The sequence below is a fragment of the Nonomuraea typhae genome, assembly GCF_009760925.1.
Classification (GTDB): domain Bacteria; phylum Actinomycetota; class Actinomycetes; order Streptosporangiales; family Streptosporangiaceae; genus Nonomuraea; species Nonomuraea typhae.
This window is the reverse complement of record NZ_VRLV01000001.1, coordinates 841364-898912: the sequence shown is the minus strand read 5'-3', so window position 1 is coordinate 898912 and position 57549 is coordinate 841364. Positions and strand designations below refer to the sequence as shown.

General features: G+C 72.0%; 49 protein-coding genes (2 of these 49 only partly in view). 22 read left to right on the top strand and 27 right to left on the bottom strand.

What is annotated here, in order from left to right; translation table 11 throughout:
• Both FVE25_RS04255 and FVE25_RS04250 read left to right on the top strand, forming a co-directional pair.
• Nucleotides 1–5538, top strand: the 3' portion of a protein-coding gene (locus FVE25_RS04255; protein ID WP_181019438.1) for a SpvB/TcaC N-terminal domain-containing protein. The gene continues 3039 nt to the left of window position 1, outside the view; only the last 5538 of its 8577 coding nucleotides appear in the window; the start codon falls outside the window, past its left edge; it ends in the stop codon at nt 5536–5538.
• Nucleotides 5535–6107: a hypothetical protein gene (locus FVE25_RS04250; protein WP_157245022.1), complete on the top strand. Its 573-nt coding sequence runs from the start codon at nt 5535–5537 to the stop codon at nt 6105–6107. Before FVE25_RS04255 ends, FVE25_RS04250 begins: the two co-directional genes overlap by 4 nt.
• On the opposite strand, the gene FVE25_RS04245 is transcribed toward FVE25_RS04250, so the two are convergent.
• The 6 genes from FVE25_RS04245 to FVE25_RS04220 are packed head-to-tail and all read right to left on the bottom strand — an operon-like array spanning nt 6108 to nt 13151.
• Entirely contained in the window at nt 6108–7400 is a 1293-nt protein-coding gene (locus FVE25_RS04245; RefSeq protein ID WP_157245021.1) for a hypothetical protein, read from the bottom strand. It lies immediately after the preceding gene.
• Entirely contained in the window at nt 7401–8429 is a 1029-nt protein-coding gene (locus FVE25_RS04240; RefSeq protein WP_157245020.1) for a LacI family DNA-binding transcriptional regulator, read from the bottom strand.
• On the bottom strand, nt 8430–10136 hold the full coding sequence (locus tag FVE25_RS04235; protein WP_157245019.1) for a glycoside hydrolase family 36 protein: 1707 nt from the start codon (nt 10134–10136) through the stop codon (nt 8430–8432). It lies immediately after the preceding gene.
• A 2-nt stretch (nt 10137–10138) separates the two neighbouring features.
• On the bottom strand, nt 10139–10948 hold the full coding sequence (locus tag FVE25_RS04230; RefSeq protein WP_157245018.1) for a carbohydrate ABC transporter permease: 810 nt from the start codon (nt 10946–10948) through the stop codon (nt 10139–10141).
• Nucleotides 10945–11847, bottom strand: coding sequence for a carbohydrate ABC transporter permease (locus FVE25_RS04225; RefSeq protein WP_157245017.1), 903 nt, complete (start codon nt 11845–11847; stop codon nt 10945–10947). Before FVE25_RS04225 ends, FVE25_RS04230 begins: the two co-directional genes overlap by 4 nt.
• Nucleotides 11844–13151, bottom strand: coding sequence for an ABC transporter substrate-binding protein (locus tag FVE25_RS04220; protein WP_157245016.1), 1308 nt, complete (start codon nt 13149–13151; stop codon nt 11844–11846). Before FVE25_RS04220 ends, FVE25_RS04225 begins: the two co-directional genes overlap by 4 nt.
• A gap of 201 nt (nt 13152–13352) precedes the next feature.
• Here FVE25_RS04220 and FVE25_RS04215 point away from each other — a divergent pair, with 201 nt between their 5' ends.
• On the top strand, nt 13353–15644 hold the full coding sequence (locus tag FVE25_RS04215; RefSeq protein WP_246266601.1) for an immune inhibitor A domain-containing protein: 2292 nt from the start codon (nt 13353–13355) through the stop codon (nt 15642–15644).
• Nucleotides 15645–15841: 197 nt separating this feature from the next.
• Here the strand turns inward: FVE25_RS04215 and FVE25_RS04210 are convergent, their stop codons facing one another.
• Genes FVE25_RS04210 through FVE25_RS54960 form a run of 5 tightly spaced genes read right to left on the bottom strand, consistent with a single transcriptional unit; the run spans nt 15842 to nt 21224 of the window.
• Nucleotides 15842–16759 carry an ABC transporter ATP-binding protein gene (locus FVE25_RS04210; RefSeq protein WP_157245015.1) on the bottom strand — a complete coding sequence of 306 codons (918 nt, stop codon included), beginning with the start codon at nt 16757–16759 and terminating at the stop codon, nt 15842–15844.
• The gene (locus FVE25_RS04205) at nt 16759–17703 is read right to left on the bottom strand and encodes an ABC transporter ATP-binding protein (protein WP_157245014.1); all 945 of its coding nucleotides are present in this window, start codon (nt 17701–17703) and stop codon (nt 16759–16761) included. The genes FVE25_RS04210 and FVE25_RS04205 overlap by 1 nt, the downstream gene beginning before the upstream one ends.
• The gene (locus tag FVE25_RS04200; protein WP_157245013.1) at nt 17693–18685 is read right to left on the bottom strand and encodes an ABC transporter permease; all 993 of its coding nucleotides are present in this window, start codon (nt 18683–18685) and stop codon (nt 17693–17695) included. The genes FVE25_RS04205 and FVE25_RS04200 overlap by 11 nt, the downstream gene beginning before the upstream one ends.
• Nucleotides 18682–19548: an ABC transporter permease gene (locus FVE25_RS04195; RefSeq protein ID WP_246266599.1), complete on the bottom strand. Its 867-nt coding sequence runs from the start codon at nt 19546–19548 to the stop codon at nt 18682–18684. Before FVE25_RS04195 ends, FVE25_RS04200 begins: the two co-directional genes overlap by 4 nt.
• Nucleotides 19545–21224, bottom strand: coding sequence for an ABC transporter substrate-binding protein (locus FVE25_RS54960; protein WP_181019437.1), 1680 nt, complete (start codon nt 21222–21224; stop codon nt 19545–19547). The genes FVE25_RS04195 and FVE25_RS54960 overlap by 4 nt, the downstream gene beginning before the upstream one ends.
• 191 nt (nt 21225–21415) lie before the next feature.
• Here FVE25_RS54960 and FVE25_RS04185 point away from each other — a divergent pair, with 191 nt between their 5' ends.
• Together FVE25_RS04185 and FVE25_RS04180 are read left to right on the top strand one after the other, a co-directional pair.
• Nucleotides 21416–21910 carry a hypothetical protein gene (locus FVE25_RS04185; protein ID WP_157245011.1) on the top strand — a complete coding sequence of 165 codons (495 nt, stop codon included), beginning with the start codon at nt 21416–21418 and terminating at the stop codon, nt 21908–21910.
• A gap of 55 nt (nt 21911–21965) precedes the next feature.
• Nucleotides 21966–24005, top strand: a complete 2040-nt coding sequence (locus tag FVE25_RS04180; protein ID WP_157245010.1) for a S9 family peptidase — start codon at nt 21966–21968, stop codon at nt 24003–24005.
• A gap of 741 nt (nt 24006–24746) precedes the next feature.
• Here FVE25_RS04180 and FVE25_RS04175 read toward each other — a convergent pair.
• The 3 genes from FVE25_RS04175 to FVE25_RS04165 all read right to left on the bottom strand — a co-directional run bounded on the left by FVE25_RS04175 (nt 24747) and on the right by FVE25_RS04165 (nt 26949).
• Entirely contained in the window at nt 24747–25262 is a 516-nt protein-coding gene (locus FVE25_RS04175; protein WP_157245009.1) for a hypothetical protein, read from the bottom strand.
• Between the two features lie 84 nt (nt 25263–25346).
• Nucleotides 25347–25940 carry a hypothetical protein gene (locus FVE25_RS04170; protein WP_157245008.1) on the bottom strand — a complete coding sequence of 198 codons (594 nt, stop codon included), beginning with the start codon at nt 25938–25940 and terminating at the stop codon, nt 25347–25349.
• A gap of 271 nt (nt 25941–26211) precedes the next feature.
• Nucleotides 26212–26949 carry a DUF3050 domain-containing protein gene (locus FVE25_RS04165; protein ID WP_219825293.1) on the bottom strand — a complete coding sequence of 246 codons (738 nt, stop codon included), beginning with the start codon at nt 26947–26949 and terminating at the stop codon, nt 26212–26214.
• A gap of 258 nt (nt 26950–27207) precedes the next feature.
• Between FVE25_RS04165 and FVE25_RS04160 the strand changes: the two genes are divergently transcribed.
• Nucleotides 27208–28164 carry a cyclase family protein gene (locus FVE25_RS04160; protein ID WP_246266597.1) on the top strand — a complete coding sequence of 319 codons (957 nt, stop codon included), beginning with the start codon at nt 27208–27210 and terminating at the stop codon, nt 28162–28164.
• A gap of 6 nt (nt 28165–28170) precedes the next feature.
• On the opposite strand, the gene FVE25_RS04155 is transcribed toward FVE25_RS04160, so the two are convergent.
• Nucleotides 28171–28590 carry a cadmium resistance transporter gene (locus FVE25_RS04155; RefSeq protein ID WP_157245006.1) on the bottom strand — a complete coding sequence of 140 codons (420 nt, stop codon included), beginning with the start codon at nt 28588–28590 and terminating at the stop codon, nt 28171–28173.
• A gap of 63 nt (nt 28591–28653) precedes the next feature.
• On the opposite strand from FVE25_RS04155, the gene FVE25_RS04150 reads away from it, so the two are divergent.
• On the top strand, nt 28654–28881 hold the full coding sequence (locus tag FVE25_RS04150; protein ID WP_157245005.1) for a hypothetical protein: 228 nt from the start codon (nt 28654–28656) through the stop codon (nt 28879–28881).
• Between the two features lie 6 nt (nt 28882–28887).
• On the opposite strand, the gene FVE25_RS04145 is transcribed toward FVE25_RS04150, so the two are convergent.
• Entirely contained in the window at nt 28888–29886 is a 999-nt protein-coding gene (locus FVE25_RS04145; RefSeq protein ID WP_157245004.1) for a LacI family DNA-binding transcriptional regulator, read from the bottom strand.
• Nucleotides 29887–29962: 76 nt separating this feature from the next.
• Here FVE25_RS04145 and arfA point away from each other — a divergent pair, with 76 nt between their 5' ends.
• Genes arfA through FVE25_RS04120 form a run of 5 tightly spaced genes read left to right on the top strand, consistent with a single transcriptional unit; the run spans nt 29963 to nt 38180 of the window.
• Entirely contained in the window at nt 29963–31441 is a 1479-nt protein-coding gene (arfA, locus tag FVE25_RS04140) for an arabinosylfuranosidase ArfA (RefSeq protein WP_157245003.1), read from the top strand.
• Nucleotides 31442–31447: 6 nt separating this feature from the next.
• The gene (locus FVE25_RS04135; RefSeq protein WP_157245002.1) at nt 31448–32692 is read left to right on the top strand and encodes an ABC transporter substrate-binding protein; all 1245 of its coding nucleotides are present in this window, start codon (nt 31448–31450) and stop codon (nt 32690–32692) included.
• Entirely contained in the window at nt 32689–33555 is an 867-nt protein-coding gene (locus FVE25_RS04130; RefSeq protein WP_157245001.1) for a carbohydrate ABC transporter permease, read from the top strand. The genes FVE25_RS04135 and FVE25_RS04130 overlap by 4 nt, the downstream gene beginning before the upstream one ends.
• A 29-nt stretch (nt 33556–33584) precedes the next feature.
• Nucleotides 33585–34358 carry a carbohydrate ABC transporter permease gene (locus tag FVE25_RS04125; protein WP_246266595.1) on the top strand — a complete coding sequence of 258 codons (774 nt, stop codon included), beginning with the start codon at nt 33585–33587 and terminating at the stop codon, nt 34356–34358.
• Between the two features lie 9 nt (nt 34359–34367).
• Nucleotides 34368–38180, top strand: a complete 3813-nt coding sequence (locus FVE25_RS04120) for an alpha-L-arabinofuranosidase C-terminal domain-containing protein (protein ID WP_157245000.1) — start codon at nt 34368–34370, stop codon at nt 38178–38180.
• A 10-nt stretch (nt 38181–38190) separates the two neighbouring features.
• Here FVE25_RS04120 and FVE25_RS04115 read toward each other — a convergent pair whose 3' ends face one another.
• Nucleotides 38191–39441 (bottom strand): acyl-CoA dehydrogenase family protein, encoded by a 1251-nt coding sequence (locus FVE25_RS04115; protein WP_246266593.1) that lies wholly within the window; start codon nt 39439–39441, stop codon nt 38191–38193.
• Here FVE25_RS04115 and FVE25_RS04110 point away from each other — a divergent pair.
• Both FVE25_RS04110 and FVE25_RS04105 read left to right on the top strand, forming a co-directional pair.
• Complete coding sequence (locus tag FVE25_RS04110; RefSeq protein WP_157244999.1) at nt 39440–41197, top strand: CoA transferase; 1758 nt, start codon at nt 39440–39442, stop codon at nt 41195–41197. The two genes, FVE25_RS04115 and FVE25_RS04110, sit on opposite strands and share 2 nt — an antisense overlap.
• On the top strand, nt 41194–42807 hold the full coding sequence (locus FVE25_RS04105) for a class I adenylate-forming enzyme family protein (protein ID WP_157244998.1): 1614 nt from the start codon (nt 41194–41196) through the stop codon (nt 42805–42807). The genes FVE25_RS04110 and FVE25_RS04105 overlap by 4 nt, the downstream gene beginning before the upstream one ends.
• A 30-nt stretch (nt 42808–42837) precedes the next feature.
• Here FVE25_RS04105 and FVE25_RS04100 read toward each other — a convergent pair whose 3' ends face one another.
• On the bottom strand, nt 42838–43398 hold the full coding sequence (locus FVE25_RS04100) for a sigma-70 family RNA polymerase sigma factor (RefSeq protein ID WP_157244997.1): 561 nt from the start codon (nt 43396–43398) through the stop codon (nt 42838–42840).
• 39 nt (nt 43399–43437) lie between these two features.
• On the opposite strand from FVE25_RS04100, the gene FVE25_RS04095 reads away from it, so the two are divergent.
• Nucleotides 43438–44604: an MFS transporter gene (locus tag FVE25_RS04095; RefSeq protein WP_219825292.1), complete on the top strand. Its 1167-nt coding sequence runs from the start codon at nt 43438–43440 to the stop codon at nt 44602–44604.
• Nucleotides 44601–45563 carry a sugar ABC transporter permease gene (locus FVE25_RS04090; RefSeq protein WP_157244996.1) on the top strand — a complete coding sequence of 321 codons (963 nt, stop codon included), beginning with the start codon at nt 44601–44603 and terminating at the stop codon, nt 45561–45563. Before FVE25_RS04095 ends, FVE25_RS04090 begins: the two co-directional genes overlap by 4 nt.
• 9 nt (nt 45564–45572) lie before the next feature.
• Here FVE25_RS04090 and FVE25_RS04085 read toward each other — a convergent pair whose 3' ends face one another.
• The 4 genes from FVE25_RS04085 to FVE25_RS04070 form a co-directional block, all read right to left on the bottom strand.
• The gene (locus FVE25_RS04085) at nt 45573–46310 is read right to left on the bottom strand and encodes a metal ABC transporter solute-binding protein, Zn/Mn family (protein WP_157244995.1); all 738 of its coding nucleotides are present in this window, start codon (nt 46308–46310) and stop codon (nt 45573–45575) included.
• Entirely contained in the window at nt 46307–47104 is a 798-nt protein-coding gene (locus FVE25_RS04080) for a metal ABC transporter permease (RefSeq protein ID WP_157244994.1), read from the bottom strand. The genes FVE25_RS04085 and FVE25_RS04080 overlap by 4 nt, the downstream gene beginning before the upstream one ends.
• The gene (locus tag FVE25_RS04075) at nt 47101–47730 is read right to left on the bottom strand and encodes a metal ABC transporter ATP-binding protein (RefSeq protein WP_246266591.1); all 630 of its coding nucleotides are present in this window, start codon (nt 47728–47730) and stop codon (nt 47101–47103) included. The genes FVE25_RS04080 and FVE25_RS04075 overlap by 4 nt, the downstream gene beginning before the upstream one ends.
• 154 nt (nt 47731–47884) lie before the next feature.
• A complete protein-coding gene (locus tag FVE25_RS04070; RefSeq protein ID WP_157244992.1) occupies nt 47885–48433 on the bottom strand; it encodes an MFS transporter in 549 nt (182 codons plus the stop codon).
• A gap of 115 nt (nt 48434–48548) precedes the next feature.
• On the opposite strand from FVE25_RS04070, the gene FVE25_RS04065 reads away from it, so the two are divergent.
• The 3 genes from FVE25_RS04065 to tsaD are packed head-to-tail and all read left to right on the top strand — an operon-like array spanning nt 48549 to nt 50542.
• The gene (locus FVE25_RS04065; RefSeq protein WP_157244991.1) at nt 48549–48920 is read left to right on the top strand and encodes a hypothetical protein; all 372 of its coding nucleotides are present in this window, start codon (nt 48549–48551) and stop codon (nt 48918–48920) included.
• 57 nt (nt 48921–48977) lie between these two features.
• A complete protein-coding gene (locus FVE25_RS04060; RefSeq protein ID WP_157244990.1) occupies nt 48978–49469 on the top strand; it encodes an HAD domain-containing protein in 492 nt (163 codons plus the stop codon).
• Nucleotides 49470–49510: 41 nt separating this feature from the next.
• Nucleotides 49511–50542 (top strand): tRNA (adenosine(37)-N6)-threonylcarbamoyltransferase complex transferase subunit TsaD, encoded by a 1032-nt coding sequence (tsaD, locus tag FVE25_RS04055; protein ID WP_157244989.1) that lies wholly within the window; start codon nt 49511–49513, stop codon nt 50540–50542.
• On the opposite strand, the gene FVE25_RS04050 is transcribed toward tsaD, so the two are convergent.
• Both FVE25_RS04050 and FVE25_RS04045 read right to left on the bottom strand, forming a co-directional pair.
• The gene (locus FVE25_RS04050; RefSeq protein WP_157244988.1) at nt 50529–51131 is read right to left on the bottom strand and encodes a fasciclin domain-containing protein; all 603 of its coding nucleotides are present in this window, start codon (nt 51129–51131) and stop codon (nt 50529–50531) included. The two genes, tsaD and FVE25_RS04050, sit on opposite strands and share 14 nt — an antisense overlap.
• Nucleotides 51132–51189: 58 nt before the next feature.
• Nucleotides 51190–52683, bottom strand: a complete 1494-nt coding sequence (locus tag FVE25_RS04045; RefSeq protein WP_157244987.1) for a molybdopterin-dependent oxidoreductase — start codon at nt 52681–52683, stop codon at nt 51190–51192.
• A gap of 125 nt (nt 52684–52808) precedes the next feature.
• Here FVE25_RS04045 and sigK point away from each other — a divergent pair, with 125 nt between their 5' ends.
• Together sigK and FVE25_RS04035 are read left to right on the top strand one after the other, a co-directional pair.
• A complete protein-coding gene (sigK, locus tag FVE25_RS04040) occupies nt 52809–53405 on the top strand; it encodes an ECF RNA polymerase sigma factor SigK (protein ID WP_281367806.1) in 597 nt (198 codons plus the stop codon).
• Nucleotides 53402–54106: an anti-sigma factor gene (locus FVE25_RS04035; RefSeq protein ID WP_157245500.1), complete on the top strand. Its 705-nt coding sequence runs from the start codon at nt 53402–53404 to the stop codon at nt 54104–54106. The genes sigK and FVE25_RS04035 overlap by 4 nt, the downstream gene beginning before the upstream one ends.
• On the opposite strand, the gene ilvA is transcribed toward FVE25_RS04035, so the two are convergent.
• Nucleotides 54103–55353 carry a threonine ammonia-lyase IlvA gene (ilvA, locus tag FVE25_RS04030; RefSeq protein ID WP_157244985.1) on the bottom strand — a complete coding sequence of 417 codons (1251 nt, stop codon included), beginning with the start codon at nt 55351–55353 and terminating at the stop codon, nt 54103–54105. The genes FVE25_RS04035 and ilvA overlap by 4 nt on opposite strands.
• A gap of 471 nt (nt 55354–55824) precedes the next feature.
• Here ilvA and FVE25_RS04025 point away from each other — a divergent pair, with 471 nt between their 5' ends.
• A complete protein-coding gene (locus FVE25_RS04025) occupies nt 55825–56826 on the top strand; it encodes an RICIN domain-containing protein (RefSeq protein WP_181019436.1) in 1002 nt (333 codons plus the stop codon).
• On the opposite strand, the gene FVE25_RS04020 is transcribed toward FVE25_RS04025, so the two are convergent.
• Together FVE25_RS04020 and FVE25_RS04015 are read right to left on the bottom strand one after the other, a co-directional pair.
• Nucleotides 56812–57111 (bottom strand): DUF418 domain-containing protein, encoded by a 300-nt coding sequence (locus tag FVE25_RS04020; RefSeq protein WP_157244983.1) that lies wholly within the window; start codon nt 57109–57111, stop codon nt 56812–56814. The genes FVE25_RS04025 and FVE25_RS04020 overlap by 15 nt on opposite strands.
• Nucleotides 57112–57210: 99 nt before the next feature.
• Nucleotides 57211–57549, bottom strand: the end of a protein-coding gene (locus tag FVE25_RS04015; protein ID WP_246266590.1) for a serine hydrolase domain-containing protein. The gene runs 909 nt beyond the window's last position; 339 of the gene's 1248 nt are visible here — the last part of the coding sequence; the start codon falls outside the window, past its right edge; it ends in the stop codon at nt 57211–57213.

Here is a 57549-nt window from a genome sequence, read left to right as displayed (position 1 = left end):
GACGTCCAGGCCGGCGACCAGCTGTTCTTCGACTTCTCCGCCTACGACCCGCAGGTGGGCGAGGCCATCACCGGCGCGAGCGTCGAGGTCACCACCGGCGGCGGCACGGTCACCGTGCCCAGCGCGGTCCACCGGGCCGCCTTCCCCGGCCTGCTGGCGCAGCCGTACCGGGGCTGGGCCTACGCCGGGTACAACGGCAACCGCGACCGGGCGGCGCAGCCGATCGTGGAGACCGACCTGCTGCAGGAGTTCGACGAGAACTCCACCTACGACCCGCGCACGGCCAAGGCGTACCTGTTCAGCCCGTTCCCCGACCAGGCCGCCTGGCGCAGCGCCGACGACCGGCAGTACGTCAAGGCCGCCACGGCCGCCAGTTCCCGGATGGGCCTGGACCAGATCACCGTCCCCGCGCCCGGCGACTTCACCGGCGGCCGCGCGGTGAACCGGCTCAGCCGCGCCTCGCAGACCGCGGTCGGCGCGGGCGTGTCGTTCCTGTCCGGCTCCGCCTCCGACGGCAGCGCCACCGGCGAGGTCGACTTCCTCGACCTCAACGGCGACCACTTCCCCGACATCGTGGGCAACGGCCGCGTGCAGTACTCGACGATGACCGGCGGCCTGGAGACCGCCAACCGCCAGGTCGCCGGCCTGGGCAAGCCGCGCGACAGCGACGCGAGCGCGGTCAACGTCGGCGTGGGCGGCAGCCCGGCGCACTTCAAGGCCAACGGCCGCGGCGAGGTCGACACCTCGGGGCACGCGCCGCCGAAGGGCAGCGACACCGGCGGCCTGATGACCGAGTTGGGGCTCTCGGCCGGGCTCGGCCGCGGCGACTCCACGCCCCAGCACGACCTGCTCGACGTCAACGGCGACGGGCTGCCCGACCGGGCGTTCCAGGACGGCCGGGTCGCGCTCAACCTCGGCTACGCCTTCGCCGCCCCCGAGCCGTGGGGCACCGGCGGGGTCAACGACGGGGCCAGCGAGAACGGCTCCATCGGCGCGTCGCTGGGCTTCAACTCCGGCATCTACGACTTCGCCGGCGGCCTGTCGCTGAGCAAGAACAAGTCGCAGACCTCCTTCACCCTCCAGGACGTCAACGGCGACGGGCTGATGGACCGCGTGCTGCCCGGCGGCGACGGCATGCGCGTCGGCTTCAACACCGGCAACGGCTTCGCCGCCCCCGTGCCGTGGCAGGGCGCGCTCAACGGGGTGTGCGAGGACGACACCAGCGTCGGGCTGGCCGGGATCGACTGGGACAAGGCCCGGATCTGCTCCGGCAACACCGGCCTGGGCGCCGGCGCGTACTTCACCATCGGCATCGGCCCGCTGTGCTGGCCGACCCCGCTGTGCTACATCATCATCAACCCGGGCGCCGACGGCTCGCAGAACATGTCCCGCGACGAGGCGGGCCTGCGTGACGTGGACGGCGACGGCTACGCCGACCACGTCGCCAGCACCGGCGACGGCTCGCTCAAGGTCGCGCGCAACCGGACCGGCCGCACCAACCTGCTCAAGTCGGTCCAGCGGCCGCTGGGCGCGTCGTTCACGCTGGAGTACGAGCGCGACGGCAACACCGTGGCCAGCCCCGCCTCCCGCTGGGTGATGAGCAAGGTCACCCTGACCGACGGGCACGCCGGGGACGGCGCGGACACCCAGGTGAGCACCTACACCTACGAGGGCGGCGTCTTCAACCGGCTGGAGCGCGAGTTCTACGGCTACGCCAAGGTCACCGAGCAGCAGCGCGACACCCTGGACGCGAACGCCGTCTACCGCAGCTTCGTGCGGGAGTACCGCACCGACAGCTACTACACCCGCGGCCTGCTGAGCAGGGAACGCAGGCTCGACGCCGGCAGCGCGGTCTTCTCCGACCTGGAGCAGACCTACGTGCTGCGCGACGTCACCACGGGCGACGAGCCCGCCGGCGCCGGCAGCACCACGGCGACGATCTTCCCGCAGCTCCGCCGTACCGACGAGCGCTTCAACGAGGGACAGGGGGCGCCCGGCAAGAGCACCTTCACCACCAACCACTACGACGAGCTGGGCAACATCGACGTCTTCACCGACGCCGGAGACACCGGCGCGGCCGACGACGTCGTCGCGACGACCACCTACTCCGACTGTCCCGGCACCCACGTGAGCGCGGCGACCGGGATCACCGTCACCGGCGGCGGCCAGATCATGCGCCGTCGCGAGGCGACGATCGACTGCGCCACGGGCGACCCCTCGCAGATCCGCCAGTACCTGGAGAGCGGCGCCTTCCAGGCCACCGACCTGACCTACACGGCGGACGGCACCCTCGAGACCGTCGAGAACCCGCCGAACGCCGGCAGCCAGCGCTACAAGCTGACCTACGAGTACGACACCCCGACCAGGACCCACATCGCCAAGGTCAGCGACAGCTTCGGCCTCTTCTCCAGCGCGACCTACGACCTGCGGTTCGGCACCACGCTCACCGAGACCGACCTCAACGGCAACCGGACCACCTACGTCCTGGACGAGTTCGGCCGCGCCACCGCGATCACCGGCCCCTACGAGCAGGGCGAGAGCACGCCGACGATCCGGTTCGAGTACCACCAGGAGGCGGCCGTCCCATGGGCGCTGACCAGGCACAACGACAAGTTCCGCAGCGCCGCGGACACCGTCGACACGGTCACCTTCGTCGACGGGCTGCGCCGCGGGATCCAGTCCAAGCAGGACGCCACCGTCCACACGGGCGAGGGCGGCACGCCCGCCGACGTGATGTCGGTCTCCGGGAGGGTCACCTTCGACGCCTTCGGCCGCCAGGTGGCCTCGCGCTACCCGGTGACCGAGCCGCTCGGCACGCCGGGCGCGTTCAACACCGCGGCCGACAGCGTGGCGCCCACCCGGCTGGCCTTCGACGTGCTCGACCGCAACATCCGGCTGACCCAGCCGGACGACACCGAGATCACCACCGAGTACGGCTTCGGCCCCGACCGCTCGGGCAGGACCCAGTTCCGGCAGGTCGTGACCGACCCCAAGGGCCACAGCAAGGCGACCTTCCGTGACGTGCGCGAGGTGCTGGTCGGCCTGCGGGAAACCCACGACGGGCAGCCCATCTGGACCAGCTACGCCTACAGCCCGCTCAAGGAACTGCTCCGGGCCGAGGACGACGCGGGGAACGCCACCACCCAGACCTTCGACAACCTGGGCCGGCGCACCGAGGTCCACAACCCCGACAGCGGCCGCAACAGGACCGAGTTCGACCTGGCCAACAACGCCGTCGCCCGGATGAACGCACGCGGCCGGCGCACGACCTTCAGCTACGACTTCAACCGGGTCACCGCCATCGGCTACCCGGACTTCCCCGGCAACAACGTCACCTACGCCTACGGCCCGCCGGGCGCGGACGGCAACCGGGCCGGGCGGGTCAGCCGCGTCACCGACCAGTCGGGCAGCGAGGAACGCTTCTACGGCAGGCTGGGCGAGGTCGTCAAGGAGGTCAAGACGATCGCCGGGTTCACCGGCAGCCCGCCCAAGACCTACACGACCTCCTACACCTACGACACCTTCGGCCGCCTGCAGTCGCTGGTCTACCCCGACAGCGAGGTGCTGACCTACCGCTACGACTCCGGCGGCATGGTACGGCAGGCCACCGGCGTCAAGGGCGGCCACGCCTACGCCTACGTCAACCGGATGGAGTACGACAAGTTCGGCCAGCGGGCCTTCGTCGAGGACGGCAACGGGATCCGGACCTCGTACGCCTTCGACCCGATCGACCGGAGGCTGGCCAACCTCAAGTCAGGACCGGCGGGCGGGCCCCAGCCGGAGTCGCTGTTCCAGAACCTCGACTACACCTACGACGACGTCGGCAACCTGACCGAACTGGCCAACGACGTGGCCGTCCCCCAGCCGCCCACGTACGGCGGCCCGGTCACCAAGACCTTCGCCTACGACGACCTGGACCGCCTGGTCGCCTCCACCGGAAGCTGGCGGTTCGCGCCGAACAAGACCGACCGCTACCGCTTCACGCAGTCCTACGACAACCTGCACAACCTGACGGCCAAGCAGCAGGCGCACGAGATCGTGCAGCCGTCGGGCAGCGTGGTGGAGCAGCACAAGACCACCTACTCCTTCTCCTACGAGTACGGCGGGCCGCAGCCGCACGCCCCCACCCACATCGGCGGGCAGACCTACACCTACGACGCCGGCGGCAACCAGACCGGCTGGACCGACGACCAGAACGGCCGGCGCCGCACGATCGTCTGGGACGAGGAGAACCGGATCCAGAGCCTGTTCGACAACGGGCACGAGAAGACCTACAAGTACGACGACGCCGGCGAGCGGGTGATCAAGCGCGGCCCGCAGGGCGAGACCGCGTACGTGAACCAGTGGTTCACCGTCCGCAACGGGCAGATCGGCACCAAGCACGTCTTCGCCGGCGGCTCCCGCATGGTGTCCAAGCTGGTCAAGCAGGATCCGCAGGTCGTGGAGCAGGAGCGGTACTTCTACCACTCCGACCACCTGGGCGGCACGAACTTCGTGAGCGACGCCGACGGCCGCCTCTACCAGCACCTGGAGTACTTCCCCTCCGGCGAGACCTGGGCCGAGGAGCACAACAACACCCAGCGCACGCCGTACCAGTTCAGCGGCAAGGAGCTGGACGAGGAGACCGGCCTGTACTACTTCGGCGCGCGATATTACGACCCGCGCACCGGAGTGTGGCAGAGCCCGGATCCGGCCCTGGAGACCAACCTCGGGCAGCTGCCGGAGAGCGGGACCCGGACGGACCAGAACCTCGACACCTCCGTCCCGACCTTCCTCAACGTCTACAACTACGCCGACGCCAACCCGTTGTCCAAGATCGACCCGGACGGGCGGCAGGCCGTACCGCTGACCACCACCCGGCTCCGGGCGATCGCCACCGCGCAGGGCATCGGCGCGGGCCTGTCGGGCGTGCAGTTCAACCGGGCGGTGGGCCGGGCCTTCCAGGACTTCGCCCTGAACAGGTACGGCCTGCTGGAGAACTTCCGCTCGTTCGCCTCCCCCGCCAGGGCGGCGGCGACCGGCCCGGGCGGTCCCAGGTCGGTCATCCCCGACGCGGTGCGGCACGTGACGCAGGTGACCCTCCGCTGGTGGATCATCCCGCAGCTGGTGCCCTTCGCCAACAGCTCGTTCACCGAGGTCAAGGCGGTCAGCGGGACGCTGACCCTGTCGTCGAGCAACCATCAGATCCGCGGCCTGATCGACGTGGCCGCCCGTTCGCCGGCGGGCATGGCGACGGGACCCGGCCGCCCGCTGCCCGTCGTCACCTTCATCACCACGGCCGATACGATCATCGGTCCCGACGTGGTGACCGAGGCCACCAGGCGGGGCGTGGCACTATGGCAGATAACCGCCTTCGAGGTTCCCTCGAGTGGCGGAGCCGCGCAGATCGGCTTCAATCCCGCCATACTCCTGAACCCCAGCGTCTTCGGCAGGGGTACCGCCCGGCCCGGCCCGACCGGCCCCTTCACCCCGAGACCCTTCGGCCCGGCCGCGACCCCGGCCAACCCGCTCGATCCCGACCCAGCGGAGGTGCAGTGACTCAATCCAGGCGGCTGTCCGCCAAGCAGGTCCGCGAGCTGCTTGGCGGCGGCGCCGGGACGCCCGACCCCGAGGTCGCCGAGGTGGCCATGGCCGCGGCCTACCGGCTGCCCGGCGACCAGGTGGTGCTGGTGTTCGAGGACGGCAAGGGGCGGCTGTGGGAGTCCCGCGCCGCCCTGCTCGCCCTCACCGACCAGGTGGCGCGCACCCAGCCGGTCCACCCCCTGCACGGCCTGCTGCCCCAGGGGCGCGACTTCCCGGCGCACGTCGCCCGCCTGACGGCCGAGCTCGGCGACGGTGACGTCGACGAGCTGGTACGGCGGCGCGGCGCGGCCTCGTTCCTGACCCCCGAGGAGCTGCCCCGCCTCATCGCCCGCGCCGGGGAGCTCCTCCGGGCGGCGGCCGGCGGCGAGTGGCACATGAGCCTCGCCGCCGACGGCCGGACCTGGGAACCCTGGGTGGTCGACGGCCACGGCCGCCGCCATCCGGTGTTCGGCCTGGTCGTCAAGGAGCTCACCGAATGGGGGCCGGACAGCTCGCTCCGCGGCGTGATCGCGGGCCGCCTGTGATCAGCTCTCCGCGACTGCCGTGCTGAGCGGCGGCACGTCCTGGACGACGGTGCCGCCGCCGGGGAAGCGGGCGGTCCACCGGTAGGTGAGCTCGCCGGACAGGTTGGCGAGCGTGGTCCTGCGCGGGCCGTCGTGCCGGACGGCGACGCGGCCCGCCCCCACGGGGACGCCGGACACCTCGGCCCAGGCGATCTCGGCGGGCAGGCCGGGCAGCGTGGTCAGGGCGTGCGCGGGCGCGTCGGGGCGCAGGCCGAACAGCCCCTCGACGACCTGGCCGACCAGGGTGAAGGACACCTCCGGGTAGTCGCCGTTGCGGCCGCCGGCCACGTGCGGCGCGGTGCGGGCGGCGAAGATCTCCCGCATCCACCGCCAGGCCGGCTCGGTCCTGCCGTGGCGGAAGAAGACGTCGGGCAGGTACGTCCACGCCTCCACGTTCGCCGGACGGCGTGGGCCGCCGGCCAGGGCGTCGATCTCGTCGAGGCAGGCCGGGTCGTCGCGCAGGCCCTTCAGCGGCGGGAACCAGGTGTTCTCCGCGCCCCAGCCGGTGACCGGGCGGCCGTCGAAGGTGAAGCCGCGGGCGCCGTGCCAGTCCTGTTCGTAGTGGCGGCGCAGATCCGCGGCCTGCGCCGCGAACGGGGCGGCGTCCTCGCCGCGGGCCCCGGCCAGGTGGGCCATCGCGAGGAATGCGGCGTACCGGGCGGCCAGGCCGTCGCCGGCGATCTGCAAGGGCTCGCCGTCGAGTTCGTTGTAGGTGGCGGTGCCCTGGAAGATGCCGGCGCCCTGGCCGGTGGCGGGCAGCGCGAGAGCGTTGACGCAGTAGGCGCGCACCGCGGGGTCGTGGAGGTAGGCGGGGTCGCCGGTCCAGCGATGCAGGACGGCCGCGCACTCCACGAGCTCGAACACGGCGGGCGCCTCCCTGACGAAGTCGTCCGGGCCGCGGTAGTCGATCGCCAGGTAGGAGCCGTCGAAGTTGAACGCCCACACGGGCCGGTGCCCGTGCTCCGGAGTGGCGGAGGCGGCGAAGCAGCGCAGCATCGCCAGGTTGGCCTCGGCCAGCCCGAGCAGGTGCGCGCCCGGAGCCTGGTGGACGAAGTCGCGGGCGTAGAAGCCGCTGCGGTGCGCGTATCCGGCCCAGTAGGACGGCAGGTAGACGGCCGAGCCGGTGCCGGACGGGCAGCGCTCGTCGACGTTCACGGGGCCGCGGGTGCCGGCCGGGTGCGCCCAGCGCAGGGCGCGGTCGCGGGCCCAGGCGAACATCGCGGCGAGTTCGCCCGAGGAGGAGGTGAGCCGCATTCAGGGTCCCAGGCTCGGGCGCACCACCAGCTCGCCGGGCAGCAGCAGCCCGGCCTCCGGCGTGACGCCGTCCTCGATGATCCGCAGGAGGCGGTTGACGAGGGCTTCGGCGATACGGCGCAGCGGCAGCCGTACCGTGGTGAGGGCGGGCTGGAGGAACCCGGTGATCGGCAGGTCGTCGAAGGCGGCCACGGCCAGGTCCTTGCCGATCTCCAGCCCTTCGGCGCGCGCGGCGGTGTAGACGCCGAGGGTCAGCCAGTCGCCGCTGACCACGACGGCGGTGGGCCTGGCGCGCCCGGACAGCAGGTCGCGGGTGGCGGCCACGATCCCGGCGGGGTCGTCGCCCGGCACGGAGTAGACCTGCGTGGTCAGGTGGTGGCGGCGGGCGCCGGCCAGGAAGCCGTCGCGGCGATCGTCCATCCAGGGCTGGCCGCCGGTTGAGGCCAGGAACGCCACCCGCCGGTGGCCCTTGGCGGCGATCAGGCCGACCAGGTCGATCATCGCCTGCGCGCTGTCGACGTCGGCCCAGGACTGCGGCTGGCCGGGCGCGGTCCTGCCGAAGGCGGCGAAGGGGAACCCGGCGCCGGTCAGGTGGGCGACGCGGGGGTCGTCGCGCAGCACGTCCGACAGCAGGAAGCCGTCCACGGTCCGCGCGGCGATCAGCTCGTCGAGCGCCTGCTCCTGGCTCTGGCCGGGGCGCGGGCGCACCAGCAGGATGCGGTAGCCCGCCTCGCCCGAGGCCGCCACGACCGCTTCGAGGAAGCCGCCCATCAGCGGGTTGGGGTTGGCCGGGTCGTCCACCGGCGTCGGGTAGGCGATGATCCGCCGGGTGCCCGACTTCAGGCTGCGCGCCGACTGGTCGGGCCGGTAGCCGAGCTGCTCGATGACCGCCGACACCCGCTCCAGGGTCTCGGCCTTCAGCCGATGCGGGGCGTTGAGCGCGTTGGAGATCGTCTGCCGGGACACGCCGGCCGCGCGTGCGACGTCCTCGACGGTGACCCCGCGCTCGCGTGGCCGACGTGTGGTCACTCAGACTCTCCTCAGCGTGAGCAGGCCGCCCATGGGCACGTCGACGACACGGGCCCCGTCCAGCCGCAGCTCAGCCGTCCCGGTCAGGGCGCCGCCGCAGTCGCGGACCTCCGCGCGCACCGCTCCGGCGCCGTGGAGGACCACGCGCGGGTCGGCGACGGCGTTGGCGACCAGCAGGTCACCGCTCGCCGGCACCTCGACGGGCAGGGGTGAGTACCGCGCGACGATCGTGGTCTGACCATCGTAGGCCCGCACGAGCGGGTAGCCGTGCTCGGGCTGTTCCGGCCGCAGCGCCCCGAGCTGCAGCGTGGCCAGGTGCCGCCGGAAGATCCCGAGCCAGAACCGGAGCGCGGCGAGCTGGTCCGGCCGCTGCGCCGCCAGGTCCACCGAGATCTGCGGCACCGAGAACAACGCGTTGATCAGGTGCACGGCCACCTGCTCGGCGGGCTCGTCCGGGTGCCAGAGGATCATGTCCGAGTGCACGGCCACCGGCCCCGCGGCCAGCCGCAGGTCCACGGTCCGCTGCCGGTTCTCCTGCGGGCTGAGCGGGCAGTCCGTGGCGCGGATCATGTTCGCGTACGGCCACAGGCCCGGGCCCGAGTACGGCTGGCGGTGCTCGACGAGCAGCCCGGGAGCGGTACGGCGCAGCCGGACGTCCAGGTCGTGCAGGAGCCGCCGGACCCCTTCGTCCACCCGTGCGCAGTCGGCTCCCTCGCCCGGCGCCGGGTCGCCGCCCGGGGTGGCGAAGCGGTCCACGAAGTCGATCTTCAGCCCGTCCATGCCCCACTCCTCGACGGCCCGGGCGAGGCGGCCGACGAGGAAGGCGCGCACCTCCGGGTGCCGCGGGTCCAGCACGGCGGCGTCCATGTGGTCGAGGTAGCGCAGGAACCTGCCCTGGAAACGGTCGAAGGCCGCGTTGTGCTTGCCGACGAAGGGCAGGGCGTACCACAGCAGGTAGGCCATGCCGAGCTCGCGCACCCGAGCGACATGCTCGGACATATCAGGAAAGGTCGCGGTGTTGGGTTCCCAGTCGCCGCAGAAGGCGTAGCCGCGGGCCCGGTCGGCCGTCTGCCAGCCGTCGTCCAGGATGACGGTCGCGCAGCCCAGGTCCGCGGCCAGCCGCGCCTGGCGCTCCACCGCGGCGGCGCTGACGTCCTGGTGCATGCCGTACCAGGTCGAGTACACCGGCAGGCGGGCGCTGCCGGGCACCGGCGGCAGCTCGCCGGCCGCCTCCCGCCACCACTCGGCCACCTCCCCCACGGTCACGGAGAAATGCCGCCCGGAAAGGTCCAGGCGGAAGCGCAGCCCCTCCCCCCGCAGCGTGAAGACGAACTCCCCGGTCTCCTCGACGACGCCGCCGGTGAAGCTCACCTGGCCCGCCGGTTCGTCCGCGCCGACCGTGCACACGTTGACGCCGGCCGTACCGACCAGGCTGACCACCGGCGCGCCCGCGCTCAGCCGCGACACCAGCGGCGCGCTCCAGATCGGCGGCACCCAGCGGGCGCCGCCCGCGGGCGTCCAGAACGCGGTCACACCCACGCACGGCACCCGCCACTGCGCCGCGGTGGCGGCGGGCGCGTCGATCAGCCAGACGCCGCCGGCCAGCGGGGTGACCCGCGCCTCGCCCGCTCCGGCGAGGGCCACCTCGACCGCGCCGGCGCGCAGCGAGGTCGTCTCGCCGAGCGCGTAAGGCTCCCAGACCTGCATGTCTATCCCTTCGTGGCACCGGCCAGCAGGCCGGAGATGAACTGTTTCTGGAGGATGAGAAAGAGCACGATCATGGGCAGCGACGAGATCGCGGTGCCCACCATGACCTGGCCGAAGTCGGTCCTGGCCAGGCCCTGCAAGGTGGCCAGCGCGACCGGCAGCGTGAACATCTCCGGCGTGCGCAGCGCGATGAGCGGCCACAGGAAGTCGTTCCACGCGCCGAGGAAGAGGAAGACGGCCAGCGCCGCGAGCACCGGGCGCATCACCGGCACGACCACCCGCCACAGCACCCGCAGCTCGCCCGCGCCGTCCACCCGGGCCGCGTCGAGCAGTTCGTCGGGCAGGGCCAGCAGCGACTGGCGCATGAGGAAGACGCCGAACGGCACCGACAGGCCCGGCAGGATCAGCGCCGGGTAGCTGTCGATGAGCCCGATGTCGTTCATCATCTCGAAGATCGGGATGATGGTGACGCCGCTGGGGATGACCAGCGTCGACAGCAGCAGCACGAAGAAGACGTTGCGGCCGGCGAAGGCGAACTTGGCGAAGGCGTAGCCGGCCAGCAAGGAGACGACCAGCGCGCCGGCGGTCTGCACGACCGCGACGAACAGCGTGTTGCCCAGCACGTTGAGCAGGCCGATCGACTCCTCGAGCGTGGCCGTGTTCGCGGCGAGCCGGTCGCCGGGGTAGAAGCGCGGCGGCCAGGAGAAGATGTCGGAGTTGGCGTGCGTGGCCGCCATGGCCAGCCAGTAGAACGGCCCGGCGCACAGCGCGAACACCGCGGCGAGCACGAAGGTGAGCGTCCAGCCCTTCATCGTTTCTGCATCCTCATCTGCGCGATCCCGAACACGGCCACGATCAGCGTGAGCGCGTAGGCGATGGCCGCGGCGTAGCCGAAGTCGAAGTAGCGGAAGCCGTTCTGGTAGAGGTAGAGCGAGATGGTCAGGGTGGAGTTGTCCGGCCCGCCGCCGGTCAGCACGAACGGCTCGTCGAACAACTGCAGGGTGCCGATCGTGGACAGCACCACGGTCAGCAGCAGGATCGGCCGCAGCTGGGGCACGGTGATCGACCAGAACCTGCGCACCGGTCCCGCGCCGTCGACCATCGCCGCCTCGTAGACGTCCTTCGGGATACTCTGCAGCCCCGCCAGGTAGATCACCGCGTTGTAGCCGGTGTAGTGCCAGGTGAGGGCGATGACGATGGCGATGCGCGCCCAGAACGGGGTGCCCAGCCAGTCGATCGCCTCCACGCCGAACAGGCTCAGCAGCCAGTTGAGCAGGCCGGCGTCCTTGCGCAGGATCACCGAGAACATCACGCCGTAGGCGACCAGGCCGGTCAGCGACGGCATGAACACGCCCAGCCGCCACAGGCCGCGCAGCCGGACCAGCGGGGAGTTGAGCCCCAGGGCCAGCAGCAGCGCCAGCGCGAGCATCAGCGGGACCTGCACGACCAGGATCAGCCCCGTGTTGCCCAGCGAGGTCCAGAACAGCGGATCGTTGACCAGCCGGACGTAGTTGTCCAGGCCGACGAAGGTGCGGGCCGCGCCCGCGCCGGTGGTCAGGCTGATGTACAAGGCCGCCACGATCGGGTACGCCTTGAAGACCACGAAGCCGAGTACGGCGGGCAGGATCAGCAGGTACGGGATGTTCCGCCTGGTGACGAGGGAGCGCCGGGACGCGGGCGCGTGCCGGGCCCGCGTGAGGGTGAGCGTCATCCGGCGAGCTTCCTGTTCGTCTGCTGCGCCAGCAGGGTCGCGGCCTCGGTCAGCGCGGCGGCCGGGTCGGCGCCCTTGAGCAGGACCTTCGTCTGCGCGTCGCCGGCGATCTTCAGGGCTCTGGCGTAGTCGCCGGAGTAGTAGGTGGCGTCGGCGCCCTCGGCGAGCGCGTCCGTGAACGGCTTGAGCGCGGGCTGGCCGCCGAAGTACGGCTGGGCCGCGGTGAAGGCCGGGTCGGCGTGGGCGGCGGTGAGCGCGGGGAAGACGCCGCCTTCCCTGAACGCCTTGTTGACGACGCCGGGCCTGGTCAGCGCGTACTCGATGAACTTGTACGCCTCGGCCCGGCGCGGGCTGGCGCCGGCGACGGCCAGGTGGGTGGAGTTGACGATGGCGGCGCGCTTGCCGCCGGCCGTCACCGCGGGCGGCTGCATGACCCGCCACAGCCCCTTCTGCTCGGGGCGCATCTCGGGGATGTAGCTGACCGCCCAGGCCGCCCACGGCAGCACGGCCAGCTTGCCGCTGCTGATGAGCTGCTTGGCGGCGTTCTCACCGGAGGTGTCGGCGACGATGCCGGCGTCGTTCATCTTCTTGATGAGCGTCATCGCCTGTACGGCGGGCGGCGAGGAGAGCGTGACCTCGCCCTCCCGGTTGAAGTAGAAGGCGCCCTGCTGCTGGAGCAGCGACTGGTAGAAGTCCATGTCCACGCCGCCCGCGGCGGGCTTGTTCAGCCCGATCAGGTACGCGCCGGTCTTCTCCTTGAGCGCCTTGCCCGCCTCGATCGCCTCGTCCCAGGTCCGGATCTTCGCCGGGTCGGCCCCCGCCTTCTCGAACAGGTCCTTGCGGTAGAAGAAGCCGGCCGGGTTGACCTCCCAGGGCAGCGCGTAGACGCCGCCGTCCTTGCCGGTCACCGTGGGCCACAGGCCCTTGGCGAAGGCGTCCTTGTGCCGGTCCGCACCCAGTTCGCGCAGGTCGGCCAGGCCGCCGGGGAACTTGTCCATGTAGCCGGGCAGGTAGTCGATGCCGATGTGCAGGACGTCGGCCAGGCCCTTGCCGCCCGCGGCCAGGCCGATGGTGATCTTGTCCCAGATGGCCGGGTTCCCGACGGCGCGCACGTCGACCTTGATGCCGGGGTTGGCCTGCTCGAAGTCCTTGGCCACGGCGGCCAGGCCGTCGGAGGCGGGCTTCCAGCTCCAGACGGTGACGGTGACGGGGCCGCCGCTCTTCTGCGGGGTGTTTCCGCCGCAGGCGGCGGTGAGGGTGGTTGCGGCCAGGGCGAGCGCGAGGGCGCCACGACGATTGATCATGCGATTGCGTCCTTCCGGGCGTTGGGGGGATGAGTCGCGCGCGAAGTTTGAACGTTCATATCGGCACCACGTGGGCCGTCGCGGAACCGCGGATTTCCCGGAGCTTATTTGAACGTTCATATCGTGGGCAAGAGGTCTGGCCCTCTTCTTCACCATGTGACATATTACGCGCGACACATCACTCAACTCTGGAGGAGAGCGGTGCGCAAGCTCCCCGCCCTGCTCGCGGGCCTGGCCTTAGCCCTGGTCCCGCTGCAGGGTCTCGCCCATGCCGACCCGGTTCCGGGACCTGTCCAACCCGGTGACGGCCGCCATCCGGCGCAGCCGTACAGCCCCATCGCGATCGAGGAACGCGCGGCCAGGACCACGGCCGTGCAGGAGGCGCTGGACGAGCCCGGCCCGGCCCGGGCCGGCAAGGTCAAGGTGGGCCACCGGTACGTTGAACGTTCACTCGAGCGCAGGGACCGCGCCTTCGCGATCCTCGCCGAGTTCGGCGACCGGATCGACAACGAGACCCTGCACAACGGCCAGATCCGCTACGGCGGCACCCCGGGGCCGCGGCACAACACGATCCCCCGGCCCGATCCGGGCCACGACAACCACACGCTGTGGCGGCGCGACTTCGACCGGGCCTCCTACCAGCGGGCCTTCTTCGACGCCTCCCCCGGCGCCAACTCCCTGCGCAACTTCTACCGGCTGCAGTCCTCCGGGCGCTACGACCTCGACGGCAAGGTCTCCGACTGGGTGCGCCTGCCGTACAACGAGTCGCGGTACGGCACGCCGCGCTGCGACCGGGGCCTGGACTGCGACCTGCCGCTGTTCGACTTCGCCAAGGACGCGGGCGACGCCTGGTACCGGGCCGAGCTGGCCAAGGGCCGCACCAAGGAGCAGATCGTCGCGGAGCTGAAGACCTTCGACGTCTGGGACCGCAACGATCACGACAACGACGGCGAGTTCAACGAGCCCGACGGCTACCTCGACCGGGTGCAGATCGTGCACGCGGGCGTGGACGAGACCTGGGGCGGCGGCGCGCAGGGCGCCGACGCGCTGTGGGCCGTCAGCCACGACGCCTTCTGGAACCTGCGCGGCGACGCCGGGCCCGAGTTCAACAAGCAGGGCGGCACCCAGATCGGCGACACCGGGATCTGGATCGGCAAGTTCCTGACCGTCGGCGAGAACAGCGGCGTCGGCCTGCTCGCCCACGAGTACGGCCACGACCTGGGGCTGCCCGACCTGTACGAGACGGCCGGCGGCGAGAACAGCGTGAAGTTCTGGTCGCTGATGTCGGACGCCTCCTACCTGGCCGAGCGCGGCGGGCCGCTCGGGGAGTACCCCGGCGACCTGGACGCCTGGAGCAAACTGCGGCTGGGCTGGCTGTCCTACGAGCGGGCGGCGGCCACGGCCTCCACGCACACGCTGGGCGTGAGCTCGTACAACACCAGGGACCCGCAGGCGCTGCTGGTCCCGCTGCCGCCGCACACCGAGCAGGCCGAGCTGACCGACCCCGCCCAGGGGCGGTGGCAGTGGTGGAGCGGGCGCGGCGACTACCTCAGCAACACCCTCACCCGCGAGATCGACCTGGCCAAGGCCACCTCGACCACGCTGACGGCCAGGACGTGGTTCCGCATCGAGCAGGACTTCGACTACCTGTACGCCGAGGTGTCCGCCGACGGGAAGACCTGGAAAGGCGTCGGCGGCACGTTGGCCGGGCAGCCCATTCCCAGCGTCAACGGGGTACCCGGCCTGACCGGGCGCAGCGAGTGGGCCGACCTGGCCTACGACCTCGGGCCGTGGGCCGGGCAGAAGGTGCTGTTCCGGCTGCGGTACTTCACCGACACCAACACCGTGGAGAACGGCTTCGTCGTCGACGCCCTCTCGCTGCCCGGCGTCTTCGCCGACGACGCCGAGCAGGGCGACAACGGGTGGACCCCGCAGGGCTTCAGCCGGGCCGGGCGGATCGGGGTGAAGGACCATCCGCGTGCGTATCTGGTGGAGAACCGGCGGTACACGGGATACGGGAAGTATCTGCGGACCGGGCCTTACAGCGCGGGGTTCCAGAACGATCCGCGGCGGGCGCACATCTACGAGCGGTATCCGTACCAGGACGGGGTGCTGGTGTGGTTGTGGGACACCTACTACTCCGACAACAACACCAGCGTGCATCCGGGCGAGGGCATGGCGCTGCCGATCGACGCGCGGGCGGTGCCGCTGCTGTGGCGTGACAACACGAAGGTCAACGGGCGGCTGCAGCTGTTCGACGCCACCTTCGGGCTGGGCGGGACCGATCGGGTCCGGCTGCACAAGGACGGGGCGCCCACGGTGTTCCCGGCCCGGCCGGGCGTGCCCGCCTTCGACGACCGCGCGGGAGTCTACTGGTACAGCACCAATCCGCAGCTCGGGGTCCGGCCGCCGGCCGCCGGCACCAGGATCGAGGTGATCAGGGAGGCCGACCAGGGGCTGCGCACCACGGTCCGGGTCAGCCGGTCTTCCTAGCCACACCGTGGGACGGCGGAGTCCGGATATTTCCAGACACCGCCGCCCCACCCCAGCCCGGCGAACGCCTTCCAGGACAGCACCGCTCACGGTGCACGACCGACTCCCACGCCCAACCGGAGCCCCCAGCCCAGCCGGGACTCCGGTCCAGCCGGGACTCCGGTCCAGCCGGGACTCCGGTCCAGCCGGGGCCCTTGTCAGAGCGGGAAGTGGCAGGCCACCTCGCGCCCCCGATGGACCCTCAGCAGCGGCCGGTCCGCCCGGCAGAGCTCCTCGGCCCGCGGGCACCGGGGATGGAAGGAGCAGCCCGGCGGCGGGGCGGCCGGGGAGGGCGGGTCGCCCTGGAGGACGATGCGGTCGCGGGTGCGTTCCACCTTCGGGTCCGGCACCGGCACCGCCGACAGCAGCGCCCGGGTGTACGGGTGGGCGGGATGGTCGTAGAGCGTGTCCCTGGCGCCGACCTCCACGATCCGGCCCAGGTACATGACCGCGACCCGGTCGCTGACCCGGCGTACCACCGACAGGTCGTGGGCGATGAAGATGTAGGTCAGCCCGAGCTCGCGCTGCAGTTCCTCCAGCAGGTTGACGATCTGCGCCTGTACGGAGACGTCCAGTGCCGACACCGGCTCGTCGGCGATAACCAGCTTGGGGCGGGTGGCCAGCGCCCTGGCGATGCCGATGCGCTGGGCCTGGCCGCCGGAGAACTCGTGCGGGTAGCGCCCGGCGTGTTCGGGGATCAGCCCGACCATGTCGAGCAGCTCCGCCACCTTGGCCTTGACGCCGGGCACGCCCTGGACGACGAGCGGGTTGGCGATGATCTGGCCCACGGTCTGCCGGGGGTTCAGCGAGGAGTGCGGGTCCTGGAAGATCATCTGCAGGTCGCGCCGGAGCGGGCGCAGCTCCCGGTGCGAAAGGTGGGTGATGTCGCGGCCGCCGAAGCGGATGGTGCCCGCGCTGGGCTCCAGCAGGCGGACGATCGCGCGGGCCGTGGTGGACTTGCCGCATCCGGACTCGCCGACCAGGCCGAGCGTTTCGCCGGGCCGTACCGTGAAGGAGACCCCGCGCACGGCCCGCACGTCCTTGAAGCGCATCTCCAGGTCGGTCACGGTCAGCATCACGGGCTCCCCAGGTGGCAGGCGGCGAGGTGGCCGGCGGGGAGCTCGGCCAGGGCGGGCAGGTCGTTCTCGCAGACCGTCATCCGGTGTTGGCAGCGCGGGTGGAAGGGACAGCCGGGCGGCGGCTGGAGCAGTGAGGGCGGGGCGCCGGGAATGGCCCGCATCGGGGTGTCCTCAGGGTCGTCCAGGCGGGGCAGGGAGTCGAGCAGGCCGCGGGTGTAGGGGTGGCGGGGCGTGGCGAAGAGCGCTTCGGCCGCCGCCCGCTCGGCGACGCGCCCGCCGTACATGACCAGGACCTCGTCGGCGACCCTGGCGATCACGCCGAGGTCGTGGGTGATCATGATGACGGCCAGCCCTCTGTCCTGCTGGATGCGCTTGATCAGCTCCAGGATCTGCGCCTGGACGGTGACGTCCAGGGCGGTGGTGGGCTCGTCGGCCACGAGCAGGTCAGGCTCGCAGGCCAGCGCCATCGCGATCATCACGCGCTGGCGCATGCCGCCGGAGAACTGGTGCGGATGGTCGCGCGCCCGCCGGTGCGGGGCGGGGATGCCGACCTCGGCCAGCGCCTCGGCGGCCCGGTTGCGCGCGGCCCGGCGGGAGGCGCCGAGGTGCAGGCGGTATGCCTCGGCGATCTGCTCGCCCACGGTGTAGTGGGGGTGCAGCGACGACAGCGGATCCTGGAAGATCATCGCCATCCGCCGGCCGCGCAGCCTGCGCAGGTCCTCCTCCGGCGCGCCGACCAGTTCCCGGCCGTCGAAGCGTACCGAGCCCGTCACCTCGGCGCCGAGATGCAGGCCGAGCAGGGCCAGGCTGGTCACGGACTTGCCCGAGCCGGACTCGCCGACGATGCCGAGCGTGCGGCCGCGGTCGAGGCCGAAGCTCACGTCCCGGACCGCGTGCAGGCCGCCGAAGGAGACGCTCAGCCCGTTGACGTCAAGAAGCATGGCGCACCCTCGGGTCCACGACGCCGTAGAGCAGGTCGACGACGAGATTGGCGAAGACGATGAAGAAGGCGGCCAGCAGCGTGGTGCCCAGGATCACCGGGTAGTCCTGCCCGGTGATGCTGTCCGCGGTGATCTTGCCGATGCCCGGCAGGCTGAAGATCGACTCGGTGATGATCGCGCCGCCCATCAGCGCGCCCAGGTCCATGCCGAACAACGTGACGATCGGCGTCAGCGCGGCCCGCAGCCCGTGCTTGACCACGACCGTCCTGCGTCGCAGCCCTTTCGCGCGGGCGGTCCTGATGTACGGCTCCGCCATCGTCTCGATCATCGACGACCGGCTCTGCCTGGCGTACATCGCGGCCGAGAGCATCGCCAGCGCGACCCAGGCCAGGAGCAGGTTCTGGGCCCAGGCCAGCGGGTCCTCGCCGAAGGCGACGTAGCCCGGGTAGGGCATGAGCTCCAGCCACCGGACCGTCAGGAACAGCAGCATCGGCCCGACGAAGTAGATCGGCAGCGCCGCGCTGACCACGGTGGAGCCGACCAGCAGCCGGTCGGTGAGCGTGTCCTTGCGCAGCGCGGAGGCCACCCCCGCGGCCAGGCCGCCGGTCAGCCAGAGCACGCTCGCGCCGAGCGCCAGCGAGAACGTGATCGGCAGCCCTTCCAGCAGGATGTCCCAGACGGGCTGCCCGGTCTGCCACGAGTAGCCGAGGCAGGGGAAGTCGCAGCGGATGGCGTACTGCCCGGTGCCCAGAGAGCGCCCGGCGAAGATGCCGGTGACGTAGTCGGTGAACTGGGTCGGCAGCGGCCGGTCCAGCCCCATCTGGCTGCTGATCTCGGCCAGCCGCTCGGCCGTGCAGCTCTTGCCGCACGCGATGAGCGCGGGATTGCTGGGCAGCAGCGTGAAGATGACGAACGTGGTCAGGCAGACGGCCAGCAGCACCGCCGCCGCGGCGGCCAGCCGGCGCAGCAGGTAGGCCGTCATCGGCGCGCCCCCTTGGGGTCGACGGCGTCGCGCAGCCCGTCGCCGAGCAGGCTGAAGCCGAGGATGACGAGGAAGAGGCAGAGGCCGGGGATGGCGAAGTAGGTGGGCGCCACGTCGTAGTAGGTGACCGCGTCGGCGAGGATCTGGCCCCAGGACGGGGTGGGCGGCCGGATGCCGATGCCGAGGTAGGACAGCGCGGCCTCCGCGCTGATCATGCCCGGCACCAGCAGCGTCGCGTAGGCGATGAGCGGCCCGGCCACGTTCGGCAGGATCTCGCGGCGCAGGATCCGGCCGGCGCCGGACCCGCTGATCCTGGCCGCCTCCACGAACTCGCGCTCCCTGACCGACAGCGTCTGCCCGCGCACGATGCGGGCCACGCCGGGCCAGCTGAACAGGCCGATCACCGTGATCAGCATGACCAGCCGGTTGACGTGCGGCGTCACCGACATGATGGCGATCATGAAGATGAGGCCGGGGAACGACATGAGCAGGTCCATCAGCCGGCTGATGACCGCGTCCGCCCAGCCGCCGAAGAACCCGGCGGTGACGCCGAACAGCGCGCCGAGCGTGAGCACCACGGCGGCCCCGGCGAACGCGACCAGCATCGAGACCTGGGTCCCCATGACGACCCGGGAGAACAGGTCCCGGCCGCTCACCGGCTCGACGCCGAGCCAGTGCTCGGCGCTGAACACCTCGCGGGGCAGCCCGGCCAGGTTCGGGTCGACGGCCGAGGGATCGGGCTGAGCGGGGTCCCAGCCGCTGAGCCGTACCAGCAACGGCGCCGCCAGCGCCAGCAGGACGAAGAAGCAGACGATGCCGAGCCCGATCATGGCGGATCTGGTACGGCGCAGCCGTGCGATCACTTCGACAGGCCCGGATCCTTGAGCCCGATCTCGGCGAAGTCGGGATTGCCTTCCCAGATCGGGTTGCCCTTGACGCCCGCCACGTTGGAGCCGAAGAGGTTGTTCTGCTTCACCAGCGTGACGGGCACGTAGGCGCCGGTCGCCATGACCTGCTCCTCCAGCTCCAGCCACGCCTTGCCGGCGGCCTGCGCGTCGGTCATCGCGTCGATCTCGCTGATCTTCTTGTCGATCGCCGGGTCCTTGAGCAGCGAGGCGTTGCCCCCGTGGTAACCCTCGCTGATGAGGCGGCTGTCGGCGATCATCGGCAGGAAGGTGGAGCCTGACGGGTAGTCCGGGCACCAGCCGCCGAACTGCAGCTCGGGCATCTTGGCGGGCGTGCCGTTGATGCCGTTGAGCGCGGAGGTGTCGACCAGGTCGATCTGCAGGTCGAAGCCGGCCCGCTTGAGTCCGGCCTGCAGGGCCTCGGCCTGGGCCTTGCCGCCGGCGCTGGTGGCCATGCGGATCTTCACCGGGGTCTGGACGCCCGCCTCGGCCAGCAGCGCCCTGGCCTTCTCGACGTCGCCGGCCGGCGGGATGTTGAGCAGGTCGCGCTGCGCTCCCCCGGTGAGGCCGGGCGGGAGGATGGCGCCGACGACCTCGGCCATCTGCGGGCCGCCCGCCGCGGTCTGCAGCGCGGTCTTGTCGGCGGCGTAGTGCACGGCCATGCGGGCCTTCTGCCGGTCGAAGGGGGGCTTGGCGGTGTTGAGGTAGATCAGGCCGGTGCAGCCGTCGACCATGCTGCTCATGCGCTGCTGGACCCGGGGGTTGGTGAAGACCTTGGGCAGCACCGGCAGGGCGACGTCGGTGTAGCCGATGGCCGAGCGGTCGGGCCCTTGGTCGGCGATGAGCCGGGTGTCGCGGGCGGCGCCGCCGACGGACATGTTGACCACGATGCGGTCGGGGTATGCCTTGCGCACCTGGTCGGTGGCCGGGGACCAGTGCTCGTTGCGCACCAGGACGAGTTCGACCTTGCGCTGATATTTCTCGATCTTGTAGGGGCCGGAGGAGAAGGGCCGGTCGTCGTACTTGACGCCCGCCTCCTTCGCCTGCGGCACCGGGGAGAACGTGGGCAGGGTCGTGGTCTGCGAGAACTCCGCGACCGGGCGCCTGAGGCGGAAGACGATCGTCTTGTCGTCGGGCGTCTCGATGGAGTCGAGGTGCTTGCCGGTGAGCGGGCCCTTGTAGTCGTCGCCGATCAGGTACTTGCGGGCGTAGTCGGGGCCGCCGGTGAGCTCGGGCGAGAAGGAGCGCTCGACGTTGTACTTGACGTCCTGTGCCTTGACCGGGCTGCCGTCCTCGTAGGCCACGCCGTCCTTGAGGGTGAAGGTCCAGACCTTGCCGCCCTCGGACGGCCGGCCCAGGTCGGTGGCGAGGTCGGGGACGACCTCGGAGCTGCCCGGCTTGAAGGTCGTGAGCGTGCGGTAGAGCAGCCGGGCGCCGAAGCCCATGTCGCGCATGGTCCAGTTGCGGGCCGGGTCGAGGTGGTTGAAGTCCGCGTTGTTGAAGACCGTGAGGGTGCCGCCCTTGACGGGACCGCCCTGTGCGGTGGCGGCGCGGGGCTTCCCGCCGCCGCCGCAGCCCGCGGCGCCCAGCAGGAGGCAGATGGCCAGGGATAACAGGCCCTTGTTCGTCGTCACGCGTCGCTCCCGGGGTTGAACGTTCGAAACGAGGGCGACTGTAAATGTGTGACATTGCACTGACAAGAGTGCGTGACCAAACCGTGTTGATCGCCAAGCCGCCATCCGGGCTTCATTTCTTGATCACGAGTTTGCCATATGATGTGTGACATATTACTAAGCGAACCTTCGATCCTCTCGGGAGGGAAACCATGAACAAGATCGTCAGCACGCTCGGCGCCCTGCTCATCGGCACGCTCGCGGCCACCGCCCCCGCCGTCTCGGCCTCGGCCTCCGCGACCGTCACCAAGTGCAGCGCCTGGAAGCCGGTCGGCGACCGGTACCTCCAGTCCTGTGTTGATGTGACCGGCACCCAGGCCACCACCTACGGCCTGGTCAGCTCCACGAGCACCGGCGACGTCCCGGTCGGCGTCCTCAGCCACAACGGTGCCACGCCCGTGGGCGACACGCGGGGAACGGTCCACGTCGCCGGCAACACCGTACGCTTCGACGGCCACACGACCACGGCCACCGCGGGCCAGACCATCCGGGCGACGCTCTACGTGCCCGGCCGGATCGGCACCGGCACCCTGGCCGGCACGGACGGCGCCACGTACTGCGAGCCCACGCTGACCGGCCCGGCGGGCCCCGACGGCAAGCGGCAGTGCATCGAGCAGATCACCGTCTGGGCCACGGTCACCGGCTGAGATTGACCGGGCCGGTGCGGTCCCTTTCTTAGAAAAATGTGATATTTCACATGTCATGGAACTCCTCTCCCGCACCGGCCGCTTCACCTACGGCGCACCCCGCGCGATCACGGTCCACGCCGGCCAGGTGGCGCTCTTCCTGCGCTCGAACGGCCCAGAGGACCCGGTCGAGTGCCTGTGGGCCACCGATCTCAGCACCGGCGAGGAACGCCTCCTGGCCGACCCCGCCGTGCTCGCCCCGCACTGCGACGACCTGCCGCCCGAGGAGCGGATGTTCCGGGAGCGGGTTCGCCTGTGGGCGCCGGGCATCGGCGCCTACGACAGCGACGGCGTCCACGCCGTCTTCACCCTCGGCGGCCGGCTCTTCCGCACCCGCCTGGCCACCGGCGAGACCGAGGAACTCCCCACCGGCGGCCCGGCCTTCGACCCCCGGATCCAGGGCGAGCGGATCGCCTACGTGGTCTCCGGACGGCTGCTGCTGCTCGACGGCGACATCACCCGGATCCTGGCGGCGGAGTCCCAGGTGAGCTGGGGGGTGGCGGAGTTCGCCGCCGCCGAGGAACTGGGCAGGACCCGGGGCCACTGGTGGTCTCCCGACGGGCGGACGCTGCTGGCCGCGCGGGTGGACGAATCCGCGGTGCCCCGCCGCTACCTGGCCGACCCGGCCAGCCCCGAGCAGGCTCCGCTACGCCAGCCGTACCCGCAGGCCGGAGGGCCGAACGCGCGGGTCGAGCTGCACCTGCTCCGGCTGGACGGCGGGCGCGGGCAGGTGCTCTGGGACGAGCGCCGCTTCCCCTACGTGGCCGATGCGGGCTGGAGCGGCGACCGGCTGGTGATCACCGTCCTGGACCGGCTCCAGCAGCACGGCAGGCTCCTGGAGGTCAATCCCGCCACCGGCACCACCGCCGAGCTGTGGACGTTCCGCCACCCGCAGTGGATCGAGCACGCGCCCGCCCTCGACGGCGGGCAGATCCTGGAGGTCGTCGAGAGCGGCGAGATCCAGGCGCTGGCGATCGACGGCCGGATCGCCACGCCGCCCGGCCTGTACGTCCGGCGGGTCGCCGGACGTCTCGGCGCGGACTTCGTCCTGGAGGCGCACGAGAGCGAGCCGGCCGAGCAGCACGTCTACCGCCTGTCTCCCGGCGACCGGCTGACCAGGATCACCGATGAGCCCGGCGTGCACGGCGCCGTGGTCAGCAGCGCCACCCTGGTGCTGACCTCCGGGTCGCTGGAGCGCATGCGCACCCGCAGGCTCGCCGGCGACGTGGAGCTGCGCGACCTGTCGGCGGCCGTGCCGTACCGGCCGCGGCCCGTCCTGGAGCGGGTGACCGAGCACGGCCTTCCCGCCGCGGTCCTCTACCCGGCCGGTCATGTCGCCGGCGAGCGGCTGCCCGTCCTTCTCGACGTGTACGGCGGGCCGGGCCACCAGGTGATCGCCCGGGAGCCCGGCCGGTGGATCCGCAAGCAGTGGTGGGCCGACCAGGGCTTCGCCGTCGTCACCATCGACAACCGCGGCACGCCCAACGTCGGCGTCTCCTTCGGGCGGGCGATCTTCCGCAGGTTCTCCAAGGTAGCGCTGGAGGACCAGGTGGCCGGGCTGCGCGAGCTGGCCGGCAAGCACCCGGACCTCGACCTGTCCCGGGTCGCGGTACGCGGCTGGTCCTACGGCGGCTACTTCGCCGCGCTGGCCGTGCTGCGCCGCCCCGACGTCTTCCACGCGGCCTGCGCCGGGGCGCCGCCCACCGACTTCCGCTGGTACGACACCGCCTACACCGAGCGCTACCTCGGCCTGCCCGAGGACAACCCCGAGGGCTACGCGGCCGACTCCCTGATCGCCGACGCGCCTCGCCTGTCGCGTCCGCTGCTGCTGATCCACGGCCTCGCCGACGACAACGTCCACCCGCTGCACACGCTGCGCCTGTCCGAGGCGCTCACCCGGGCCGGGCGGCCGCACGCGACGGTGCTGCTGCCCGGGGTCAGCCACATGACGCCCGGCGGGATGACCGAGCACGTCATGGCCATCGAACGGGACTTCCTGCGGCGGAACCTCGCCGCTCCGGGCGATCGGCGGGTGGTGGAGCCGCCGACGACCTAGGCGCGGGGCGGGCGGTCGACGGCGACGATGGAGTAGCCGCCGCGGAAGCGCCGGTCGGCGGCTCTCCTCGCCGCTGATGATGGCGACGTGCCGGTCGCGGTTGGGGTCGAGCGTCTGGTTCCAGGGATCGCCGAAGCAGTCGACGCCGGCCAGCAGGCACTCGTGCCCGTCCCTGTCATGGAACACCTTCCAGGGCCGCTCGATCTCGACGAACCGGTGACAGCCGGGCTGCGCGCGGTCGCTGAGCTCCTCGACCCAGCGTCCGCCGATCAGGTGGTGGACCAGAGGGGCGGTGGAGTCCATCTGCGGATCGACCCACCAGGCGCGTACGGCGACGCCGTGCGCGGGGAAGCGGCCGAGGTTCCAGACGTGGACGAACACCCGGTATGCCTGTCCCGCCCGCGGCTGCAGGACCAGGCGGGACGGATCGAAGGGACCGGTGTAGGCGGCGTTCATGAGAAGGATGTCGGGGCTCACCCAGCAGTGCGTGGGCGGCCACAGAGGGCGGGCGCCGCGGTCGCCCGGTACCGTGCCGCGAATCATGAGGAAGGGGAACAGTCCCCGCTGCCGCGTGGGCGGGCGGCCTTCGGTCAGCCTGCCCATCGTCGCCCTGAGGCTGTCGAGCAGCGCCGGGTCGGGCTTCCAGCCCGGCGTCGGCTCGAACGGCCGGGGCATGGGCCGGCCGCCGATGGCCCGGGAGCTGCTGCCACCGCGTTCAGGGGTTTCGTCGTCGTGCATGTCTCACACTCCCTCGCCCTCCGGGGCCAGTCCCTTGGCCTGCTCGATCTGGTCACCGGTCACGGGTTTCGGCGCGCACCGGCCGGGGTGCGGCGCCTTGTCGTCCAGGTAGTGGAGGGAGAGGTTGCGCCTGGGGTCGTACGCCGGCTGGGTCTGGCCCTTGTTGTATTTGTCCTCGTCGTAGAACTCGGGGACCGTGCACGGGACGTCGAAGGTGAACCTCGGTGTGAACCCCGGCGGGATCGGCGGCGCGTGGTCGTTGATCAGGGACGGCGGGACCGGCGCGCCGGGCTCCAGCCCGTCGGAGGCGACCATCTTCAGGTAGCGGTAGACCACCTGCCACATCTGCTGCAACGCGGCGTTGTTGGGCCGTCCCGAGCCGTCGTCGTGGTAGGCGGGGTCCGACTCCGGGATTCTGGGCGCCGCGTTCCCGTACACGGCCTCCATCGTGTCGATCAGCGCCTCGCACAGATGCTCGGGCAGGGGCTCGGAGTCCAGGTCGAAGAGCTGGCAGCGCACCGGTCCGGAACGCGATGCGGAAATGCAGCGCGGAGGTCCCGTATTCACCGTAGAACGGCCCGTTGCCGAACCGGCCGAGGTAGTTCAGCGCGTCCATGTGGTTCTCGGCCAGGTGATGGCGCTGCCAGTGCAGCCGGAACGGCCCTCCGGTCTTGGCGTTCGTCCATGCGTGCCCGACGGCGTCCGTGGCGCAGTGCGACATCCACCCGAGCACGAAGGCCATTCTCGCCTCGGCGTCGTCGACGCTTTCCTGCCGCTCCTCGTCGGTGTTCCCGTCGGGATGGGCACGGTCCCGCACCGCGATTCCACGAGCAGATTGAGCGTCTCGCCGAGCTGGGCGCTCAGCCCGCCCGTCAGCTGTGCGGACAGGTCCTGGTCGTTGGCCGCGATCGGGTCGATCCACCGCTCCCAGTGGCGGAGAAACACCTCGTCGACGAGTTCCCACACGTCGAGCCCGACGTCGACGAGCTCGCGCAGGCCGCGCCCGGGAGCGCCGGCGAAGTCGGGCAGCAGATAGAACGGGTCGGGCCCCAATGCGCCGGCGGCCAGATAATTACGCCATTTGTGCGCCGTCTCCCCCAGTTGCCGCGCCTCGGCGGCAGGCAGCGGAAAAATCCGGTGGAATATCACCTGCGCGCAGCCGGTCCGCCGCCAGCCGGGCGGACTCCAAATGGACATACCACCCCGGCATGAAATCCCCTCCACCGTCGATTCCCCACCATCATCACCGCCCGTTTTGGCCGGTCCAGCCATCAAACGCTGCCCTGGCGGTGACATTTCTTACCGGGGAACTCGGCCATGACGCCGGTCAAGTTCTTTATGGCGATCATGCGGCGGCGGAATGCCCTGCGTACGGCGGGCCGCGCGGCCCGCCGTACGCAGGGCCTCGTCCCTGGATCGGTTCCGGGTTTGTCAAAGGGGCGGATCCCCGCACGGAGGGAGCTGGAGACTAGCCCAGCTCGACGGGCACCTGGTGGCGCCCGGCAAGGATCTCGTGGTAGATGGCGTCCCAGAGCGCGATGCGCGCCCGCAGCGCCGTGTTGACGGTGTCGGCGCACTGCATCCACTTGCGGTCGTCGTCACCGCACAGGTCGATGAGCATGCGCATCGCCATGGGCGTGTGCTCGTCGGCGTCCACCTCGATGTGGCGGGCGAGGTAGTCCTTGAAGTGGGCGAGCTTGCCGCCGTGGTCGTCGATGCGGATGACCTGTTCAAACATATCCGGGATGAGGTCTTCGCGGCCGAAGGCGAACGCGGCGGCCTGGCAGTGCACGGGGGCGCCGTCCAGGATGCGCCATGTGGTCCCGACGAACTTCGCGGCCGCCTGAGGAATGGACGGAGCCTTGAGGGCCACGGGCACCGAGGTCCCGCCGCGCAACCGCGCGATGAACGACTCCATCGGCTTGGCGTCCGCTCCGGCCTGCCGCATGCCCTCGAGGTAGAGCTCGAAGTGGCTGATGTACCCTTCGCCGAGCTCGTCGCTCTCCTCGACCAGGACGATCTCGTTGATCAGGCGGCGGCAGGCGCTGGGGCCCGAGGGTACCCACGGGACCCGGACACAGGTCAGCTGCAACTGCAGGCTCTTGAGCAGCGACATGAAGTCCCAGACCGCGAATACGTGGTGCTCCATGAAGGTGGCGACGTCGCCTATTTCCTTCATGGAGAGGTAGACATCGTGTGCGAGCACTTTGCGGCGTATCGGCTCTATTGATTTCTTGAGCGCGATCAACCCCGCATGATCGTGGTCGAAATGATAACGCGACAACGCCATAAGACCTCCTCGGGCCGCTGTGGGTGGGTGCCACTCCGAGGATGCGCCGGGCGCGGTATCGCCACAAGGAACATGAATCCACTGGGGGCCCTTACCTCATGTCAATCGCCCGGTTCGCGCGAGCATATCCGGCCGCGGATAATTGCTGGTGACGGTCCGGTATACCCTGCTGGGATGACGGCAGAGCGACCGATGCCCACCCAGGACGACGTGCTCGGATATTTCAACACGCTGTCGAACTGGGGACGGTGGGGCGACGACGACGAGCTCGGCACTCTCAACCACATCACCGACGACGTCCGGCTGGCCGCGGCGCGGGCCGTGCGCCACGGCAGGAGCGTGTCGTGCGCGTGGGAGGTTGCCGTGCCGCGGGACATGGAGCGGTCGACGACGACGTGCCCGTGCGCCGCCGACATGCCGGGTGCCGAGGACATGCCGGTGGCCGCGTTCCACGCCGACCGGCGCTGGGGCTTTTCCTCCGAGCGGCTCGGCATCACCTTCCACGGCAACACCCTCACCCACCTCGACTCTCCGTGCCACCTCTACTGGGACGGCACGATGTACAACGGGCGGTCGCACACGCTGGTCGAGGCCGCGACGGGCTCGGCGTGGGCGGCGGTCACGGCGGCGGCCGACGGGATCGTCACGCGGGGCGTCCTGCTGGACATCGCGAGCGTGCGGGACGTGCCGTGGCTGGAGCCGGGGCAGGGCGTGTTCCCCGCCGATCTCGAGGAGGCCGAGCGCCGCCAGGGCGTGCGGGTGCGCCCCGGCGACGCGGTGCTCCTGCGCACCGGCCATGGCCGCGCCCGGCACGAGAGCGGTCCGGCCGGCGGTTTCACGCAGGCCGGCTGGCACGCGTCCTGCCTGCCGTGGCTGCACGAGCGGCAGGTCGCGCTGATCGGCGCCGACACCCCCCAGGACGTTCAGCCGTCGGGGTACGAAGACGTGCTGATGCCGGTGCACGCCGTGAGCCTGGTCGCGATGGGCCTGTGGATGCTCGACAACTGCGACCTGGAGGCGTGCGCGGCGACGGCCGCCGAGCTCGGCCAGTGGGACTTCCACCTGGCGGTCGCGCCGGTCCGCTTCGCCGGTACCTCCGGCAGCCCAGTCAACCCGATCGCCACCTTCTGACCCGGCTCACGCGAAGACCCCGCCCTCCACGAGGATGAGCAGGCCGATGTTGTCACCGCCGTTGGCGAAGGCGACCGCGGCCACCTCCAGCGCCCCGGGCCCGCCCGCCCGCTCCCGCGGCGCCTCGTCGCCGTCGCCGTCGCCGTCGCGGCGGTCCTTCCACGTCTGCCAGGCGGCCTTGACGCCGAGGGCGAGGGGCAGCAGGCCGAGGTAGGGCAGGACCGGGGCGGGCAGGAAGGTGGCGCCGAAGGCGGCGGCCACCGCCACGGCCACGATCGCGAGGAACCCGAGATATTGCCCGGCCACGATGCGGACGGCGGCGCCCCGCCGGCCGGCTCCCTGAGCGAAGAACAGGGCCAGGATCACGAGATCGTCGAGGTTGGTGACGGCGAACAGTCCGGCTGCCTGCCCGATGATGCCCAACATGCTCTCTTCCGGTGAGATGTCCTAGGCGAGAGTAGCGGCCGGGCCGTGAGAGCGTACCGTCGGATGAGCGAGCCCGATCATGGGACCCGCAAGTGGCTGTTCGGGCCGCGCGGCACGGGGTTCGTGCGGGGCCGCGCCACGGCCTGGCAGCGTGCGCCCGAGCTTCACCAGCTTCTCCGAGGCGGGCCTGACCGGCGGGCTGAACGACCGCGCGCCCGCCGACGGACCCGCACACCCGGCGGCTTCCCCTTGGAGACGGTGGTCAAGGCGTTCGCCGCCCTGCGCCGCTGACGATCGTCATCCTGCCGTGCTCTCGCGGACGATCAGGCGGTGCGGGGCGCAGAGGTCCTGCGGGGGTTCGGGGCCGGTGGCGGCCAGGCGGGCGGCCAGGAGGCCGACCGCGGCTTCGGCGATGTGCGTCTTGTCCGGGGCGATGGTGGTCAGCGTGGGGGTGGAGAAGCGGCCGTCCTCGATGTCGTCGAAGCCGATCAGGGCGACGTCCTGAGGAACCCGCACGCCGCGGGAGAGCAGGGTGCGCAGCGCGCCCAGGGCGAGGGTGTCGTTGAAGCAGAAGACGGCGTCCGGGGGGGTGTGCGTCAGCAGGCGGGCCATGGCTTCCGCGCCGTCGGCGCGGTGGTAGTCGGAGACGCCGGCGACCGCGTGCTCGGACATGCCGGCGTCCGACAGCGCCTGGCGGAAGCCACGCAGGCGCTGTTCCGCCGTGGCTGCGCGGGCGGCGCGCTGGGCTCCTATGGCGGCGATGCGGCGCCGGCCCAGGCCGATGAGGTGGGTGGTGGCCAGGTGGGCGGCGGCGACGTTGTCGACGGCGATGTGGTCGAGCGTGCCGCCGCCGACGCGCTCGCCCAGCAGGACCATCGGGGTCTGGTCGGTGCGCGCCCGCACGTCCTCGGGGGTGAGGGCGAGGGGGCTGAACAGCAGGCCGTCGATGAGCTGCGCGCGGATGCCGGACATGACCAGCTGTTCCTTGTCGCGCTCGCCCTGGGTCTGGTCGATGAGGACGGTCCAGCCGCGCAGGTCGGCCACCTCGATCACCTTGGTCGCCAGCTCGGAGAAGTAGGGGATCGACAGGTCGGGCACGGCCAGCGCGATCACGCCTGAGCGGCCGCTGCGCAGGTTGCGGGCGGAGAGGTTGGGCTGGTAGCGGAGTTCGGCGATGGCCGCCTCGACCCGGGCGCGGGTGTCCGGGCGGACGTGGGGATAGCCGTTGACGACGTTGGAGACGGTCTTGATGGACACGCCCGCGTGTTCGGCGACGTCTTTCAGCCTGGGCCGCATGACGGCACTCTACCGCGTTTACAACGATGGAATAGGCCATTTACAACGTTGCAGACAACGATGTAGAAAGGCTGCCATGACTGACGCACACCTCAGCCTGGACCCGGCCTTCGAGATCGCACCGGTCAACCGGCGCCTGTTCGGCTCGTTCGTGGAGCACATGGGCCGGTGCGTCTACACGGGGATCTTCGAGCCCGGTCATCCGAGCGCCACCCCCGAGGGCTTCCGCGGCGACGTGCTGGAGCTGACCCGCGAGCTGGGCGTCAGCGTGGTGCGCTACCCCGGCGGCAACTTCGTCTCCGGTTACCGCTGGGAGGACGGCGTCGGCCCCGACCGCCCGACCCGGCTCGACCTGGCCTGGCGGCAGATCGAGACCAACCGGTTCGGGCTCGGCGAGTTCATGGACTGGACGGCCCAGGCGGGCGTCGAGCCGATGATGGCCGTCAACCTGGGCACCCGTGGCATCCAGGAAGCCTGTGACCTGCTGGAATATGCTAACTTCCCGGGCGGCACCCACCTGTCCGACCTGAGGATCAAGCACGGGGCGGCGCAGCCGTACGGGATCAGACTGTGGTGCCTGGGCAACGAGATGGACGGGCCGTGGCAGATCGGGCACAAGACGGCCACCGAGTACGGCCGGCTGGCCAACGAGACCGCGAAGGCGATGCGGCTGGTCGATCCGGGCGTCGAGCTGGTGCTGTGCGGGAGCTCCAACTCCCAGATGCCGACGTTCGGAGCGTGGGAGGCGACCGTGCTGGAGCACGCCTACGACGCGGTCGACTACGTCTCGCTGCACGCCTACTACGAGGAGGACGGGGACCTCGTCAGCTTCCTGGCCGCCGCGGCCGACATGGACCGGTTCATCTCCTCCGTGGTCGCGACCGCCGACCACGTGAAGGCGCGGCTGCGCCGTACCAAGAAGATGATGTTGTCCTTCGACGAGTGGAACGTCTGGAACCAGGCCCGCTACGAGGGGCGCGAGCAGGGCGGCTTCGAGGAGGCGCCCGCGCTCATCGAGGACACCTTCACCGCGGCCGACGCCGTGGTGGTCGGCGACTTCCTCGTCACGCTCCTGCGCCACGCCGACCGGGTGAGCGTGGCCTGCCAGGCGCAGCTCGCCAACATCATCGCGCCCATCCGCACCGCGCCGGGCGGTCCCGCCTGGCGCCAGACGATCTTCCACCCGTTCGCGCTGACCGCCCGCCACGCGCGGGGGACGGTGCTGCGGGTGGAGCCGCGCTCGCCGCTGCTCGACACCGCGAGGTACGGCGAGGCCGCGCAGTTGTCCGCCGTGGCCACCCTCGACGACGAGGGCGTCACGCTGATCGCGGTCAACAGGAGCGCCCACGAGGCCCTGGACCTGACCGCCGACCTGCGCACCCTGGGGCGGCTGAAGCTCGCGCAGACCCACCTGCTGGAGGCGGGCGCCGATCCGCATGCCACCGAGGCGGCCGTCGTTCCGCTCACCAACGCGCAGCTCGACGGGGGACAGTTGCGCGCCCTGCTCCCGGCCGCGTCCTGGAGCCTGATCCGTCTCGCCTTCACCGGGAGCTGACCTCCTATGAAACGCCTGCTCGCCCTAGCCGTCGTCGCCGCACTCCCGCTGACCGCCTGCGGGTCTGGGGATAAGTCCGAAATATCCGGTAAATCGCGGCAAGTCACCCTCACCTTCTGGAACGGCTACACCGGCCCCGACCGCCCGGCGCTCGAGGCGCTGGTCAAGAAGTTCAACGACACGCATCCCGGCGTCCGCATCGAGATGAACATCATGACCTGGGACGTGCTGTTCCAGAAGCTGCTGCCCGCCTTCACCAGCGGCAACGGCCCCGACCTCGTCGCCTTCGACGACGCGCACATCGGCCGCTTCGCCGCCAAGGGCGTGCTGGCGCCGCTCGACGACTGGTACACCGAGGAGCAGAAGGCCAGCCTGGTCAAACCGGCCGTCGAGGCCACGGTCTTCAAGGGCAAGCACTACGCGGTGCCCATGACGTTCACGCCGATCCTCATGTACTACAACAAGAAGCTCTTCAAGGACGCCGGTCTCGACCCCGCCAAGCCGCCGGTCACCTGGCGGGACTGGCAGGCGGCGCTGAAGAAGCTGACCAAGGACACCAACGGCGACGGCCGCCCCGAGCAGTACGGCACCGCGCTGCCCGACCACCAGACCATCCAGGTCTGGCCGATCCTGCTGTGGGGCAACGGCGGCGACCTGCTCTCGCTCGGCAGCCCGCAGTCGGTGCAGGCGGTCCAGCAGTGGAGCGACCTCATCGTCAAGGACCGGATCTCACCCACCGGCCTCGGCGGCGCGGACGCCGACAAGCTCTTCCAGACCGGCAAGGCGGCCACCAACATCACCGGCCCGTGGATGACCACCGGCTTCAAGGAGGCCGGGCTGGACTTCGGCGTCGCGATGGTCCCGGCGGGCCCCGCCGGTCCGGTGACGCTGGCCGGCGCCTCCTCCTTCGTGGTGAACGCCGAGGCCGGCGAGGCCAAGCAGAAGGCGGCCAGGGAGTGGTTCACGTTCTGGAACTCCAGGCAGTCGCAGATCGAGTGGTCCAACGGCTCCGGCTTCCCCGGCGTCCGGACGGACGTCACCCCCGCCGACACCAAGGCCAACCCGTACGTGGCCCAGTTCGCCGCCCACTCGGCGAAGGCGCGTGTCCTGCTGCCCGGCCAGGCCGAGTTCCGCAAGATTTACGAGGAGATCTTCGAGCCGGCCATCCAGCGGGTGACCACGGGCAAGACGCCCGCCCCGCAGGCCCTTGACGAGGCGGCCAAGGCGATCACGGCGGTAGCCGGCCCATGAGGGCCCGCCGTACGGCGACCGCGTACGCCTTCCTCGCGCCGACCCTGATCGTGGCCGGGGTGTTCATGGTCTGGCCCATGCTCCAGTCGCTGGCCGACTCCTTCTACGACAAGTCCATCGGCCCCGGTCTCTTCGTGGGGCTCGGCAACTACGCGAAGCTGCTCGGCGACCCGGCCTTCCTGGTCGCGCTGCGCAACACGGTGTTCTACGCGGTCGTGGCCACGCCCGCCGCGGTCGCCCTGGCCCTGGGCCTGGCGCTGCTGCTCAACGGCCGGGTCCGGGGGCGCGGGTTCTTCCGCTCCGCGTTGTTCCTGCCGTCCGTGGTCTCGCTGGGCGTGGTGGCGATCGCGTGGAAGTTCCTGCTCGATCCGGACATCGGGCTGGTCACGTACTGGTTGCGCGGTCTCGGCGTCAACGTGGGCGACGGGGTGCGCGACGCGGACGTGGCCATGTGGTACCTGATCGGCGTCGGCGTGTGGAAGAACACCGGCTTCTACATGGTCATGTACCTGGCGGGGCTGCAGACCATCCCGCGCATGTACTACGAGGCCGCCACGATCGACGGCGCCGGGCCGTGGCAGCGCTTCCGCAAGGTGACCTGGCCGCTGCTGGGGCACACCACGATGTTCGTCTTCATCATCGCCGCGATCGCCGCGCTTCAGGTCTTCGACCAGATCTTCGTCATGACGCGCGGCGGGCCGCACTTCGCCACCGAGTCCCTGGTCTACCTCGTCTACCGCAAGGGCCTGCAGGACTTCGAGTTCGGCTACGCCTCGGCGATCGCCTGGGTGCTCGTGCTGATCGTGTTCGTGCTGTCGCTGGCGCAGAACGTGTTCTTCAGCCGCCGGGCGGTGAGGTTCTAGTGCGAGTCCTGAAATATGGGGCTTTGCTGGTGGGTGCGGCGCTTGTTCTGCTGCCGCTGGTCTGGATGGTCGTGGCGTCGATCACGCCCGAAGCCGCGATCGTGCGTTATCCGCCCTCGCTGCTGCCCGGCGGCTTCACCACCGACCACTACACGCAGATCTGGGACCGGATCCCCTTCGGCCGGCAGTTCCTCAACACGGTCGTCTTCGCCGGCGGCGTGACGGCGGTCTCGCTGCTGCTGGACTCCCTGGCCGCCTACGCCCTGGCCAGGATGGACTTCCCCGGCAAGAACGCGGTGTTCATCCTCATCCTGCTCCTTCTGATGATCCCGCCGCAGGTCACGCTGGTGCCGTTGTTCCAGTTGCTCAGCGATCTGGACTGGATCAACACCTATCAGGGGCTGATCGTGCCGCGGGCGACGAACGCCTTCGGCATCTTCTTCCTGCGCCAGTACTTCCTGACGATCCCGCGCGAGCTCGACGAGGCCGCCCGCATCGACGGCTCGTCCGAGTTCGGCATCTACCGGCGGGTGATCCTGCCGCTGTCCGGGCCCGCGCTGCTCACGCTGGGCCTGTTCCACTTCATGTACAACTGGAACGACCTGCTCTGGCCGCTGGTGTTCACCACGGACACCGACATGCAGACGCTGCCCGCGGGGCTGGCGCTGTTCATGGGCGAGCACGTCATCGAGTACGGGCTGCTGATGGCCGGCGCCGTGCTCACCCTCCTGCCGATGGTCGTGGCGTTCCTGCTCGTCCAACGGCGCTTCATCGAAGGCATCGCAACCACTGGAATGAAGTAGGGACCACCCATGGTGAAGCACGTCCTGGCCTGCCTAGCCCTTTTATCCGGAAATATCACCCTGCTCGGTGCCGCCAACACCATCTCCGTAGACGCGAGCAAGCCCATCGGCGTCGTCCAGCCGGCCGTCACCGGCCAGATGATGGAGTGGGCCTCCGACTCCATGAACAACGCCTGGGCCGAGAAACTCGCCAACCGCTCCCTGGAGACCGAGCCCGCGCGCAGCACCCTCTACGACGGCTTCGAGACCGCCGACCGCTCGAAGTGGACCCCCGCCAGCCTGGACGGCGCCCCGGCCGGGACGTTCACCGCCTCCGGCGGCACCGCGGCCATCACCGCCGCCCAGCCCGGCCGCTTCGGCATCCTGTCCAACCCGGTCCCCGACAGCCGCTACGCCACCGTCAGCGTGGAGACGAGGATCGTCTCCGCCACCGGCGCCAACGCGATCCTCAGCATCTACGGCGGCTCCGGAGCGTTCACGAACTACGCCGAGTTCGCCGTCGAGGGCGGCGTGCTGAAGGTCTTCGCCGACGGCCGCCCCACCTGGACGGGCGGCGCCGCCACCACCCCCGCGGTCCTGCGCGTCGACGTCTCCGGGCTCGACGGCACCGCCCGCACGCTGCGCTTCTTCCACAACGGCACCCTCGTGCACACCCTGACGGGCTTCACCGCCCTGCCCGGCGACTATCGGGCCTTCCTGTACGGCTGGAGCGGCACGGTCACCGCCGACTACCTCACGCTCACCCCGGACGGCACCTACGACTCCTTCTCCGGCGGCGCCCTGTCGCCCCGCTGGGCCCCGGCCCGCCTGGAGGGCTCGGCCGACGGCAGCGTGAGCGTGGGCGGCGGGCGCGCCACCGTGACCGGCGGCGCGCAGTCCCGCTACGGCCTGCTGTCCGGCCCCATCGCCAACAGCTCCGTCGACTGGACGACGATCGAGACCAGGCTCGACGGCGTGACGGGCACGAACGGCCTCATCAACGTGTACGGCGGCGCCGGCGGCTTCGAGCGCTTCATGGAGTTCGGCGTCGAAGGCGGCGTGGCCAAGGTCTTCACCAGCGACGGCACCGGCAACTGGACGGGCGGCACGGTCACCCTGCCGGCCACGCTGACCGTGCAGGTCAGCCCGTACTGGTCCAACGGCAGGCTGTTCAGGTTCTTCGTCAACGGCACGCGCGTGCACGAACTGGCCACCCGCACCGACGTCCCGCATCAGGACTTCCGCCTCTTCCTGTACGGCTTCGGCGCCTCTTCCACCGTGTGGGACGAGGTCAAGGTCAGTCAGGTGCACATGCTCGACCGCTGGGACAACCACTTCGAGGGCGGCGGCGTCTCGGGCGCCTGGACGCCGACGACGCTGCAGGGCGGCTGGGGCAGCGCGGGCACGGCGAACAGCCAGATGACGATCAACGGCGCGGCCGGCGGCCGCTACGGCATCATGTCCCAGCCGATCGTCGAGAGCGACGTCCAGACCTACGCGGTCGAGGCCAAACTCGACTCCTACACCGGCGTGAACGGCCTGCTCAACCTGTACGCGGGCAGCGGACGCGGCGATTTCTCGAAATATCTGGAATTCGGGGTCGAGGCGGGCACCCTGCGCGTCTTCGGCGACGGGGTCACCCCGTGGACGGGCCCGGCGATCTCGCTCCCCGTCACCCTGCGCATCGAGGTCGGCGCCACGGTCTCCTTCTTCGCCAACGGCCGCCTCGTCCACAGCCTCCCCAAGCCCGCCGTCCTGCAGAACACCGAATACCACGCCTTCCTGTACGGCTACGGCACCAGCGTGACCAAGTGGGACTACCTGACCTGGTGGCGCACCGACAACGCCTGGCGGCCCGACGGGCACACCGACGTGGCCACGTACACGCGCGAGCGCACCGCCTTCAACGGCAGCTACGCCCAGCGCCTCGACGTCCAGCACACCACCGGCCGCAGGGGCATCAGCCAGGGCGGCATCGCCGTCACCGCGGGCCGCGCCTACGAGGTGAGCGTCTACCTCAAGCAGAGCGGCCTGAGCGCACCCGTCACGCTCGCGCTCGGCCCCGGCACCGGCGACTCCCCCGGCTACACCCCCTACGCCGGCGCCGCGGTCACCGGGATCGGCACCTCGTGGTCCAAGCACACGGTCACCCTCACCCCGTCGGCCACCGACCGCCACGCCAAGCTCTTCATCGGTACGGCCGGCACCGGAACCCTCTGGATCGACATGGCCGGCGTCATGCCCAAGGACCCGGCCGAGGTCGTGCACGGCGGCTGGCGCAAGGACTTCGCCGACCGGGTGGCCGCCCTCAAACCCGGCTCGATCCGGTGGCCGGGCGGGATCATCGCCGACAGCTACACCTTCAGCGACGGCATCGGCCCCCGCGACCAGCGCCCGCCGATGTACTACGGACAGTGGGAAGCGGGCTGGATGACCAACGACGTGGGCACCGACGAGGTGCTCGGCCTGGCCGAGGCGCTGGGCATCCCAGTGGTGCTCAACGTCAACTGGGGCCAGGGAACCGCGGCGACGGCGGCCAACTGGGTCGAGTACACCAACGGGGCCGCCGGGACCACCTGGGGGGCCAAGCGCGGCCGCCCGCCGTACAACGTGGGGACCTGGGAGATCGGCAACGAGGTGTGGGGCTCGTGGACGCCCGGCCACACCGGTGCGGCGGCGTTCGCGGCCAGTTACGTGACCTTCCGCGACGCGATGGCCGCCAAGGACCCCTCGATCACCTTCATCGGCGAGGGCGGTGACGGCACCAACAACGACCAGAGCTGGAACACCACCATGATCGCCAACGCGGGTTCCAAGCTCGACCACCTGGCGATCCACTACTACAGCCCGCAGCCGCTCCCCCAGGCGTACGACAGCGCGGCCGTCTACGCCGCCTCCGTCGGTGCGCCCGCCGTGATCGGCGACCGCATGGCGACGGCCGCGAACACGATCCTCAACGGCACCAGCCGGGACGTCAAGATCGCGGTGACCGAGCACAACGCCATGTACTTCAACGAGGAGCACCGCAGGTCGAGGACCCTGGAGGGCGCGCTGCAGGAGGCCGGGCTGCTCAACCTGTTCATGCGCAGAAGCGACGTCAACGAGGTGAACGCGGCCTCGACGCTCATGGAGTTCTGGGACGGCAGCGCCATCCGGCTGGGCAACCGGGGCAGCTTCGTCACCCCGACCTATCTGGTGCAGCAGCTGGTCGCCGACCGCCACGGCCCGCTGCTGCTGCCCACCACGGTCACGGGGCCCTCCTACAACGCCCCGGCCATGGGCAACCTGCCCGCGCGCACCGGCGTGCCGATACTCGACGTCACCTCGACCAGGTCGGCGGACGGCACGAAGCTCTACGTGTCGGTCGTCAATCGCGACCCGTCGGCCGCGCAGACGGCGGCGATCGACATCGCCGGAGCCGGGACGATCGCCCCGGTGGCCACGGTCTCGACGATCAGCTCACCCGGCTACCTCGACCGCAACACCTGGCAGCAGCCGACGGCCGTCCAGACGGCGACCACCACGACCACCGACGTGAGCGCCCACACCTTCCCCGCGCACTCGTTCACCGTCCTGACCTACGACATCGCGGCGCCGGCCGTCGCGACGCCGCTCATCGCCGGCAAGGTGACCAAGGCCGACGGCACCCCGATCGCCGGGGCGACGGTCAGCGCGGGCGGCCCCGGCGCCGTGACCGACGCCTCGGGCCACTACCGGCTGACCGCGGCCGCGGGCGTCCGCAACCTGACCGTGTCGGCGCCGGGCTACAGCACATATGTCCGCACGGCAGTGGAGGTGTCGGCCCTGGGAGCAAGCCCTCTGCCCGTCCGCCTGTCGCCCTAGCGGCCCGGGCCTAGGCCGGGCGTTCGTCCAGCACGCCGCGGGCGACGGTGGTGATGTGGAGTTCGTCCGGCCCGTCGAGCAGGCGGGCCATCCGGCCCATGCGGAACAGGGCCGGGAGCGGGGTGCCGGGGCCCAGGCCGGCGGCGCCGTACACCTGGACGGCCGCGTCGGAGACCTGCTGCAGCATGCGGGCGGCGGCCACCTTGGCCAGGGCGGTGTCGCGGCGGGCGTCCCGGCCGGCCTCCAGCAGGGCGGCGACCTGGAAGACCAGCGGGCGGGTGGTGCGGATCGCGAGCAGCGCGTCGAAGACCAGGGCCTGGACGAGCTGGTGGTCGGCCAGGCGGCCCGTGGACAGGGTCCGCTCCCTGGCGCGCCGGCGCATGAGGAGGAAGGCGCGCCGGGCCTGGCCGAGCCAGCGCAGGCAGCGCAGCAGGCGGCCGAGCCGTACCCGCCGGCCGGCCACGCGCAGGCCCTTGCCTTCCGCGCCGACCAGGTGGCCGGGGGCCGCGTCGAGCGTGAGCTCCCACTGGCCGCCGGCGCCGAGCACGGTGAGTTCGCGCTCGAGCCGGAAGCCGGGCGAGCCGGTGGGCACGAGGAAGGCCGACGGGCCCGCCGGTGCGCGGGCCAGGACGAGGGCGAGGCCGGCGCGGTCGGCGCCGGTGACGAACCACTTGCGGCCGTGCAGGGTCCAGGAGCCGTCGGGTTCCGGGCGGGCGCGGGTGGTGATCAGGGAGGGGTCGGAGCCGGGGGTGTCCGGTTCCGTCATGGCGTTGCAGAGGGTCAGCTCACCGCGGGCGAGGCGGTGCAGGTGGTCCGGATGCTCGCCGAGGACGGTCATGTCCAGGAGGGCCGTGGAGCCGAGTACGGCGGGGCCGTGGTCGCTGGCGCCCTCGGCCTCCGCCACGTGGGCGTAGTCGGGCAGGGACAGCCCGGCGCCGCCGAGTTCGGGGGGAAGCGGCAGCCCCCAGAGCCCTTCCGCGATCGCCTCCTGTTTGAGCCGCTGGACGAGGTCGCGTGCGGTCGCGCCGCCGGCGTCGAGCTCGGCCTCGTGCGGGACGACCCGCCCGGCGACGAACCGGGTCACCCGGTCACGCAGGTCACGCACCTCTCGCGGGCACTCCGGCGCCCCCCACAACTCACTCACGAACATCCCCATCTCCGGATAAGTCGGGAACTTGTGGATATTTCCGCCCGACTGGCTGCTGTGGAACAGGTCGCGTGAAGGCGCCACCGGGTTCCCGCCCAGGAGAGGAGAGTCCATGACCCATCCAGCCGCGGTCAGGACAGCACGTCCGCTCGACGGCGTCGACCTGCGCGCAGCGGGTCCGCCTGCCCTGATCAGCCTCGCCGCCGGCCACCTGAAGTTGCTCGGCTGCGCCGGCCGTACCACCTTCGCCCGCTCCGGCGCGGGCCGCATCAGCCTCGACGAGAGCGTGCACGCCGACATCGCGTGGGCCCGCGCGGCCCCCGCCGGCGAGGTGAGCGACGAGGCCACCGCGCAGGCGGCCACGGGAGTCATGCACGTGCACGGACGCAGCAGCGGCGAGCCGCGCGGGCTCGCCGCCGACTACCTGACGACGGCGTGCGCGGTGCTGACCGTCCAAGGACTGCTGGCCGCCATGCTCGGCCGGGCACGCGGCGCCGAGGTGACGAAGGTGCGCACGGGCGTCGACCTGGCCGGGCTCCTCGCCGTGAGCCAGTACCTCGCCGCCGCCACCGCCGAGGACGGCGAGGCGGTGCCGATCGCCCCGGGCGGCCCGCCGTTCACCACGGCCGACGGCGTGCGCTTCGAGGCCGAGACCCTGGACCCCGAGGTGTGGGTGAGGTTCTGGCGCGCGCTCGGCGTGCCCGAGCCGATCGCGGGCTCGGCCTGGCGCTCGTTCCAGTTCCGCTACGCCACCGCGTGCTCCCCCCTGCCGCCGGACCTGCACGACAGGGCCCGCACCGCCACCTGGGCAGAGGTACGGCGGGCGGCCCGTGAGAGCGGAGCCTCGGTGTGCGCGCTCACGTCCTTGACCGGCCGTCTGGCGGAACCCGCTCCGGAGGCGCCCTGGCAGCTCTCCCCCCGGCTGCCCTTCGCCCCCTCCCCCGCCGTCGTGCCCGAGACCGACCGCCCGCTGGCGGGGTTCACCGTCCTGGAGGCCGGGCGGCGCATCCAGGCGCCGCTGACCGCGCACATCCTGGGCATGCTCGGCGCCGCCGTGATCCGGGTCGAGCCGCCCGGCGGAGATCCGCTGCGCGGCATGCCGCCCGCCTGCGGCGGGCTGTCGGCGCGCTGGCTGGCGCTCAACCGGGGCAAGAGCGCCGTGGAGATCGACATCAAGTCCCCCACCGGCCGGGCGGAGCTGCGCGAGCTGGCCGCCGGAGCGGACGTGTTCGTGCACAACTGGGCCCCCGGAACGGCCGAGCGGCTGGGCCTGGACGACGGCGACCTGGCGGCGGTCAACCCCGGCCTGGTCTACGCCTACACCAGCGGCTGGGCGGGACGGCTCGCCGATGCACCGCTGGGCACCGACTTCATGGTGCAGGCGCGTACCGGGGTGGGCGAAGCCGTACGGCCGCGCGGGGAGGCTCCGGCGCCGTCGCTGATGACCTTGCTGGACGTGCTGGGCGGCCTGCTCGGCGCCGAGGCCGTGCTGGCGGGACTGCTGCTGCGTGAGCGCAGCGGGACGGGGGTGCGCGTGGACTCCTCGCTGCTGGGCGCAGCCGAGATGCTCACTCTGCCCGCGCTCCGCCGGGCCGGGGCCGGGCTCGATCCCCGCGCTCCCGCGGGCTTCGGTCAGCCGGTGCCCACCGCGGACGGCTGGGTGGCGGTCGCCGGCGACCGCCCCGTCCCGGAGGTTCCCCGCGGCGCCGGGACGGCGGCGGCCGTCGGCCTGTTCCGGCGGCACGGCCTGCGGGCCACCGCGGTGACGACCGCCCTGGACGCGCTGCCCGCCGACCCCCGCTTCAGCTCCGTGCTCACCCGCGACGACCACGGCGCCGTCGTCGTGCCCGCCCCTTGGAGGTTCGCATGACCATTCAGCTGATCGACCTGGTCCCGGGCACGCTGCGCCGCGCCTGGGCGGCCGACGGCACCTGTCCCGACCTCGACATCTACGCGTTGTTCCGGGCCCACCGCGTGGCCGCGCCGGACCGGATCGCGCTCGTGGACGGCGCCGGCACGCTGACGTACGCCGAACTGGACCTGCGTGCCCGCGCGGCGGCGGCCGGGATGCGGGCGCTCGGCGTGTGCGCCGGGGACGTCGTGGGCGTCCAGGTGCCCAACGGCAGAGACGCGGTCATCGCCGACCTGGCCGCGGCGGCGCTCGGCGCGGTCGCCCTGCCCTTCCCCGCGGGAAGGGGCGTCGCCGAGGCCGTCTCCCTGCTGGGGCGCTCCGGGGCGCGAGCGGTCGTGGCCGCCGCCGAGCATCGCGGCGCCGCCCACGCCCGCGACCTCCTCGCCGCCGCACACCGGCTGCCCGCGCTGCGGACGGTGATCGCCACCGGACCGCAGGAGCCGCCGCCGGGCAGCGTGCCCTGGGCCGAGGTGCTGTCGGCCGACCCGCGCGCGTTCGCCCCCGCCCGGCCGGACCCCGACGCCGCGGCGCGCATCCTGGTCTCCTCGGGCTCGGAGGCCGAGCCCAAGATGGTCGCCTACTCGCACAACGCCCTGGCCGGCGGGCGGGGCAACTTCCTGGCGACGCTCCTCCCGGGCGACGTCCCGCCACGCTGCCTGTTCCTGGTCCCCCTGGCCTCCGCGTTCGGCAGCAACGGCACCGCCGTCACGCTGGCCAGGCACGGCGGCAGCCTGGTGCTGCTGGAGCACTTCTCCCCGCAGGCCGCGCTGGCCGCGATCCGCGAGCACCGGCCCACGCACGTGCTGGCCGTACCGACCATGATCCGGATGATGCTCGACCAGCCCGGGACCGCGCCGCTGCCGCCGATGACCGCGCTCGTGCTCGGCGGCGCCGAACTCGACGCCGCCACCGCCGCCGAGGCGCGCGAGGTGTTCGGGTGTCCCGTCGTCAACCTGTACGGCTCGGCCGACGGCGTCAACTGTCACGGCGGTCTCGGCCACGACCCGGGCGGCGACCAGGGACCCGGTGTCGTGGTGGGCCCGCCGGACCCGCGCGTGGCCGAGATCCGCATCGCCCCCGTGCCCGGCGAGGAGTACGGCGAGATCATCGCCCGCGGCCCGATGACGCCGATGTGCTACGTGGGCGCACCCGAGCTGAACCAGCGCTACCGCACCGCCGAAGGCTGGGTGCGCACCGGCGACCTGGGGACGATCGACGAGGCCGGGCGGCTGCGGCTGGTCGGCAGGCTCAAGCAGGTGGTCATCCGCGGCGGCGCCAACATCAGCCCGGCCGAGGTCGAACGCGCGCTGGCCACGCACCCGGGCGTGCGGGAGGTGGTCTGCCTGGGCGTGCCGGACACCGTGATGGGCGAGCGCCTGGCCGCGTGCGTGCTGCCGCGGGCCGGCCGGAGCCTCACGCTCGGCGAGCTCACGGCCCACGCGCAGGGGCTGGGGCTGGATCGGGGCAAGCATCCCGAGCACCTGCTCCTGGTCGAGCGGATGCCGCTGACCCCGGCGGGCAAACCGGATCGCGACGCGCTGCGCGAGCTGATCCTGCGGGCGAGGTGAGTACGGGGGCCGGACGCCCGGCCCCCGTACTCAGGCGGCCCGGTCCGCCTCCAGGACGGAGGTCACGAGCTGGAGCCGGGCCCGCGCGACGCGGGAGCGGATCGTGCCCACCGGGCAGCCGAGCACGTCGGCCGCCTCGGTGTAGGGCAGCCCCACGAGCTGGGTGAGCACGAACGCCGCGCGCCGCTCACCCGGCACGCGGGTCAGGAGGTCGGCCAGCACCACGGCGTTCTCCGGGCTCGGGGTGCTGCCGTGGCGCCGCCGCTCCACGACGGCCTGCCAGTCGGGCAGGTCCGCCACGGCCGGCCGTACCGCCGCGGACCTGAAGCGGTCGATCACCACCCGCCGCGCGATGGACAGCAGCCAACTGCGCGCGGACGAACGGGCGGCGAACGTGCGCAGGCTCCCGATGACCCGTAAGAACGTCTCCTGGGTGAGGTCCTCGGCCGACTGCGGATCGGTCAGGTAGGCAACGAAACGCCGGACACAGGGATAGGCGGCCAGGACGAACGCCTCCAGGTCGGCGGGCGAGCCGTCCCGCGCGTTCACGGCGAGTTCGGTCAGCACGTCGTCGTTGAGATCGGTCCTCATCGTGATCCTTCCGGGTTGCGGTGGAGAAAGGAGAAGGGGATGCCGAACAGGTCCGTCACGGCCCTGCTCACCGCGGTCATGGCGGTGTCGATGGCCCAGCTCTTCCTGGTCGGGGCGCTGGGCCCGCTGCTGGTGGCGCAGGCGGGCGTGCCGCGCGCGGTGCTCGGCTGGACGACCACGGCCGGGTTCGCCGTCGCCGCGCTGCTGTCGCTGACGGCGGGGCACTGGGTGGACCGCCTCGGCGCCCGCCGCAGCGTCATCGCCCTGCTGCTCGTGGCCGCGCTCGCGCTGGCCCTGATCGGCTCGGCGACGGGCACGCCGATGCTGCTGGCCGCGCTCGCGCTCGGCGGGTTGCCGCAGGCGCTGGCCAACCCGGCCACGAACAAGATCATCGTGGGGTCGGTGGAGCCGGTCCGCCGGGGCGCGGTGACCGGCTGGAAGCAGTCCGGCGTGCAACTGGGCGCCTTCGCCGCCGGGCTGCCGCTGGCCGCGCTCGCGGGCTGGCTGGGCTGGCGGGGGGTCATGGGGGTGACGGCGGCGATCGCGGTGCTCATCGCGGTGTGGGCGGTGCGCAGCCTGCCCGCCGACCCCGCAAGCCCGCCCGCCGGCCCTGCTCGCGGGAGCGCCGGGCAGCCGGTCCCGCCGCGGGCGCGGATCGGCGGGCTGACGGTGTTCTCCTTTCTGCTGGGCTGCGGGATCGCCGCCGTGAACACCTATATGGCGTTGTTCGGAGTCCAGGAGCTGGCGCTGTCTCCGGTGGTGTCCGCCTGGCTGGTCGCCGTCCTCGGCCTGGCGGGCATCGCCGGTCGGGTCGGCTGGTCGCGGCGGGCGGACCGCTCCGGCCGGGCTCCGGCCTACCTCACGCTCCTGGCCGGCGGGGCGTGCCTGGCCGCGCTGGTGCTCGCCGCATCCTTCTGGCTGCCGGGCGCGGGCTGGGCTGTCTGGGCGGGGGCCGCGGGCATCGGCGCCTTCGCCGTGGCCGCCAACGCCGTCACCATGGTCGTGGTGATCGGCCAGGCGGCCCGTGGCGCCGCGGGCCGCGACTCCGCGCTGGTCTCGGCGGGCTTCTTCGCCGGGTTCGCCGCAGGCCCGCCGGCCTTCGGCGCGCTGGTCGAGTCCGCCGGATACGGACCGGGATGGCTGCTCGTGGCGGCCGGGTTCGCGCTCGCGGCCGCGGTCGCGCTGCCCCTGCGGAGCCGGGCATGACCTGGGCGGAGCGGACCCTGGACGCGCTGCTGGACCGGGCGGGGACCACGGAGGCGGCGGTGGCGCCGCGCTGGCCGCTGTTCGCCGATCCGCGGACCGGCGACTGGACGACCACGGCTCGCGGCTCATGGACCGGCGGCTTCTGGGCCGGGCTGCTGGGCCTGCGGGCGGCCCTCAGCGGCGATCCCGCCGACCGCGCCGCCGCCTCCGGCCGGACGGCCGCGCTCGCGCCGTGGATCGGGGCCGACACCGCCGCCCGCGGCATGATCTTCTGGTACGGCACCGCGTTCGCGGAGACGGAGCTGCGGCAGAGCGCGACCGAAGCCCTCCTGGCCGCCTACGACCCCGTCCTCGGCGTGGTCCCGTGGGGCGCGGCCTTCGGCGGCCCGCGTGATCTCGCCCGCGTGGACAGCCTGCCCGGGCTCGTCCCCCTGCTCGGCGGCTCCGGAGCACCGGGCCTGCGTGCCATGCGCGGCCACCTCGACCGGCACCTGGACCTGCTCACGCGCGGCGGCCGGCCGGTTCCCGCCTGGCGGGTCGCGCCCGATGGCGGCTGGGTGCCGCATCCCGAACCACCGGCCGGGTGGAGCCGGACGGTGCCCTGGCTGACGCTCGCGCTCGCCGACGCCGACCGGCTCGCGCCCGGCCGGGCCCACGAGACCCTGAGCCGCCTGACCGCCTCCCGCCCGGACGGCCCGCCCGACACCTCCGCGACCGCGATCCATGCCGCCGGCCTGCTGAAGCTGGCCGGCACGCACGAGAACGCGCGCCTGCGGGACCAGGCCGCCCGGATGCTGCGCGGCCTGGTCACCGATCACGTCCGGGACGGGCGGCTGCTCGACGGCTGCTACGACCTTCATCGCGGCCTCGCCACCCGGCACGAGCTGGTGTGGGGTGATTTCTTCCTGGCGCTCGGCCTGGCGATGCTCACCGGCGCGATCGATCCCTTCACCTGCTGAGGGGGCCGGTCATCCGAGGGCCTTCCGCAGCAGGTCGGCGTTCGCCTTGTACATGCCGATCAGGTCGTGGTCGGGGCCGGGGAAGTTGTCGATGACCACCCGCTTGGCCTGGACGCTGCCGAGGGTGTCGCCCGCGGGCATCGCGGAGTTGTCCAGGATGAGGGTGGGCTTCTTGGCCACCAGGCCGGCGATCTGGGCCGCGGTGGGCGGCTGCGGGCCGTACACCCCGGCGGGCTGGACCCCGGCGAGGTCGGCGGCCCAGGCCACGAACGCCTGGGAGACGATCACGGGCGACTTCCCGGCGAGCTGCCGCTTCAGCGCCGCGTACTCGGTGTCGAGGCTCGCGGCCCACGTCCTGGCCGCCTCGCCGGTGCCGAACTCCGCCGCCAGCCGGGCCACCTCGGCCTTGACCTTCTCGGGCGAGTTGTCCAGGGCGACCTCGATGACCTTGGCCTTGGATCCGGCGGCCTCCTTGAGCTTGCCGGCGAAGCCCTCGAAGGCGGCGTACAGCACGATGTCGGCCTCGGCGACCTTGGCCAGGTCGGAGGGCTTGGGGTCGTAGTCGGGCGCGTGGCTCACGCCGGCCGGGACGATCACCGACACGTCGGTGGCCCCGGCCGCCTTGGCGAAGCCGGCCTCCCAGCTGGAGGCGGCCACGACCTTCAGCCCGCCGCCCTTCGGCTCGGCAGCCTGGGCGCAGCCGCTCATGGCCAGCAGGACGGCCGCGGCCAGAAGGATCTTCTTCATCGCTTGACGCCTTTCAGGTGGATGATCAGGGTGCAGATCCCGCCGACCAGGACGAGGGTCGGTCCAGGCGGGAGGTCGAGCAGCAGGGCGAGCACGAACCCGCCCACGTTGAACAGCAGCCCGAAGGCGACCGACCAGCCGATCATCGACGGCAGCGAGCGGCCGATCCGGCGGGCGGCCAGCGCGGGCAGCAGGGTCAGGGCGTCCACCAGCAGAGCGCCGGTGAGGCGGATGGCCGAGGCGATCGCCAGCGCGATCACCACCAGCAGCACCAGCGTCAGCCGCTCCACCGGGACGCCGGAGCACAGCGCCAGCTCCCGGTCGTGCAGGAGCAGCGCCAGGTCGCGGCGGCGCCAGAAGTAGAGCAGCGGGACGATGACGGCGAGCGCGCCCAGCGCGGCCACGTCCCACGGCCGGGTGGCCAGAATGGAGCCCCACAGCAGCTCGAAGGCGCCGTTGGCGTTGACGCCCGAGATCGACAGCACGAGCAGGGCGGCGGCGATGGCCAGCGTCATCAGCAGCCCCATCGCCCCCGACAGGCCGCTGCTGCTGCGCGCCAGGGGCGTCAGCGCGCCACCGGTCACCGCGCACAGCACCAGCGCGCACAGCAGCGGGTCGAGCCCGGTCAGCAGGCCGATCGCGATGCCGAGCAGGGCGACGTGCATCATCGCGAAGCGCACCGGCATGATGTCCAGTCCGACGATGAACACGCCGACGACCGGCAGCCCGATCGACCCGAGCAGCAGCGCCGCGAACGCGAGCTGCACCGACGGCAGGGCGAGGATCTGGCTCACCGCACCTCCCGCAGGCGCCCGGCGGCCATCTCCGCGACCCGGTCGCAGGCGGCGGCCACCACCCGGTCGTGGGTGACGACCATCACCGCCACGGGAAGAGCGGCCAGCACGGCGGCCACCTGCTCCTGACCGGCGAAGTCCAGGGCGGCCGTCGGCTCGTCGGCCAGCAGCAGCCGGGCGCCCGCCGCCACCTGCCCGAGGGCCCTGGCCAGGTAGGCACGCTGAAGCTGCCCGCCCGACAGCGTGGCCAGCGGGCGGCCGAGCAGATCGCCGATGCCCAGGTCACCGGCCGCCCGCCTGGCCTGCTCGCCGTCGCGGCCGCTGTCCAGCAGTTCACGCAGCAGCAGCGGGAAGTGGCCGGCGGCCTGCCGCTGCGGGATCCAGGCGACCTCGGCCCGGCGGCGCCGCCAGTCGGCCTGGCTGCGGGCCTGCTCGCCGTACACCTCGATGCGGCCGGTGACGTCGCGGTGCAGGCCGAGGATCGCCCGCAGCAAGGTGCTCTTGCCCGAGCCGTTGGTGCCGGTGACGGCCAGATGCTCACCCGGAGACAGGTCCAGGCCGACCTCGCTGACAGCCGTCAGCCCGCCGTGACGGCAGCTCACGGACGACAACCTCAGCGTCGTCACGTGAACCACCCCCGCGCAGGGGGATGCAACATGGGGAGACTCCATGAGGAGGAGCCCGGACCGCGTTCCACGCGGCCGGGTACAAGGAGATGACGCGCGGCCCTACCTGGGGCGGCGCATGCCGGATGACCTCAGGGCGCCGGAGGAGGGATCGTCAGACGGCGCGGAGGAGGGCGGGCGGCCCGCGGCGGTGAACCGCCTTGGTGAACACCAGCGAGCGCCACGGACCGGTCCGGTCACACGGCACGGCCCGCCACAGCCCGGCGCAGGTCTCCACGCGGAGCGGCGCGAAGAGCAGCAGCAGGCGCGGCGGAGCGGCGGCCCACAGCCGCAGCGCGGTCCACACCGTGCTTTCGCCCTGGTGCAGCCACCATCCGCTGAGCAGGGCCAGCGTCAGGTGGACCAGCATCATCCCGACGTTCAGGTGCCCGCCGTGCCCCGTGCCGGCCTCGGCCGCGGGGGCGAGGCGGGCGAACACCTGGTGCAGCACGAACTGGACGACCACGGTCGCCGCGAGCACGCTCTCCCGCGACCGCTCGCGCCCGTTGACCGCCAGGGCCAGGAGGTACGGCGCGGCGAAGCCGAGCAGCAGCGCGGCCGGCGAGATGGCGCCGCCGCCCGCGAACAGGTGACCGCCGGCCGAGACCATGACGCACACCGCCGCGAACGCGGCTGCGCGGATCATGCGGAGGGCCGGGGGCACGGCCCTATCCTGACAGCCGGAGTCCCGCGTGAGAACCCCGCGTGGTGTCAGGGGTCATCCGGGAGATAGGTCATCACCGAAGTACGGGTGTCCACACACCGACAGGAAGACGGCCATGACCGAGACACTCACCAAACAGCTCCCCACGGCCACCCCGCTGACCACCGAGGACGCCCAGCGCGTCGTCGACCAGATCAGCGCCGACGTGGAGATGGCCTGGCAGGTCGCGGAGCAGCTCGACAGGGACCCCAGGCTCCTGCTGGTCCGGCTGTTCGCGCTCGCGCCCGCCCAGCAGACCGGCCTTTCGCGGATGCGGCTGGACCGGACCCGCTCGACGTTCGCCCCGGTCGCCCGGGCGCTGCGTGAAGGCGACCCCGTGACCGTGCGCATCATCGACGTCCCCGCCGTCGCCTCGGCCTTCAGCTGCTCGTTCAGCGTGAAGGTCGACTCGGACGGCGTCGCCGTGGAAGGTTCCATCACCACCTGAGATGAAGCCCGCACCCGGGGCCCCCATCGGGTGCGGGCGCTCACTACCGTTGCCGCCATGACTCAGCGCCCTCTGCTCTTCCTCGATGTCGACGGAACGCTGCTCCCCTACGGCGGCGCCTGCCGGCCCGGATCATGGGACCGGTGGCAGGAGCAGTCCAACCCGCAACTGGCCAAGCTCGTCCCCGGGCACGGCCCGCGGCTGCTGGCCCTGCCGTGCGACCTGGTGTGGGCCACCGCGTGGATGCACGACGCCAATGAGGTGATCGCCCCGCTGCTCGGCCTGCCCGAGCTGCCGGTCGCCGACCTGCCCGACGCGCCGGACGAGGACCGGGCCGGCGCCCTGCACTGGAAGACGCGGACCCTCGTCGAGATCGCGGCCGGTCGTCCTTTCGCCTGGGTCGACGACGAGATCGGCGACCTCGATCGCGCGTGGGTGACGGCTCACCATCGGGGGCACGCCCTGCTCCACCGCGTCGACTCCGCCACCGGCCTCACCGACGCCGACTTCACCACGCTCGCCGGTTGGCTGGCTCATCCGCTCCCGTAGAATGCCGTGACTTGCAGTTGCAAACTACTCGCAATAAGAGGGTGCACGTGGCCGTAGTCCTGGGCATCGAGACCTCCTGCGACGAGACCGGCGTCGGCATCGTCGCAGGCGGCCGCATCCTGGGCGCCGCGCTGGCCTCCTCCATGGACGAGCACGCCCGCTTCGGCGGCGTCGTCCCGGAGATCGCCGCCCGGGCGCACCTGGAATCGCTGACCCCGTGCCTGCGCTCGGCCATGGACCAGGCGCAGATCGAACCCGGCGAGATCGACGCCATCGCGGTCACCTCCGGCCCCGGCCTGGCCACCGCGCTGCAGACCGGCCTGGCCGCCGCCAAGTCGCTCGCCCTCGCCTGGGACAAGCCGCTGTACGGCGTGCACCACCTGGCCGGGCACGTCGCCGCCGACACGCTGGAGCACGGCCCGCTGCCCGCCCGCTCGATCGCGCTCATCGTCTCCGGCGGCCACACCTCGCTGCTGCTCCTGGGCGACCTGGCCACCGATCCGATCATCCACCTGGGCGACACCCGCGACGACGCCGCCGGAGAGGCGTTCGACAAGGTCGCCCGCCTCCTCGGCCTGCCGTACCCGGGCGGCCCCTCGGTCAGCCGGGCGGCCGCCCAGGGCGACCCGGGCGCGATCACCTTCCCCCGCGCCATGCTCGGCCAGGGGTTCGGCTTCTCCTTCTCCGGCCTCAAGAGCGCCGTCGCCCGCGAGGTCCAGCAGAACCCCGGCCTGCGCGTCCCCGACGTGGCCGCCTCCTTCCAGGAAGCGGTGGTCGACGTCCTGACCCGCAAGGCCGTCGCCGCCTGCCGGGAGCACGGCGTCGGCACCCTGGTCATCGTCGGCGGCGTGGCGGCCAACGCCCGGCTGCGGGAGGTCGCCGCCGGGCGCTGCGCCGCCGCGGGCATCACCCTGCGCGTGCCGCCGCCCGCCCTGTGCACCGACAACGGCGTGATGATCGCCGCCGTCGGCGGCCTGCTGGCCGCGGCCGGGCAGCCGCCCGCCACGCTCGGCCTGTCCGCGGACCCGTCGGCCCCGCTCACCCGGGCGGTGTGCGCGCCTACTTCGGCATGAGGACCTTGTCGATGATGTAGACGGTCGCGTTGCCCGTGGGCACGTTGCCGCAGATCACGTTGGCGTCGTTGACGGTGTAGGCCATGCCGCCGCGCTTCACGCTCAGCGTCCCGCCCTCCAGCGTCTTCAGGTCGGCCGAGGACAGCTCGGCCGGGGCCTTCCTCCCGGCGACCACGTGGTAGGTGAGGATCTTCGTCAGCGTCTCCTTGTCGGCCAGCACCTTGTCCAGGGCCGCCTTCGGGATGGCGGCGAAGGCGTCGTCGGTGGGCGCGAAGACGGTGATGTCCGTGGCCGAGTTGAGGGTGTCGGCCAGGCCCGCCTTCTTGACCGCGGCGACGAGCGTGGACAGCACCGGGTTGTTGGACGCGGCGGTGGCCACCGGATCGTCGGCCATGCCGGTGAAGCTGCCCTCGCCGTCCTTCGGGACGGCGGCGCAGGCGGCGCCGAACGGGCCGTCCACCGGCGCGGCGGCGGAGGGGGCGGCGGAGCTCGCCGGCGGTGGTGCGGGGCTCTGCGCGGCCATGCCGGTCGAGCCGCCGCACCCGGTCAGGGCGAGCGCCGCGGCCGCGGTCAAGGCGATGGACTTCATGGAGGTTCTCCCTTGTGTGCGGTGATGGTGTGCGGTGAGAGGGGGGTGCGCGGCCCGGTCAGGTGACCGTGACCACGACGGAGTGCCAGCCGTCCGCTCCCGACGGGAACGGGGCGGCGCGTCTGGCGGTCTGGGTACGGCCGGCCGCGTCGGTGGCCCGCGCCTCCAGCCGGTGGGTGCCCGGTGTCGCCTGCCAGGTCCAGGTCCACTGCCGCCAGGTGTCGGCGCCGGGGACGGCGGCCAGCCGTACCCGATGCCAGGGGCCGCCGTCGGCGCGCACCTCGACGGCGGCGATCCCCCGGCGCTGCGCCCACGCCACCCCGGCCACCGGGACGGGGCCCGCGGGCAACCGGGCGAACGGGGCGGGCAGGTCGATCCTGGACATCGTCTTGACCGGGGCGTCGGTGACCCAGCCGCGCCTGGTCCAGTACGCCTGCTCGTCGGTGTAGCGGGTCAGGCGCAGGTCGGTGACCCATTTGGTGGCCGCGACGAACCCGTACAGGCCGGGCACCACCAGGCGGGCGGGGAAGCCGTGCGCGGGCGGGAGCGCGACGCCGTTCATGGCGACGGCCACCATCGCGTCGCGGCCGTCCAGGATCGCGGCGACGGGCGTGCCGCCGGTCCAGCCGTCGTGCGAACGGCTCAGCATCTGGTCGGTTCCGGGTGGAATGCCCGCTCTGGCCAGCAGCGTGGCCAGGGGGACGCCGATCCAGCGGGCGTTGCCCGCGTACGGCCCGCCGACCTCGTTGGAGACGCAGGTCAGCGTGATGTCGCGTTCGATGAGGCCGAGGCGCAGGAGCTCCCCCATGTCCAGTTCGACGGTGCGGACGCCGTGGACGCGCAGGCGCCAGCTCCGCGGGTCCACGCGGGGGATCGCCAGGGCGGTGTCCACGCGGTAGAAGCGGTCCGCCGGGGTGATGAAGGGGGTCAGGCCGGGCAGCTTCAGGTCCGTGCCCGGCGGGAGGGGACGGGCCGGGTGGTCGGGAAGCGGGACGGGCGCCGCCGGCCCCGGCCCGGGCACGGCCCACCGGAGCGCGGAGTCCCCGAGCACGGCCGCCACTCCCACCCCGAGCCCCGTCACCAGGAACCGGCGTCTGGGCGCGGCCGGGCCGGCGGCGTCCCGCCGGGAGCCGGGCAGCGCCAGCAGGACCGCACCGGTGAGAGCGCCCGTCAGCGACGGCAGCGCGTCCGCGGCCTGCGCCGCGGGCCGGGTCACGGCGAGCACGGCCACGACCAGGCCCAGCCCGCCGGCCGCGGCGCACGCGCGCACGGGCCGGCCGGCCGCCAGGACGCCCAGCAGGAACGCCACCGGCACCAGCAGCGCGACGATGGCCGCGACCAGCACGGCCTTGTCGCTCTCGCCGAACGTCCTGATCGCGAACTCCTTGACCGGCTCGGGCGCCAGATCGACGAGCAGGCTGCCGACGACCAGGACCGGCGAGGCGGCCGGCCGTACCAGCACCGCCAGCGCGTCCGCCACGGCCAGGGCCGCGGCCAGAGCGGACAGCCCGGCGAGACCCGCGCACAGCACTCCGCGTCTTGTTCTGCTCACGTCAGGTGTTCGGAGCGGGGCGGGGCGCGGTTTGGTCCGATGTTTTCGCGCGCCGGAGCCAACCACCGCTCCGTCTGCTCCGAATGACTCTGTGCAACGGTCCGCACCGACGAAAGGCGCCGCACGTGGGAGCCAGCAGGGCACCACACGACCACGACGACCGGGCTTCGCGCGATCTGGCCGAGCTGATGCGGCTGAGCGCGCTCGGCGACCAGGAAGCCTTCTGCCGCCTCTACGACCACGCCGCGGGCACCGTGTACGGCATCGCGCTGCGCGTGGTCCGCGACCCGAGCCAGGCCGAGGAGGTGACGCAGGAGGCGATGCTGGAGATCTGGCGCACCGCCGCCCGCTACGACGAGCGGCAGGGCTCGGTGATGGCCTGGATGGCGACCATCACCCACCGCAGGGCGGTCGACCGCGTCCGTTCCGCGCAGGCCGCGGCCACCCGCGAGGCGCGAGCGGGCCACCTGGCCACCGCCTCCGGCTCCGCCGGCTATGACGTGGTGCTGGAACAGGTCGAGGAGCGGCTGGACCGCGAGCGGATCCGCCGCTGCCTGAGCAGGCTCACCGAAGTGCAGCGCCAGTCGGTGACGATGGCGTACTACAGCGGGTACACCTACGCCGAGGTGGCGCACCTGCTCAAGACGCCGCTCGGGACGATCAAGACGCGGATGCGCGACGGCCTCATCCGGCTACGCGACTGCCTGGGAGCGGGCGCATGAACGAGACCCTTCACACCCTGTCGGGCGCGTACGCGCTGGACGCGCTGCCGCTGGAGGAGCGCAAGGAGTTCGAACGGCACATGCGCCGGTGCCGGGAGTGCGCGGCCGAGGTGTCCGCCTTCCTCGAGACCACCGCCCGCATGGCGGCCGCGGTCGCCCAGCCGCCGCCTCCCGAGCTCAAGGAGCGGGTTCTCGCCGAGGTCGGCCGGGTTCGCCAGCTCCGGCCCCCGGTGTCGGCCGGACGGGCCGGGTGGTGGCGCAGGCCGTCCGGGCCCGCCCTCCTGGCCGCGGCGTGCGTCCTGGTGGCCGCCGTCCTGGGCACGCTGCTCGTCCGGGCCGGCGGCGAACCGGCCGACGGCGGCAGGCGGAACCGGGACCTGGCCGCCGTCCTGGCCGCGCCCGACGCCCGCCTCGCCTCGGCGCGGGTCGGGCAGGCAGGCGCCCGCCTGATCTACTCCCCGTCCCGGGGGCAGATCGTGCTGGCGTCGGCCGGCCTGCCCGTCCTGCCGCGCTCACGCGACTACCAGGTGTGGCTGATCGGCCCCGACGGCATCCGCTCGGCCGGAATCATGGGAGAGGACTCCTACGTGCTGGCCGGCGCGGTCAAGCCCGCCGACCGCATCGGCCTCACCGTGGAACCCGCGGGCGGCTCCCGGCAGCCCACCACCCGGCCGCTCGCCGTCCTGCCTCTGCCCGCCTAGAGAAGGAAGGTGAACAGCGGCGAGCCCGGCGGGATGCGCTCCACCGTGAGCGGGCCGGCCTTCATCCGCGCCATGAGGCTGTCGATGTCGCCGGCCCGCTCGAGCTCGATGCCGACGAGCGCCGGGCCGGTGTCGCGGTTGTTCTTCTTGACGTACTCGAAGGCGATGATGTCCTCGCCCTCGCCCAGGACCTCGTCCAGGAAGTGACGCAGGGCGCCGGGACGCTGCGGGAAGGTCACCAGGAAGTAGTGCCGCAGCCCGATGTGCACGAGGGAGCGCTCCAGCACCTCGTTGTAGCGGCTGACGTCGTTGTTGCCGCCCGACACCACGCACACCACCGGCCCGCTGGCCGCGCGCGGCAGCAGCTCGCGGGCCGCGGCTCCGGCGAGGGCTCCGGCGGGTTCCGCGATGATGCCGTCGCTCTGGTAGAGATCCAGCATCTCGGTGCACACCGCGCCCTCGTCGACCGCGACGATCTCGTCGACCAGGTCCTTGACCAGCGGGAACGTGTGCTCCCCGACGCGTCCGACGGCGGCGCCGTCCACGAAGGTGTCCAGCTCGGGCAGGGCGAAGGGACCGCCGTGGTCGAGGGCGGCGCGCATGCTGGCCGCGCCCGCGGGCTCGGCGCCCACGATGCGGGTGCCGGGTGAGTGCTCGCGCAGCCAGACGGCGACGCCGCTGATCAGGCCCCCGCCGCCGACCGGGACGACCACGGTGTGCGGCCGCTCGCCGCTCTGCTCCAGGATCTCCAGGCCGACGGTGCCCTGCCCGGCCATCGTCCTGACGTCGTCGAACGGGTGCACGTAGACCGCGCCGGTGTCCTCGCTGTCGGCGTGGGCGGCCGTGCTGGCCTCGTCGTAGGTGCCGCCGCCGACCACGATCTCCACCCGGTCGCCGCCGAGCGCGGCGATGCGCTGCCGCTTCTGCCGCGGCGTGGTGGACGGCACGTACACCCGCCCGTCGATGCCCAGCCGCGCGCAGGCGAACGCGACCCCCTGGCCGTGGTTGCCGGCGCTGGCGCAGACCACGCCGCGCCGCCGCTCCCCCTCGGCCAGCGAGGCGATCAGGTTGAATGCGCCACGCACCTTGTAGGAGCGGCAGAGCTGCGCGTCCTCCCGCTTGAGCAGCACCTGCCCGCCGAGCAGGCCGGACAGCCGCTCGTTCGGCTCCAGCGCGGTACGGCGCACCACCGGCCGCAGCCGTTCGGCCGCGTGGCTGATCATCGCGGCGGTGAGGCGGTCGGTCATGCACACTCCTGGCACGGTGGCGGATCAAGGGATGCTCCGCAGGATAGCCCGCTGACGGTAAAGGGCCCGCCGTTGCGCGAGGGCCGATGGACGAGGCCACAGCCCTCGCGGGCGACGGGGTGACCCACCTGACCTACCGCCTCAGCCGGGCGTCCGCGCCGACCGCCTCCCTTAGTAAATCCTTTACGTATATTTTCCTCTAGTCGGGAGAAAGCGCTTACAGTATTTTGATCCCGAAAGTGCTCAAACGCCCTCAACACCGGTCAAGGAAGGGAGTCAGTTGTGGGTTACGGCACTCACTCGGTACGGCACCCGCGGTTACTCTGGTGCCTTTTATCGGCCCTGATCATGCTCCTCGGCCTCCTGGCCCCGGCCGCTCCCGCCAGGGCCGCGGAACCCCCGGCGCCTGGCGTGCCCTGCACCAGCGACGACCTGAGCCGACGGCACCCATGGGTCGAAACAGCGGTTTCGGTGCCCGAGATCACCCATTTCAAGGGCTACTACGTCACGACGGGAAGCAACGTCGACCAGCAGGTGACGTTGATGGAGCAGACCGTCATCACCGTCGCCGTCATGAACAACGTGCAAGTAACGGCGAACTTCGATTTCAGCGCCCTGTTCAAGGCGCAGGCGCTGGTGCAGCATCAGGTGACGAAGACGACGGCGACCACCAAGATGTTCCAGGAGGTCATCACCTGGCGGTTCACGCAGCCCGGGTTCTACGGGGTGTTCAAGGGCACCCGCAGGGTCACGGGGACGATGAGCACCCTCAACTGCGGCCTGGTCAGCCAGAGCGACGGGACCCGGCGCCTCGAATGGATGGTACGGCCTGGCGGCTCGTACACCACGTTCGGGCCGCTCAACGAGGGAGCGGTGCGCTGCGAGGACGTCGTGCCCGAGCGCAGCGTCATGAAGGAGGCTCAGCGCATGCTGGGCTGCTTCGGCGCCCCCGCCGCCCCGAAGCGGGAGACGACCCAGCCGGCCGAGAAGGCGGCCGAGCCCGCGACGCCCGCGGTCCAGGCGTTCCCGCCCGGGTTCGTCTGTGAGCCGGGCTACGGCAAGAAGTTCATCGCCAAGAACGGGATGGCGCTCTCCGTGTTCGACAAGATCGCGCAGCTGAGGGAGTTCGGCGGCCACAGCAAGCAGCGCTGGAGGCTGTGCACCGGGCCGGACACGGACGGATTCCCCGAGGTGATGCTCCAGGTGAACATCGACAACAGATGCCTGGAGATCGGCGGCGGCGACCCGGGCGCGGAAGGCAAGATCGTGGCCGCGACGACCTCGTGCAACGGCGGCACCAACCAGCGGTTCGTCCTCTACCGGGACGTGCCAGGCTCGACCCTGGTCGGCATCCAGTCGAAGTACACCGGCTCCATGCTGGGGCCGGACGCGCTGAACAGCCACGAGCCGATCCGCCAGTACAAGGGCGGCGTGGAGCAGGGGCTCGGGACGTTCTCCCTAGAGCCGCTCTGACACGAGGCGGCGAGCTCGACGACAGCGGCCATCGCTCCGTCCCCGGCGTCGCCGGGGTGCGGGTGATCGCCGCTGTCGTGTGTCCGCCTTCGACTGCATCCCCGTCGACTCGAAGGGGCCGCGGTGGCCGATGCGGCGCATCCAGTCGGCCGGCACGATCGGCGGCATCCAGATTCCCGTGCCGATGGCGAGGGCGGCGGCGGTGCCCATGTCGCCGGCCAGGTCCAGGGTGAAGGAGGAGAAGAGGGCGACGAACACGACGGACTGGAAGTTGATCTTGGGCATGCCGCGAGAGGGCATGGGCAACGGTGGTCGCGCGGCGACGCGTACGGCCGCGCGCCCCCGCCGGCCGCGACCGTACGCGTGATCGATCGTGCTTCGGTGTCAGTCGTCGATGACCTGGTAGAGCGTGGTCCAGAAGTCGAGGATGGCTCGGGTCGAGTCCGGGTTGGTCGTGCCGACCTGGGTGAGCAGGATCCCGGCGAGCTGCTTGTCCGGGTCGCCGTAGGTCGAGGTGCCGGCCCCGCCGTCCCAGCCGAACTGACCGACCGAGGCGTAGTCGGCGCGGTAGGTGCGCACCGCCATCCCGAACCCCCAGCCGCCGTGCTGGCCCTGGCCGAAGGACACGTGCACGTACTTCTTGGCCATCTCGGTCCGGAACGCCGTCTCCTGCGGCGAGAGCCGGTTGGACGTCATCATCTCCACCGCCGGCCGCGACAGAAT

Coding starts and splice junctions, on each gene's coding strand:
- FVE25_RS04245 (WP_157245021.1), bottom strand. CDS start 7,400: ATGCGGCTCACCTCCTCCTCGGGCGAACTCGCCGCGATGTTCGCCTGG.
- FVE25_RS04235 (WP_157245019.1), bottom strand. CDS start 10,136: ATGCAGGTCTGGGAGCCTTACGCGCTCGGCGAGACGACCTCGCTGCGC.
- FVE25_RS04230 (WP_157245018.1), bottom strand. CDS start 10,948: ATGAAGGGCTGGACGCTCACCTTCGTGCTCGCCGCGGTGTTCGCGCTG.
- FVE25_RS04225 (WP_157245017.1), bottom strand. CDS start 11,847: ATGACGCTCACCCTCACGCGGGCCCGGCACGCGCCCGCGTCCCGGCGC.
- FVE25_RS04220 (WP_157245016.1), bottom strand. CDS start 13,151: ATGATCAATCGTCGTGGCGCCCTCGCGCTCGCCCTGGCCGCAACCACC.
- FVE25_RS04210 (WP_157245015.1), bottom strand. CDS start 16,759: ATGCTGACCGTGACCGACCTGGAGATGCGCTTCAAGGACGTGCGGGCC.
- FVE25_RS04205 (WP_157245014.1), bottom strand. CDS start 17,703: ATGCTTCTTGACGTCAACGGGCTGAGCGTCTCCTTCGGCGGCCTGCAC.
- FVE25_RS04200 (WP_157245013.1), bottom strand. CDS start 18,685: ATGACGGCCTACCTGCTGCGCCGGCTGGCCGCCGCGGCGGCGGTGCTG.
- FVE25_RS04185 (WP_157245011.1), top strand. CDS start 21,416: ATGAACAAGATCGTCAGCACGCTCGGCGCCCTGCTCATCGGCACGCTC.
- FVE25_RS04180 (WP_157245010.1), top strand. CDS start 21,966: ATGGAACTCCTCTCCCGCACCGGCCGCTTCACCTACGGCGCACCCCGC.
- FVE25_RS04170 (WP_157245008.1), bottom strand. CDS start 25,940: ATGTCCATTTGGAGTCCGCCCGGCTGGCGGCGGACCGGCTGCGCGCAG.
- FVE25_RS04160 (WP_246266597.1), top strand. CDS start 27,208: ATGACGGCAGAGCGACCGATGCCCACCCAGGACGACGTGCTCGGATAT.
- FVE25_RS04155 (WP_157245006.1), bottom strand. CDS start 28,590: ATGTTGGGCATCATCGGGCAGGCAGCCGGACTGTTCGCCGTCACCAAC.
- FVE25_RS04150 (WP_157245005.1), top strand. CDS start 28,654: ATGAGCGAGCCCGATCATGGGACCCGCAAGTGGCTGTTCGGGCCGCGC.
- FVE25_RS04145 (WP_157245004.1), bottom strand. CDS start 29,886: ATGCGGCCCAGGCTGAAAGACGTCGCCGAACACGCGGGCGTGTCCATC.
- arfA (WP_157245003.1), top strand. CDS start 29,963: ATGACTGACGCACACCTCAGCCTGGACCCGGCCTTCGAGATCGCACCG.
- FVE25_RS04135 (WP_157245002.1), top strand. CDS start 31,448: ATGAAACGCCTGCTCGCCCTAGCCGTCGTCGCCGCACTCCCGCTGACC.
- FVE25_RS04130 (WP_157245001.1), top strand. CDS start 32,689: ATGAGGGCCCGCCGTACGGCGACCGCGTACGCCTTCCTCGCGCCGACC.
- FVE25_RS04120 (WP_157245000.1), top strand. CDS start 34,368: ATGGTGAAGCACGTCCTGGCCTGCCTAGCCCTTTTATCCGGAAATATC.
- FVE25_RS04110 (WP_157244999.1), top strand. CDS start 39,440: ATGACCCATCCAGCCGCGGTCAGGACAGCACGTCCGCTCGACGGCGTC.
- FVE25_RS04115 (WP_246266593.1), bottom strand. CDS start 39,441: ATGGACTCTCCTCTCCTGGGCGGGAACCCGGTGGCGCCTTCACGCGAC.
- FVE25_RS04105 (WP_157244998.1), top strand. CDS start 41,194: ATGACCATTCAGCTGATCGACCTGGTCCCGGGCACGCTGCGCCGCGCC.
- FVE25_RS04100 (WP_157244997.1), bottom strand. CDS start 43,398: ATGAGGACCGATCTCAACGACGACGTGCTGACCGAACTCGCCGTGAAC.
- FVE25_RS04095 (WP_219825292.1), top strand. CDS start 43,438: ATGCCGAACAGGTCCGTCACGGCCCTGCTCACCGCGGTCATGGCGGTG.
- FVE25_RS04090 (WP_157244996.1), top strand. CDS start 44,601: ATGACCTGGGCGGAGCGGACCCTGGACGCGCTGCTGGACCGGGCGGGG.
- FVE25_RS04085 (WP_157244995.1), bottom strand. CDS start 46,310: ATGAAGAAGATCCTTCTGGCCGCGGCCGTCCTGCTGGCCATGAGCGGC.
- FVE25_RS04065 (WP_157244991.1), top strand. CDS start 48,549: ATGACCGAGACACTCACCAAACAGCTCCCCACGGCCACCCCGCTGACC.
- FVE25_RS04060 (WP_157244990.1), top strand. CDS start 48,978: ATGACTCAGCGCCCTCTGCTCTTCCTCGATGTCGACGGAACGCTGCTC.
- FVE25_RS04050 (WP_157244988.1), bottom strand. CDS start 51,131: ATGAAGTCCATCGCCTTGACCGCGGCCGCGGCGCTCGCCCTGACCGGG.
- FVE25_RS04035 (WP_157245500.1), top strand. CDS start 53,402: ATGAACGAGACCCTTCACACCCTGTCGGGCGCGTACGCGCTGGACGCG.
- ilvA (WP_157244985.1), bottom strand. CDS start 55,353: ATGACCGACCGCCTCACCGCCGCGATGATCAGCCACGCGGCCGAACGG.
- FVE25_RS04020 (WP_157244983.1), bottom strand. CDS start 57,111: ATGCCCAAGATCAACTTCCAGTCCGTCGTGTTCGTCGCCCTCTTCTCC.